Raw genomic sequence first — 57,671 nt, forward strand, 5'->3', positions numbered from 1 at the left:
GGTTTTTGGCTGGCATACACTATAACTAATGATTGCTTATTTTTTTATATTATACAATCTAGCTGCGTCTCAGCTTATTTATCGCAAAAATCAGGAAAGATCGAGCTAGATTTGGAACAAACAGAGAGTTTGACGGCAAACATTGAAATGCAGCTCGATAAAATAACGATCGGGAGAGGTTATTAAATAATGGTCACGGATCTGCGTTCTTACGATGTCATCGGCTTTGGTGATGAAGTTCCAGGAGTTCTAGCTGTTATCTCGGCGGCCAGAGAATATCGTCGCCGGACAAAGCGTTATCCGCGAGTTCTGCTGATGTGTAAAGGAAACTTGCAAGAAGGAATTGGCGGGCATTTGGTAAGAGGCGGCCTTGCTTATTTAGATAGAAGTCAGATTAGTCAAGAACTTCAAAAATCTTTAAATTTAGATACCTTTGGTTCACCGGCGGCAATCTATAAAGAGTTCCTGCAAAAATCCGGTGTCACCGCAATTGCACTTGACCCCCGCAAAGCCAGTGCAGCGCTGAAAGAAATGCTTTTACAAGCTGGAGTCGATCTCCTCAGCAAAGTAGAAATTCAATCAATCAGTAAAGAAGGCAAAAAAATTGCCAGTATAACCACCTCTCAAGGCGCAGTTTATGCCGGCAAGCAATTTATTGATGCCACTGTCAATGCCGAATTAGCTCAAGCTGCCGGCGTGAGAAAGCAGCAGGGATTTGAAACATTTGGTCTGCCTAACTCAGAACTTCCAGTCACCCTCGTTTTTGAAACCCAAGGACTCAGTGCCAGAAGATTGAAAGAACTCGATTACATTTATCTAAAACGCTTCACAAACCTCGCCGATTCAGAGAGTCAAAAATTTTTGCTGTACGCTGCAGGCAAGGATGCCAAACTAGCAGAAGAACTCCGGCTGGAAATGCTCGACACCAGAGGCAATCTCAGAACTCTGTGGGCGGGCCGCGATTACATCGATGTTCGATCGCCGGCTCTGTCTGTAGCTTACCACTCTTTTAGAGGAAGAAAGCTATCTTTTCCTGAAACAGGCGTAATTTTAGATGAGGGAAATATAGCCATACTTCCAAATGAAAGACTTTCGTGGAATGCGCTTTTATTTGCAGTCACAGCCAGCGAAGCAGAAGCCTTAGCGAGAAGCGGGAGCAAACCCACGGCTAATATGCAAAAAGAGATGTTATTTCTTGCAGCTTGGCTGAGGAGTTTGGGGGCTACTTCGGTTACTTCTGCCTCAGAGGTTTATATCAGACACGCCGGCAATGTGACGGGAGTTGTAGAACCTCTAACCGGCGCACAAATGCTGCTTGGTGGCGTACCGGCTAATGAGGCACTGGCAACATTTAGCTATCATTTTGATGTACGCGGAGGCATTCCGGGTATTGGCGAGAAAGCAAACAGTCTAGGGTGGTTTAAAAGTCTGAGTTTTAAACAGCCTACCTTCAATATTGGCATCCGCCACGCATTAATTAAAAACGTCCCTAACCTGGCAGTGGTCAGTCCGTGTTCGGGATTTGAAGGGTTTGCCTCTTCTGTCGGCAGAATTGTTGAATTCAACGCCGCAGTTGGTCAAGGTGTCGGTATCGCTGCCATTAATGCCATTCTAAATAACAAAAATCTAGCCGATGTATCTAACCGAGAAGTGAGACAAGTTCTCGCCCAAACAGGTCAGTTACCTATAATTTTTGGATTTGCAAACAATGCTGATGGAGTGCTATTGGCGCAATTCGAGAATCTTGTCAGTTCGGATGCTATTGCGTAATAGCAATTTCAATAAACAATGCAGCAGTAGGCCCGCCCGGGGAACGAAACTCAACACAAAAGTTTTTAGCAAGAAATGAGTGAAATTGGTATTAATATTATTTCCGCTAGGTTTGTAGTGAGGAATGCAAGTCCTCTGCATTTTATGAGGACTTGCATTCCTCACTACAAACCTATAATATCGTTTCCGGTTGCACCGGAATGATATAGAGGACACGGCAGTGCCGTGTCCCTACCACGATCAATTGTAGGGACACGGCACTGCCGTGTCCTGATTTCGGTAATATTAATTCCGATGCTACCGGATTTGATATAACGACCTGTTCTTCGATCGACTGTATTGCCCTACTCGCTAACAACCAACCGTTAATTATTCTGCGGGCACTTCGGATGAATCCCCCCCTGCAAACAAATGTAAGCAATTTGACTTTTATCTAAATTCTTAGCCTCCGCAAAATCAACTCCTTGGAATCTACCCGATTTACTACCGGCCGGACTTTGAATAAATTGATCCGAAGCCGCCTTCCCCACAAACACAGCCCCTTGAAAATTCGCTCCCGCTAAATTCGCGCCCCTAAAATCAACCGAACTCACGTCCGCATTCCGCAAATTAGCATCTTGCAAGCGAGCATCTTTTAAATTCGCGTTGGCGAGTTTAGTAGAACTCAAATCGGCATTTTGTAAGTTAGCGCCGCTCAAATCCGCACCGGACAAATCCGCACCTTGCCATTCCGATTTAGACAAATTTGTCAAGGACAACTGAGTGCCTTGAGCCTTCACTTTGCCCAAACGCGCACCTGACAAATCAGCACCTGACAAATTCGCGCTTCCTATATCTGCACCGGTAAAACTTGCATTTTTTAACATTGCTTGCTGCAAAGAAGCCCCAATTAAAATAGCACTGCTAAAATTAGCTGCATTCAAATTTCCGCTGGATAAATTAGCTTTGTTCAGGACAGCGCGCACAAAAATTGTGCGGTTCATTACAGCACTGTTCAAAAATGCCCCGGTCAAATTTGCTCCTTCAAAATTAGCTGCGCTCAAGTCAGAAATCCAATCGTCAAATGTACCCGGACGCCTGTCTTCGCCAGTGCCGTAAAAGCGAGTTCCCTGCAAGCTGGCATTGGTTAAATTGGCATTTTTCAGCTTAATTCCCGACAAGTCAACTTTGTCTAATACTAAAGTAAACTGAGCCGGGCCGGCAGGACTTTGAGCTAAATCCGTGCGGCTCAGATCGGCGCCGTTGAGCTGGCTGCTATACACTGTGAGAATTTTGCCGATCGCCCTTTGCACTGTTCGCTGGCGGGCGGCCGCTAACTCGCGTTCCGGGGCCTTGCCGCCGAAGCGCAGGGAATCGAGGTCGTTGCTGAGGGCCTGATTCAACCGCTGCAAGTCAGGCAAAGCTTTCGGCCCGCTACTGACCAAAGCTTGCTGGATCGCGTCCAGCATGGCGCGGTTGTCTTCTTGGGCTAGCAAATCCGCTAGCAGCGGTACGGCGCGGGAGTCTTCCACCGCCCCCAAAGCCAAAATGGCCGATCGCCTTCCCGATGCCCCGCTAGCCGATGTGGGAGACAATTTGCTCACTAAAGCTACAAATAATTCGTCGTTCCGCTGCCGGGAATCCCGCAAATTTGCTTGACTTTGAGTGTAGATGAGAGTGCCGACAAACAAAGTTAAAATCAATCCCGCGCTGCCGAGGGTTACTATCACTAAAGTTGCGCCTGGGTGTTGGCGAATCCAATTCCACAAACTGGGATTTTCTTTCATGTCGGTTTCGGGAGTCAAAACCAAAGCTGCAATCTGCGCGTCTTCCTCTGTCCATTCTTGACTCTTGACTGGATTGGCAGACTGTTGGTTCGATCGACCGCTGACGACCAAAGTATTCGCAAGCCGATCGTGTCCCGATTGCCGTTTGTAGCGCAATGCAAAAGCGCCGTCTGCCAGCACTGCCAACCCGCTCAGCCCCCCTAAAATGATTAAATCTGGAAACGCACCCGATAAGCGCCAAATGCCGTAAGCGACGCCCACAGGCACTCCCCAGCGCCCCAAACTTTCGCGAATTAGCACTTGCCCAAAACCCGGAGGAGTACCCGACGCGGTGACAACTTTGACGCCGAACCACCGTTTGGGGAGAGTTTGACCGGTTCTGGCGAGCAAAAACAGTTGCCACGCCGCTAAAACCGCAGGTGCCAGCAGCGCCCCCGACCAGAATAGATTAGTTAAGGGTGCGACTCTGGGGTTGCGATCGCGCATCGGTATGCCCAAAGTACGGGCGACGGTTTCGGATGCTGCTGCTACTGAGGAATTGAGCGGCACGGTTTGAGATTCCTTGTTGACCAATGCCCCGATACTGAAGGGAACGAGGGCGCTGGCCGCAATTAACGAAATTTCCACGGCCCAAGCGCCGCACCTGCGAACCAGCAGTGGCATTTGCTGGGATTGTGTCTGCCAAGACGGATCGGGTTGATTAATACCACCGGGTGCGGTTGGGCTAGCCATATTTAGAATTTCCTATTATTTAGTCGTTAGTGTTGGAGGAATCGGGAGAAATTGCCAATTTATACGCTATGTAGATTAGCACTCCGAGAACGGAAAGAGTCATCAGCGCTGAAATTAGCTGTACGATGCTATTGAAGACTGTCAGGACAATTATCGCTCCGACGGCAAAGACTGCCACCTGCCCCGGTTTGGGCAGTCTTTGAAACTTATCCAGAAATTGATTGTAGAAGGTTCCGACGGCCTGATAGCTATCTGAATTCTGTGCGATCAGCGGCGATCGCTCTAGTTTAGCTTTTAGTTCTCCGATCGCTTGCTGCCAATTGAAGTTATTTTGAGGATTCATAAAAAAATTCGGGAGTTAGTTTAGCTGTACATCGATCATTTTAGGGCGGTCACATTAATAAGAGTCACATTAGCGTGTTCGGAACCGCTAATTATCCTCTACCGTCAAAGAAGTAAAACCTTCCGCCATTGTCTTCGGATAAATTTCGGATAAATAAGGATAAAAATGAAGATATGCTATCCCTGCGATCGCGCCAGACTGCGGTTTAGCCCGATCGTGACCCTAGCCTTGGCAATGATTTTAGCGGATGCCGGAGCCCTTCGGAGCCAACCGCTGCAAATTGCTCCCGGATTTCCCGAACCGCTGAGAGTTTCTGGAGTTTCCGGCGGCCCGAACAATAGCGGCGACTGCGGTTTTGTGTCCCAAGCACCGAACCACGTCATCGAAGTAACGCAGGATTTGCCTTACTGGCGGATTGCGGTACAAACCGCTGGAGCTCCGAGTTTGATGATTCAGGGGCCGAGGGGGCGTTTCTGCGTGCTGCCGGCGAATGCTGCTGCGGGGAATGTAGAATTTTCCGGTTATGGGGACAAGGGGACTTATGTTATTTTTGTGGGCGATCGATCTCAAGCTCAACACCCTTACTCTCTCTCTATTTCCCAAAAGCGAAATTAACAATACAACGCGATTAGGACGCTTGCTGTAATTAACCGAAGTTTTGCGATCGTAAATAAGTAGAGTTTCTGACATCAAGTGCGTGGAATAGGGATTTCATATCAATTTTGTATTTGGTCTTTAACCCACTTGCGAAACAATCTGAGAGTTTGACTCGTACCCGCTGTTTGGCTTTGTTCGCAATATTGAGAAATAGCTTCAATAATTGGCAGATTGGGAAATGTCGGACTAATTTCTGCTTCAACATATTTCCCATCTTGAAGCACATTAATCTGAAGCTTCTTATTTTCATAGTGCCATATTTCAGGTACTCCCAAAGCTTCGCAAGCATCGAGTTGAGTTTGGGAAGTTATATCGACTTCAATTGCTAAGTCAGGCGGCGGATCGACAGTTAAGTCGATCCGCTTTTTACCAATCATTAGAGCATAATTCTGAATGTAAAAGCAGTTGTCAGGTTCAATTCCTTGTAACATATTTTTTCGTTTAAAAGTCGTAGAACCAAAACATTCTCGATCAATTTCAAGTTCTTCGAGTAATATTTTCACCATATCGCCAATGATTTCCTTATTGAATTCATGTTCTGGTAGTGGCATCCTAATCTCCAAAGTTCCTTGACTGTAAGCTATTCTAGAGCCACGGTGTTCTCCCAACTCTTCTAAAATTGCTTCAAATTCCTGCCAATTAACATCATTGAACAGCACTCTATGTCCTGGGGGTACACTGATTTGCCTTAATTGCAGCGTTACCATTTCAACCTCCGATTTATTTAAGTTATAGAGCTAAAAACCTGCTCAACAGTCAGATTAAGTTCTCCGAAGGCAGACGAAATAATAGTATCGGACTCTCGGAACTGGCTAACCTGGTACTCTCCCTCAACCAACTCGTAAATCGATACAGTAGGTTGTTTAGGATTACCTATGAACCGCCGGCCGCCCAAAGCAGCACAGTCAACAACCCAGTATTCCGGGATACCCAATCTTTCATACTCAGCCACTTTTACCAGGTAATCATCTTGCCAGTTAGTGCTAACTACTTCGACCACAAGCTTGACAGAGCTACCTTGAGAAATAACTGATGATTTTTTCCATAGTGGCTCTGAAATTAAGGCTTTTTGTCTAAGACTATGAGATCGGGCTGGTAGCCCGTGGTCGTTTCGGGAGGTCTGACAAAATAAGTTGACGGTGTTACATAAGGAAGATTTAAACGGTCAATTTCTACGTTAATTTTTCGTATTAGAAAACCTGTAACTTCCTCATGGTCGCCATTTGGGTTCATCTCAACTATTACTCCATTGCGTAGCTCGAAACGTCCTTTTCCATCTGGATACCATTCTAAAAATTCTTCAAATGTTATCGATTTGATTATGGTTTGAATCATGAAAAATTCTCCGTTCATATAACCATCAATAGTTCGTAGTGAGGAATTGAGTCCTAGAATAAAGTCAATCAGGGATCAAGTCCTTACTACAAACAACTTTTTTAATGGTAATTAACAGAACATGATATCACATATTAATTAGGTAGGTGTAATAATGTCAGCTAGAACCCCGACTTGTTGAACAAGTCGGGGTTCTGGGTGTGATGTTTAAATTTTTTGCTGCTTATAAAGTTCCTTAAACTTGCGCTGCTGCTCGTTGTGGTCTACGATCGGATCGGGATAAGGAAGAAGTCGGCGTTCTAAAGGCGAAATATTTCCTGTTAGCAAAAGTTTAGTATCAACTCGGCGCAATTCTGGAACCCAGTGCCGAATATATTCGCCTTCCGGGTCAAATTTCTGAGCTTGACTGGCGGGATTGAATATTCGCAAAGGTTTCGGGTCCATACCGCTCGATGCACTCCACTGCCAGCCGCCGTTGTTAGCAGAAAGGTCGGCATCTATCAATTTTTGCATGAAGTATTTTTCACCCCACTGCCAGTTAATAATTAAATCTTTGGTGAGGAAGCTGGCGACTATCATGCGACAGCGATTGTGCATCCAACCTGTCTGATTTAACTGCCGCATTGCCGCGTCGATAATAGGATAACCAGTTTTACCTCGACACCAAGCTTGAAAGAGCTTTTCATCGTTCTCCCAAGGAAAGTCTTTGAATGCTTGACGGTAGGGTCCGTCTGCTAATTCTGGGAAGTTATACATGGCGTGTTGGTAAAATTCCCGCCACGCTATTTCCTGTTGCCAAGTGCGGATGTTTGTAGACGCTTCTTCGCTGCGGCAAGTGTCCATTACTATCTGGGTAGCTTGCCAAACCGTGCGGATGCCAATTGCACCAAATTTGAGGGCGGCGCTGAGTTGGGATGTGCCGTTAATTGCAGGGAAATTGCGCTGTTCTTGATATTGGTAAATTGCCCGATCGCAAAATTCATCCAACTTTTCTCGCGCTGCATCTTCTCCGGGTTCTATTACTAATGGATTTTCCCAAATAAATCCCAAACTCAAGGCAGTTGGCAGTGTTTCAATTGCACCTGCTTGATTGGCGATTTCTTGTTCTTCTGCGGTTAATCCGGTCATTAATTCCAGATAAGTTATCGGCAGTGTCTCTACTGGTTGGGCTTTGGGTTTGCTGTTCCATTTTTTCCAAAATGGGGTATAAACTGTGTAAGGTTGTCCTGTACCGCTGCGAATTTCGTCCGGGGCGTGCAGGAGTTGATCCCAGAAATTTTGGACTTGAATTCCTGCTTGTTGGAGGGCGTTTGATACACTTAGATCGCGCTTTTTTGCATAGGGTTCTACATCCCAGTTCCAAAATACTGCTTGAGCATTTATCGCTGTTGCTAATTTCGGTATTCCTAGACTCGGGTCATCTTGAATTATCAGCAATTGACTGCCTGCTTCGCTGTAACGTGAGGAAAGTTTTTGCAAGCAGCCGATCATGTAGGTGACTCTAGCTGGCGCTACGTCATCGCGATTTAGGATATTGCGATCGAGACAAAAAATCCCGACTACTTTAGGGCTTTGCTGGCGCGCTGCTGCCAGTCCGATGTTGTCAGAAATACGCAAGTCGCGGCGGTGCCAAAATAAAATTAGATCGGACATTCGATTTTAGATTTTAGATTTTAGATTTTAGATTTTACAGTCCTGGACACACGCGGGGTCAAAAACCCGGTTTCTAAGTTAAGATTTATCGGTTTGATGCACGATTATTATAACAAACCGGGTTTTTTTCGTCAGTCCTATTTAAGTCAAAAATGGACGCGCCAAGAAAAAGCTAGAAATTGATTTTGCATCAATTGGTTCCCCAGCTAAAATAGCTTTTTCTAATTCTTCAGGGGTGAATAGAACTGTTTCCATGTCTTCATCATCGTCTTGTGCTGGCGGCTTTTCCAATTTTTCCAAATCTTGGGCTAAAAAAGCATAAATGATTTCGTCGGAATAACCGGGGGCGAGAAAAAATTGCCCTAATTTCTGCCATTTTCCAGCGCGGTATCCGGTTTCTTCTTCGATTTCGCGTTTAATAGTTTCGGCGGGATTTTCATTGATTTCTACCGTACCTGCGGGAAATTCTAAAATTCGCCCTTTTGTGGCAAAGCGGTATTGTCGCACCAAGACGAGTTTACCTTCGGGTGTGACGGGAACTGCAAGTGCTCCGCCCGGGTGGCGAATACATTCCCACTCGCCTTCGGAACCGTTGGGAAGACGGAGGGTGGCTACGTCAAAGTTAAATTTGCGCCCTTGGTAAAATAGGCGCTGTTTGAGGAGTTGGGGTAGTTCTTGACCGATCGACATAAGCAAGAAGCGAATAATGTTAGAGTGCACTGATTTAAGACATCATAGGCGATCTCATAGGATTTTAGATTTTAGATTTTAGATTTTAGATTGGGAATGACTGATAACTATCACAGTTTGGAGCTTACCTGCGGTTGCATTTTTTGGGAAACTGGTACGATCCGTGAATTTTCCTCAATTTTTACAGTGGCAATTTTTGCACTCCAGAACAGTCTGCGCTTTGCAAGAGTTGGGCGATCGCACTTTTCGTCACCGGATGCACCCAATCCGGGGCAATTTCTGCTAAAGGTACTAATACAAAAGCTCTTTCAGTCATCCGGGGATGAGGTAAAGTCAGTGTCGGAGTTTCTAGGATTAAATTGTCGTACAGCAGCAAATCTAGGTCTAGGGTTCGTGGCCCCCATTTTTCTCGGCGAATGCGATTAAATTTTATCTCGATTTTTAATAAAGTTGCTAGCAATTGTTCGGGTTCTAGTGCAACTTCTAGGATGGCACAGGCGTTGATGTAATCGGGTTGGGGCGGCCCGACGGGGGCGGTTTGATACCAGCTTGAATGGGATTTTACTGCGATTTCTGGGGTGTTGTTGAGGGTTGCGATCGCGCTTTTGAGTGTGGCGAGGGAGTCGCCTAAGTTGCTACCGAGGGCGATCGCACATTTTGTTAATTTCATGGGTAATTGGTAATTAGTAATTGGTAGTTGGTAATTTTGCGTTGCTTTCCGAGTAACGCGGCGGCGGGTTTATCGATATCCTTTGCTACCGCAAATATTTCGGGTAAAACCCGCCCCTACAAGCCTTATTTTTGGATAAATTGAGCATACCAGAACGCTTTTTTGGGGAAATATGGTGATACAAAATATTATTTTAATCTGAGCTTAATTTACGGTTAATTTTTGTTTATTATCATTGACAAGTGTCAGTATTTAGTTTCAAAAATAATGAATTTGTACCTACGCTTATTGTCTGCCGTCATTCTAGCAATTATCAGTTTAACAGCAAGTATATCGATGGGTTTGGCTGAAACCAAGGAACGCTATCTTACCTTAAATTCGGACGGCAGTCAATCTTTTGCGAGTTTAGTGCAGCAGGCGGAAGATTTAGCGAAAGAGTCGATCGCCCGCGAGTTTCAAGAAAATCCGGCATTAACAGAAGTTACAATCATCATTACAGCCGATCGCAGCCGACAAAGAGTTCCGGTTTTGCGATCGAGAGTATCCCGCCGCGAGTGGCAAAAAGATTCGAGAATCGAACAGTGGACTAGATATTTTGCGGATGCTAAATTGCTGCTGGGATTCAGAGACAGCAATATTTTGCCCGCAAATTCTGGGTCTTCGCAAGTGATGAATGCACCTGCGCCCAGTCGATCGGCATCCCGACAAAACGATCCGGGTTTTCGAGATGATTGAAATCGGGCATCGGGCATTGGTAGCAAACAACAAATAACAAACAACCAATAACCAATTATTAACCAAAATATAATTCCACTTTAATTAACCTTCAGGTTAACTCCTCTTAATTTAACAGTGATAGAGTTTCATACGGAATCATCTGATTAGGGATGTTGGGTTGAAAAGGAATTTATGTCTAAAATAACTCGCCGACAACTGTTAATTTTCTTCGGCAGCAGTGCAGCTACCGCTGTGCTTGCGCCTCAACTAACTCAAAAACTATTCGGCATCAATTCCACCTCGGCGGAAGCTGTTGTAGGGCCGCTATCTTTCACTCCGTTAAGACTTCCTCACCCGCTGCCAGTTTATCAAGAATTGTCGAGCTTTATGCCGATCGCCCTAAACGGACAGGGAACCGTAATGGCGGCCTCGCAGAATACTCGATTAACCAGCTACAGCGTTGTTGACGATGTGGTTGTACCGCCGGAATACGAACGGTACGTGATTCTCCGCTGGGGCGATCGAGTTTTCCCCGATCCGGCAGACTATTTCGGCTACAACAACGATTACACCGGCTTTGTCGGGATTCGCGGCAGCAATGACGACGGCTATCTCTGGGTTAATCACGAGTACGTATCCTTCCCGATGTCGAAAGTGGCACCGGAAGCGCCGACAGATGTGGCATCATTTCCAGCAACCGATCGCGCCGTCCTCGGTATAGACTTATCCGTAAAGAATCGCGATACCCTCGGCGAATTCCTCTACAATCTCGGTGGTTCGATCGTCCGCATTACCAAACAGTCTAACGGCAGATTTGGGGCGATCGCCCGCGACCCCCTCAACCGACGCATCCACGGACTTTCCGGCCTCGGAATCAACAGCCAACGTTCCGACACATACAAAACAGTCACCTCCTGGGGAACCAGACAAGGCGACGACAAATATCTTACAGGCACCGGCCCTGCAGCCACCCAAGTCTTCGCGCAAGTCAACAGCGACGGACTCGGAAACCGCATCATCGGTACAGCCTACAACTGTTCCGGCGGCACAACCCCGTGGGGAACAATCCTCTCCGCCGAAGAAAACTTCCAAGGTAGCGAACTATTTTTCGTCGGAGTTCAAGAAAACATCAAACCCAACGGCGCCCAAACCGGCTACGCCAAGGGCACTACCGGCGAGGAATTCGGCTTAGTCGGCGAAAAATACGGCTGGATGGTAGAAGTCGATCCCCAAGATCCGAATTTCCGCCCTCGCAAACACACCGCTTTAGGTCGTTTCCGCCACGAAAACGTCGCGATTCGCGCCGAAGCAGGCCGCAAGTTAGTAGTGTACATGGGGGACGATCGGCGCGGCGGACACACCTGGAAATTTGTCAGCAGCGGTACTGTCAGCAATCCGGCAGATAAAACCAACAGCCGATTGTTTGAAGATGGCGTTTTGTACGTCGCCCAATACAACCGCAACGGTACTGGAAGATGGCTGCCGCTGACAATCAATACCCAAACCAATCCGGTGACTCCTTCTAAAGTTGGTGAAGCGGAATTAGCAAGTTTTGGCAAGGCTCAAAGAGATGCGAATACTCGTTTCCCAAAACGCGCCGGAATTGCAGGTCAAACCGAAGACGGCGGTTCTTTTGTGATGGATACAACTAATGAAGCAACAGCACTTCCGGGCTACAGAAATAAAAGTCTTGCTAATTTCTACACCAGCCAAGGTGCGGTTTTAGTTGATGCTTTTCATGCCGCTAATTTGATTGGCGGTACTCCGACGGCGCGGCCTGAAGATTTGGAAATTAATCCTACTACTAAGGAAGTTTTCATTTCCTATACTGACGGCGCACCGGGTAGCGACGGTTATCCAGATTCTCGGATTTTTACTGTTGCTAAATACACTGCCGCCCTCAACAGCACTCAGCAGTCTGGAGGAATTTACAAAATAATTGAAGATAGTTCCGACGGTGCGGGTTTGACTTTCCGCTGGCAGCGTTTTGCTCAAGGTGGAGAAGCGGGTTCGGTAGCTGGGGCGGGATTTGCTAGTGTAGATAATTTGGTTTTTGACACTCAAGGTAATGTTTGGGGTGTCACTGATATGTCTACTCCCACGCACAACGGTTTTGATATCGGTGCGGCTGGAAAGCCGACGGCGATCGACCACAAAAAAACAGGAAACATATCGGATTTTACGGGTGTTTTCGGCAACAATTGGCTGTTTTACATTCCGACTTCCGGCCCGAATGCAGGAAGTGTAATTCCGTTTGCTCAAGGGCCGAATCGCTGCGAAATGACTGGGCCAACTTTTGTGGGAGATACGCTGGTGATTTCGGTGCAGCATCCGGGGGAAGATTGCCCGATCGATGATGGTACTGTACTCAGCAGGCAAATTGAAATGTTGGATTTGAACGGTGCTGTTTTTAATCAGACTCGTAGTGTTTCTCGGGGCAGTTTGTGGCCGAGCAATATCTCGAATGATTCGCGCCGATCGCCGATGCCTTCGGTGATTGGGATTCGCCGCGTGCGATCGACTCCAACTGGTCAGTTTGTCTAGAGTTATCTGCTAGATTGTACGCCATATCAGTAGGGACACGGCATTGCCGTGTCCTTACTTTTCAGTTTGTTGCATCATTGATTTTAATCTTATAGCAGTTCTCAACTGAGTTCGCCCCCGTGCGCGATTGCTTTCTTGCTTTCTTACCAATTACCAATTGCCAATTACCAATTACGAATTATCGGAAATCCCTCACCTAAACAAGAAAAACTATATCCGTATTTTCACTGATAAATATGACTATTATGACTGCAAGTAATGAAAAATAAGACATTAAATTTTACATCAGAAGTTGGGATTAGAGCTAAGCTAGAGCTAAGAGGACAAATTAGCTCTTATCAAAAAAATGCTTTATTCACTTTTGCCCAAATCTCAAGTCAAAGTTCGAGTTTTAAAACATTTAGCAGCCGCTGTTTCGGCATCTTTAGCCCTCAGTGCAATAACCAGTTTGAAACCCTCGCCGGTATTAGCTGCTGGCGATATCCCCCCTGCAACTCACTCCTCGACTCAGCTAGCAGCAAAACCTGATTCTAGCTTGCAGTTAGGGCAGTTGCGCACCACTGTTCCGGTGCAGACAATGCAGCTCGATGCGGGTGGATTTATCCCGATCGCGATCGGCGGTATGATAATTATTCTGGTGCTGCCGCTATTTTTTGGCGGATTGGTGGTTATTGGCGATCGCGAAGTCGGAATTGTCAGTAAAAAGTTTAGCTTTGGCGGCAAGTCTTTACCGCCGGGAGATTTAATTGCCTTAAACGGAGAAGCTGGATATCAAGCTGATACTTTGCCCCCCGGTTGGCACTGGGGTTATTGGCCTTTGCAGTACAACGTCCGCAAAGAGTCTCTGACGATAGTTCCCCAAGGCGAAATTGGTTTAGTTATCGCAGCAGGCGGCGAGTCGAATCCGCCGCAGCGCATCCTTGGCAAAATCACAGAATGCGATAATTTTCAAGATGCTCGCAAATTCCTGAAAGAAGGCGGCGAAAAAGGCAGGCAACTCGGCATTTTGACTGGCGGTAGCTATCGAATTAATACGGCATTGTTTACCGTAATTACAGCAGCCAACGCTACCAAACACGGGATGACAGCCGAACAGTTGAAGCTGTACACAATTGCCCCAGATAGAGTGGGAATTGTTACAACTTTTGACGGCGTTCCCATTCAAGATGGCGAAATTGCCGGTCCGATTATTCCGAATCACGACAACTTCCAAAACGCGCAAAAATTTATCAGCGCCGGCGGGCGGCGCGGTTTGCAGGAACAGGTTTTGCTTTCCGGTTCGTGGAACTTAAATCCTTGGTTTGTCGGGGTGGAGCAAGTGGCGATGACCGAAATCCCGATCGGCTATGTCGGCGCGGTGATTTCCTATGTCGGCCAAACCTCAGAAGATGTCAGCGGCGCTGCTTTCACTCACGGCAATTTAGTAAATGTGGGCAATAAAGGGGTGTGGGTGACTCCTCTTTATCCGGGGAAACATCCGCTGAATACTCGCATTTTGAAAGTAGAGTTAGTGCCGACTACCAACATTGTTTTGAATTGGTCTACTAAAACAGAAAGGCACAGTTACGATTCTCAACTTTCATCTTTAACGGTGCGTTCTCGCGACGGTTTTGCCTTCGATCTAGAAGTAGCTCAAATCATTCATGTCGGCGCTTTGGATGCTCCGAAAGTCATCTCTCGCGTCGGTTCGATGCAGAATTTAGTTGACCATGTTTTGCAGCCGACAATTGGCAATTATTTCCGCAATTCCGCCCAAGCTTATTCTGTGTTAGATTTTCTCTCTGCAAGGAGCGATCGGCAAGCAGAAGCCGCCGAGTATATCAAAGCAGCTTTGCGCACCTATGACGTGCAGGCAATTGATACTTTGATCGGGGATATTTTGCCGCCCGCAGAGTTGATGCAAACTCAAACCGATCGCAAAATTGCAGAGGAACAGTGCAAGACTTATGAGGTGCAGCAAGTAGCACAAACTCAGCGGCAACAATTGGTGCGCGAAACTGCTTTAGCCGAGATTCAACAAGAGATGGTGAAATCGGAACAAGGCGTGAAGATTTCTGAGTTGAAAGCGAATTCTCAGGTGAAACAAGCTCAAGGCGAAGCTGAGTCGATTCGGGTGAAGGGAAATGCTCAAGCTGAAGCTTATCGCGCGGGTGTTGTAGCTTTGGGAGGTTCGGGTTATACGGCTTTGCAGTTAATGCAAATTATAGGCGATCGCAACGTGCGAGTTGTGCCGGATGTTGCGGTAACAGGCAACGGTAGCGGTGGCGGTTTGGTTGACGGTTTGCTGGGGATGATGATGTGGAATCAAACTAGCAAAAATGGAGAAAATGGAGCAGAATTACCTCTAGTTAACCTACAGAAATCGGAACCTGCGGCCAAGTTATCCGTAGCCAAGGTGAATTCTGTTAAGCCGTCGGCATCTCGCGCTAATTCCCCTGTGGCGAATTCTGAGGCTGATATTGATTCGCGGTTTGATGAATTGCCGTTTGACGATCGATCTTTTAGTTAGGCTGTGCAGTTTGTAGTGAGAACGATCGTCCTCTCTGAAAGCTTTTAGTCAATAAGGACTAAATTACTTACTACAAACAATTTTAGGCCGCATTACCAACAACTTGATGCAGTGGAAAGAAAACAGCAGGCGAGACACTGAAAAACTCTGCAAGTTTTTGTATGTGTTCAGTTGTAAGTTGACGCTTTTCATTGAGGATATCTGAGACAATAGACTCGGTTTTAAAAATAGGAACTAGGTCTTTTTGTCTCAGGTTAAATTCTTCAATTAAAGCTTTTAACAGTTCTATCCCATAAATGTCAGGTATAGGTTCTAAAGTTTGCTCGTATTCATAAACCAGAGTTCCAAGTACGTTTAGATAGTCGCGTTCGTCTGAATTCAGTTCGCCTTTGTCCAACAGAGAATCGATCACTTTTTGAGTTGCCATTAATTCCTCCTCAGCAGTTATGGGTCGGGGAGGAAATGTTTTGAGTAGTTCGATATAAGCGCTAGAGTTGTTCATGTGACTAGGCAATATTAGGGGCAAGTAATATTTTATCATTTTAGTTGAATGATTTGATTGTTTAACCGCAGATGAACGCCGATTAACGCGGATATAATTTAGTTATTTATCCCTCATAACTATTGAGGCAATTCCTGGCTCTTGAAAACTTTGTACCGATCGCAGTACAATCGATCGATATTGCATCTGAGGAATCTCCCATGTCAGAACAGTTTTCCACTGAGATTAGCGATCGCATCTGCACTCACATGAACGAAGACCACGCTAGTGCTGTCGTGCTGTACGCTCAAGCATTTGGCGGCCAACCGGAGGCCACCGAAGCTCAAATGCTCGCTATTGATGCGAACGGCATGGATTTAACCGCTCAAATTAATGGCGAAACTTTGCCTGTCAGAGTGAAGTTCGATCGCACTTTAACAGATGCCGAAGATGCTCACCACACTCTCATTGAAATGGTGAAACAAGCTCGAAAAGCTGCTAAGTAGCAAACTGCTCACTATTCTGTTATAATTTTATCGATCGCAGTACAGACTTTAGTCCGGTTAAATAGTTGTTAAGGACTCAAGCCCTTATTACAAACCTTGAATCCGGTTAAATCATTTTTAAGGGCTAAAGTCCTGACTGCAAACAAAATATTTAATAAAACTGAATTTACATCTAAAATATCAAATAAAATGACCGAAAATTACCCCCAATCCAGAGAATTAGATGCCGTCAATGACGGTAAAAATAACCCTTTCGAGGCACTGGTAAAGCAACTAGATTTGATGATTCGCGCCCGCTATTCGTTGCTGTACATTGTCGGCGCGGAGGAGGAACCGGTCGAAGCTGTAATTGCCCAAGTAGCGCTGCAAGTAACTCCTGCGCGCCGAGTATTGTTCTGGGATCTCGTGCGCGGCTGGGAGGATAACGGTTCTGGGAAAGGTTCGGTAATGGCGGCGCTCGATCGCGTCAGCAAAACTGCTGTTGAAGAATATACCATATTTGTACTGCGGGATTTGCACCCAATTTTGAAATATCCCTACACCGACAAAAATGCTCCGGTAGTGCGGGAATTGCGGAATTTAACGCGGGAATTGAAGCGCAGCAAAAAAACAATAATCCTCACTTCTCACACGCTGGAATTGCCGGAGGAATTGAAAGAAGAAGTAACAGTAATTGATTTCCCTTTGCCCAACGTCAAAGAAATCGATAGTTTAATTTCCCACGTTGTAGAAAATCCGCAACAGTTGCAAGTTAGCGGCTTAGCAAGGGAACAGTTGGTTAAAGCTTGTCAAGGTTTGAGCCGCGCTCGAATCGGGCGGGTTTTGGCTAAAGCGTTAGCCGCAAAACAGCAAATTAACGAGTCAGATATTGATGGAGTTTTGGAGGAAAAACAGCAAGCAATTCGCCAGACAGGAATTTTGGAGTTTTTCAACTCTAGAGAATCCCTGAAAAGTGTGGGCGGATTGGAGAATTTGAAACAGTGGGTAAAGATGCGGCAAGATGCTTTTACTGACGAAGCGCGCCGCTACGGAATACCCAATCCTAAAGGCGTTTTGTTAGTAGGAATTCAAGGAACGGGCAAATCTTTATCTGCGAAAACAATTGCTTGCGAATGGCGTTTGCCGCTGTTGCGGTTGGATACTGGGAGGCTGTTTGGTGGCATTGTGGGGGAAAGCGAAAGCCGCGTCAGGCAAATGATACAATTAGCAGAGGCGATCGCACCTTGCGTTTTGTGGATCGATGAAATAGACAAAGCCTTCGGCAACATTATCAGCGGCGGCGACGGCGATTCGGGAACTTCGCGCCGGGTATTCGGCAGTTTGATTACTTGGATGCAGGAAAAAACCAGCCCGGTGTTCATCGTAGCCACTGCAAATAACGTGCGGATTTTGCCGGCGGAGTTGCTGAGAAAGGGCAGGTTCGACGAAATTTTCTTTTTGAATTTGCCCTCAGAATCGGAACGGCAAGATATTTTTAAAGTGCATTTGCAGCGTTTGCGGCCGACTAGATTGCGCGAGTTTGATTTGGAGATTTTGGCGAAGCGCGCTGAGAATTTTAGCGGTGCGGAAATCGAGCAAGTTGTAATTGATGGATTGTACCGGGCTTTTGGAACGTTTGTCAACGGCCAGCGCCGGGATTTGATGACGGAGGATGTTTTGAGGTCGATCGAGGATACAGTACCTTTAGCTGCGATCGCGCGATCGCAAATTGAAGATTTGAAGCGCTGGGCGGCGGAAGCGGGCGCGAGAACAGCATCTAACGATACTCACTTAATTGATGAATTGAAACGCTACAGCCAGCGGCGAAGGGATGCGATCGACAATTAACCCAATTTCGCGCGAGTAATTGGGTATCAATCCTTGATTCTCTAGTACGTTAGCTTACCTTAAGAGGAGTCGTCTCATGACTCGAAGTAATTTTTCCCCGACAAACAAGACTTTTTGGGAAATCTAACATAACAATGTGTAGGTGTACTTAAATAAATGGTGTTTTAATCTGGGATGTAAAAGCTATCCCCTTGCTCGACGGTCTTCTGAGCAGATTGCTGTTCGCGAACATTTGAAAACACTATGTATGCTTGTTCAGGGCAATGTTCATTCTTAACTAAATAGAATCATATGAAGCTTGTTTTGTTCTATTTTTCTTGCTTTTTGCTAATCGTAGCCGGGATTTTCATTATTGGACTCTTTTTTTACTGGACTTTAATTCATCCGATCTGGAGCATGATAGATGCGGTAGCTTCAGATATAATTGCCTCAGAATCAAGAGTTCTTTGGATCGTAGTAATTGTGTTTACCTGGACTTTAGGGTCTGTGCTTTATAGCTATGTAGGGACAAAATCTAATACTCTAAGAAAGTCAACGACTTTTAGTGCCATTGCATCATTAACCGTCCTACTTGTTTTGATCGGCAGTGGAATTTTGGCGATCGCGACCTCTTCTAGCGATTGGGAGTTTAGCGATTGGAAAAATCCTCCAGAAGTTCAAGTCGCCTCTAGCAATCAACAAAACACCTCATCATCAAATACCAGTAATACGAAAAGTGAATGCTTAAAATCTGCTAAGTGGATGTTTTCTCATGATGCAGTCAATGTTTGTAAAAATCCAACGCCTTACACATCTGAATGTTTGCAATCTGCTACATGGATGTTTTCTCATGATGCAGTCACGGTCTGTCAAAACGCCAAGGTAGACACTGCTAAATGTGTTGCACAGTCTAGTTCAATGTTTTCACATGATGCTGTCAAGACTTGTGGCTCATAAAATGGGGTACTACCAACCCCACCTAATTTCGGTTTGTAGTAAGGACTAAAGTCCTGAATTCTGAGGACTAAATTCCTCCCTACAAACCCAACCTAAAAATATCCGCATAAATCGAATTTCCCTCAACCATTCTCTCCGCATCCGGCGAATCGTAAACCACCAACAGCGAATTCTGCCCCCCCAAATAGGGAAACAGGCTCAATCCCTCAGCATTGTCCGCACCCACCTTAAAAGGCAAATCAAACAATACCTCCAAATCTCCCCCATCTTGCCCAGTAATACTGTCGCCCGATCGCCCTAAAATTCCCTTTAACCGAAAAACCCTCATCTCCCCAGATAAAGTCATCGTCGGCCCGGCTAAAACAATCAAATCTTCCCCGTTCCAGCACAATTCTCGCACGCCCAAACCGTTCAAATCAACAAAATGTTTCTTGTACAATTTCCCTCCTTCCCCAATCGCCTTAAGCCTTAAAATTCCCGGTTCTGCCTCTTCAACTTCTATTTCTAAAATTATCGCCCAACCCCGCAGCACCGGCCCCCGCAAACCGAGCAAAATGCGATCGCCCCGCACCGCCAACCCTTCAATATCAAAGCCATTTTCTTTACTGGGCACCGGCACAGATAAATATAGACCGAGGTGGCTGTCATCTTTGAGTGCGTCGGTCAGCAAATTGCCAGTTTTTGTCCGCTGAAGGCATCCAGCTTTCTGTTTGATTTTGGGATTGTCTGGATGGGAAATTGACTTGCACAAAATCCCGTCTTTTATAGGAATGCGCGCCAGCAAATAGCGGTTGATCTCTGTCTCGATTTGTGCTAATCTTTGAATGTCTGTTTCGGGGTCTCTACCTTGAGCTTTTTTGCGTTTGGTGCTGTGAGAACCCACCAGCCAAAGATAATCGCCGCTGAAATCAATTCCTTCGATATCGATTTCGGATTTTCCCGAAAGTTCGATAAAATCTGCGATCGCAAATCTCTTGTGTTTTCCAAAAACATGAGGCGCGACAGACGACAAACGCTCGATCGAATTCGTTTCATCGGAACCCAGCCACAAATGGCCGTCTGGAGTTAAAGCAACAGCGGATAAGTCTGTAATAATATCAGCGGCTTCGCTGTTGAATTGCAGCAGCAGCCGGCCGAGCAAAAAAGATTCTGGCATAATTATTAGCACCAAAAGTATTGTTACGGTCAGTAATTATAGCTAAATATGCTTGAAACTCATAGGTTGCACCATTCTCAATCAGGCTTTTATGGGCGGGCTAGAAGCCCACCCCACAAGAAAGAAAATTCATCTGTTGTGGAACAGGCATCTTGCCTGTTCATGACGGGCAGGATGCCCAACTCCTACTCCCCACAAGAAAGAAAATTCACTCTTTGTGGAACAGGCATCTTGCCTGTTCCTGAGAATGGTGCAAGATGTGAGTTAAAACCGATTGAAAACTAAAACAGAAAACTAAAACAGATATCCTCCTCATGCCTCATAGCGAGGACTTCCGCTTTGAGACAAAGTTTTTAACCCCTGGCGAGCCCAAGCGCAGCCGGCGGTGATTATTCCGCAAACCGAACCTCCACAGACGGATAACACCCTAATTGAAACATTAACATCGCCATTACGTTTCGTTACGATAAAGAGAGCGAGAGCAAAAAACTCTCCCCCATAATATCAGAGGTAGCCATTATGAACAGTACATTTCGCGTCGGCAACCTGTTTGGAATTCCCTTTTATGTCAACGCATCTTGGTTTTTAGTTCTGGGTTTAGTAACCTGGCAGTACGGCGGCGCATTAGCTGCCCTGTTTCCCGCATTGGGCCCCGTAGCGCCCTGGATGCTGGGATTATTGGCAGCGTTGCTGTTATTTGCTTCCGTTTTAGCCCACGAATTAGGACACAGTTGGGTAGCTATTAAACAGGGAATTGGCGTGAAATCGATTTCGCTATTTCTGTTTGGCGGACTGGCTAATTTAGATAGAGAATCTAAAACCCCAGCCGAAGCATTTTGGGTAGCCATTGCAGGCCCGTTGGTCAGCTTATTTTTATCCGGTTTGTTAACAGCGATAGGCATCGGCGCCGGTCTCACAGGCCCCGCAGCCGCCATCGTCGGACTTTTAGCTTCCATCAACTTAGCTTTAGCCTTATTTAACTTAATTCCCGGTTTGCCCCTCGACGGCGGCAACATCCTCAAAGCCATCGTCTGGAAAATTACCGGCAACCCTTACAAAGGTGTAATTTTTGCTAGCCGCGTCGGTCAAATAATTGGTTGGATCGCCATTGCTACAGGCATATTCGGCAATATTTGGAATCTAGTAATAGGTTGGTTCTTGCTGCAAAATGCCGGTCAATCTGCCCAATATGCCACAGTCCAAAATGAACTGGCAGGCCTGACCGCCGCAGATGCTCTGACCCCCGAAAGCCCGATCGTCTCCCAAGACTTGTCCCTCAGAGAATTTGCCAACAACTACGTGATCGGTAGCACTCAAACCTGGCGCAGATTCCTGGCAACAGATGATGCCGGACAATTGGTAGGGGCGATCGACCTTGACGACCTCAAAACCATTCCTACTGGACGCTGGCCCGAAGTTTTAGTTAAAGAACTCCTGAAGCCGATCGAATTTTCCACAACTGTCAAACCAGAATTATCCCTCCTCGAAGTCGTCACCCTTCTGGAACAGCTAAAAGTACAAGAACTCCCCGTCATTCGCGAAAACGGTGTCCTCGTCGGACTTGTAGAAAAAGCTGAAATTGCCCGCCTGCTACAAAGACGAGCCGAAGCGAACCCTGCTTAATATCCTCAGATACTTGACAAATAATAGTTAACCCCTCGATTTCTCTTACCAAAAGGGCGATCGGGGGGTTAATTGTATAGTTATGGACGCATAAACTCTATGTGTAGGGTGCGCCGAAAGCACCTTATATTGTTTCCGGTAGCATCGGAATGATAACGAGGACACGGCAGTGCCGTGTCCCTACCCGATTAGTTGTAGGGACACGGCACTGCCGTGTCCTGACTGTGGGTAATATTAATAATTCCGATGCTACCGGATTTGATATTACCGCTATAAGTAGTGCGTCAAAGTTCTTTTAGCGTAAGTCCTGTAATTTTTAACCGCAGATGAACCAGGATTAATGCAGATTAATTTAGATTTATCTGCTTTGATATGGTTCATCTGCGGTTTGTTTCAAGAAAGATGACTGACAATAAATTTATCAGCGCTGTGCTTCTGCAACAACTTCATTTCCGATCGGAGTTGGCTTTTCGGAGGATTTTTCAACACTCTGCTGCAATGCCACGTAAAGGCGATTTAAAGCGCTGATGTAAGCTTCTGCGGAGGCTACAATAATGTCGGTATTTGCCGAGTGACCGGAAAATACTTTGCCTTCGTGGCGCAAGCGAATTGTCACTTCGCCGATCGCATCAATTCCCGCTGTCACCGACTGTACAGAAAACTCGATCAACTCGTTCGGGACATTGACAACTCGGTTAATTGCCCTGTAAATCGCATCCACAGGCCCAGTGCCGATCGCAGCATCGGTCAATTCTTCCCCAGCCGGATTCCGCACCGTTACGGTTGCTGTCGGCCGGGATTTGTCACCGCAAGAAACCTGCACCAATTCTAACCGGAACAGTTCCGGTGCTTGGTGCACTTCGTTGTTGGCGATCGCTTCCAAATCCCAATCCGTAATCTCTTTTTTCTTGTCTGCCAAATCTTTAAACTTGACAAAAGCCTTATTTAGCTCATCGTCTGCCATTTCAAAACCCAACTCTTTCAAGCGAGTATGAAAAGCGTGGCGCCCCGATAATTTGCCCAAAATAATTTGATTTTCGGTTAAGCCGATCGACTCGGCATCCATAATCTCGTATGTCAGCTTATTTTTCAGCACCCCGTCTTGGTGAATTCCCGACTCGTGAGCGAAAGCATTTGCGCCGACAATCGCCTTATTTGGCTGCACCAACATCCCCGTCAAATTGGAAACCAAGCGGGAAGTTTTGTAAATTTGGCGCGAGTCAATATTTGTCAGCGGTTCGTCAGAATCAGCCTCTCTTCCCAAGAACGGGTTAAAATATTGGCGCCGCACGTAAAGCGCCATTACCAACTCTTCCAGAGCCGCATTTCCCGCCCGTTCGCCAATGCCGTTAATCGTGCATTCTAACTGTCTGGCGCCATTTTTCACAGCTTCCAAAAAGTTAGCAACAGCCAATCCTAAGTCATTGTGACCGTGAACCGAAATAATTGCGCGATCGATATTCGGCACATTTTCCTTAATTCCCCGGATCAAAGCCCCAAACTCGCTCGGAGTCGTGTAGCCCACAGTATCGGGAATATTAACAGTAGTTGCACCCGCTGCGATCGCCCGTTCCAGCACCCGATACAAAAACTGCGGATCTGAGCGGCAAGCATCTTCGGGAGAAAACTCTACATCTTCGACAAAAGACTTAGCATAAGCCACCATTTCCGGCACAATTTCCAGAACCTCAGCCCGAGTCTTTTTCAGCTTGTACTCCAAGTGAATGTCAGAGGTAGCCAGAAACGTATGAATTCGCGAATTTACCGCCGGTTTCAGAGCTTCTGCTGCTGTTTTAATATCCGGCTTTCTCGCCCTTGCCAAACCGCAAATTGTCGGCCCATTTTCCGTGCCGACCGATCGGGCTATTTTTTGGACAGCCTCGAAATCTCCCGTGCTGGTGAAAGGGAAACCCGCTTCAATCACATCCACGCCCAATCTCGCTAACTGGCGGGCAATAGTCAGCTTTTCATCCACATTCAAAGATGCACCCGGAGATTGTTCTCCGTCCCGCAAAGTCGTATCGAAAATAATAATCCTGTCTTGACTTGGTTGAGTTTTCATAGCTCTAAAAAAGTGTTCTCCTGATTTTTACTTGTCCGTTTTTCTGGGTTTTTAGCCCCCAGTCACCAGTCCCGTGTCTCGCGCCAATAACGAATAATTAATAACCCATAACCCATAACTACTGACTGCTGACTGCTGACTGACTAATGACTAATGACTAATAACTACTGACTAATAATCCATCTTCTCGATATGTTCCCTAATTTCATTTAGGTCTATATACCTATCTGTAGCATTTCGCAATTCTCTTGCAATCATTCCTTCGGTGGATACCACAGTAATATGAGTATTTTTCGAGCGCAGCAGCTCGATCGCCCGCTCAAAATCCCCATCCCCGCTAAACAGCACAACTTGGTCGTACTGATCCACCGTATTAAACATATCAACCACAATTTCTATGTCTAAATTAGCCTTTTGAGAATATCTGCCCGAAGCATCGTCGTAATATTCCTTAAGAATCTTAGTGCGAACCGTGTAACCCAGACTGATCAAAGCATCTCGAAATCCCCTTTGATCTTGGGGGTCTTTCAGACCCGTATACCAGAAAGCATTGATCAAGATGACATTCGGCTGCGAAGTTTTGAAATATTCGAGCACCCTGCGAGGATCAAAAAACCAGCCGTTCTTTTGTTGAGCGTAGAACATATTGTTCCCGTCCACAAAAATAGAAAGGCGGTTCATTAAGTTTGTCATAGAAACTTAGACCTAATAATTGTAGAAAGAAGTTAATCTAAATATCACATTTTAGCAACATGGAGCTAACTGAGGCAATAGATTAGACTTCAGAAAACTCCATCTCCCCAGTATTTCATATTTTCGGCTCGACCGCCAGAGGGTTCTTTTAACCCTGCTTGCATTCGATCGACGGGCCCGATCGAACCAGACGCCCAGTAACTCAATACCGGCTGCGGTGTCAAGGTTAATGGGGCTTCAAACTACCGCGCCAACCGCCCTACCGCCAAGCAGGTATACCGAAGCGCATTGCAGTACCTTTTGCTACCCTGATTTCATAGCATGAGGGCCCCGGCGATCAAGCTTTTTTGCTTTCAAGGGCCCAGCGAGCTAACTCTGTCCGGTTGTGCAGGCCAGTTTTGCCCAGCATATTGCTGACGTGGCTCTCTATAGTCCGCTGGCTGACATTCATCACGTCTGCGATCTGGCGGTTTGCCATACCCTGCGCTAGCAACTGTACTACCTTTAACTCAGTGGGAGTCAATTCGACATTGCGGCGCGCCTTAATTTTTGGGCCGTTCTCAAGACCTGGATTTGAGTGGCGAATCAAACGGGATGCTGCTTTCAGAGAAGATTCTACTTGGGCTACCAGTTCTTCTGGTTCAAAAGGCTTGACTATATAAACGTCAGCCCCCGTGCTCAAGCCTTTTACTCGGTCTGAACTTTGACCTTTAGCGGACAAGAAAAGAACAGGAATCCAGCTCGTGCGCGGGTCTTCTCTGATGTGCTTGACTAAAGTGTACCCATCCATTTCCGGCATCATCACATCGCAGATGATCAAATCTGGGACTTCTTCTTCTAGTTTTTCTAGAGCGTGTCTCCCATTTTCTGCTGTAATGACGTTGTAACCCCGAAACTCCAAGTAATCCTTGACTAGCAAGATCAAGTTCGGGTCGTCGTCAACCAGCATCAGCCGTTTTTGCTCTCCTGAATTGTTGTCCTTCATGTTTGTTCCCGCTAGAGTATCCCGCACAATTCCTTGCTTTCACTACTATTTGTTCTGGGCGTCCCCCGCTTTCCCGGGCCAGGCGGGGCCGGTGGACGGCGAGCGAGTGAAGCTGTTGCGGTGAGGGGAAAGCGGGGCGGGTATTACCGCTTCCCAACCAGTTATCAGACCTTGTTTGTGAATGTCTTGCCACTAGGAACAAAGCCAAAACCTGTGATGGACGATCGCCCTCCTTAATGACGATCGGGCTTAAGTTAACAAAAATTATATCCCGACTAAATTATCATGGATGATGTTGTCGGGCCTTGATTTATGGGAGAAACCCTGATAGCCCAAGTGAGATATTTAATCTGGAGATGTTTAATTACAGGTGGATGCCCCTGTTTTAATTGGTTAATTTTGATGTAGAAAGATTTAAAGACTCCCTACTTACGTATTTAACTATTTCTAGTGTAGTTTAGCAAACTGCCTGATGTCCGCGAAGCACGCAACTTTTGGGCAAAATGTCGCCCGTCTCCGGCACCGAACTTCTTCGATGCACTTCCTAAAAAACCCAAGAAGCAGGACTACCAGAGACAGGCAGGAAAATACAGTTGTTCGATCGCGATACAAGTGCGCTCGCGCTCTCAACTTCACAACATTAAACTTAACATCTTGCCGATCGCGCTGTGCTTTTTCACAGCGTTACAGTTAAATGCCTGGTTCCCCCTGAGCTGGCTGCGGCAAAGGATGAGTTAAAAAAGCGTATTCTTCAACCACCTCCCGGCCGATCAGATGTTCCTGAATAATTCTCTCAATGACGGGGGGCGTAACGTCCCGGTACCACACTCCGTCTGGATAGACTACCATAATCGGGCCAGACCCGCACACTCGCAGGCAGTTAGCTTTAGTCCGAAAAATGCAGGTTGGTCGATCGGCACTTGGCTTGTCCAACCCCAATTCTTGCAAGCGTTTTTTTAAGTAATTCCAAGCCACCAGACTGCTTTGGCGATCGCAGCACTTGGGCACGGTTTGGTCGGCACAGATAAAAATATGCCACTCGATTTGAGCGATTCCCAGGCTTTGGACGCAAGCGCTCAACCCTTGGCTGCCCGATTCATCGTGATTTTCTGTCATTGTATTCATCAATCAAAAGTAATTGGTTAGGGGTCGAAAGTCTTCACCACAGCCCCTCCTCTCCCCCTCTCATTCCCTCCAACTCATTCTCGGTTCGGGAACCCGTACAGACAGGTAAGTTGCGATCGCCCCTTTCTAGAGCTAAATTAGCACTCAGGAGTCGAGAGTGCTAATATGTCAGTAGCAAGCAGTCGGCTGTTGCTTTTATAGCGACCCCTGACGGCCCACTGACTAGGATCTGTAATCTGGAGATTTATTTATGGCAGCAGTATCACTGAGTGTTTCTACCGTTAAACCGTTAGGCGAGCGCGTGTTCGTGAAAGTAAGCGCTAGCGAAGAAAAAACCGCTGGCGGCATCCTTCTGCCCGACACAGCTAAGGAAAAGCCCCAAGTAGGCGAAGTCGCGGCCGTGGGCCCCGGCAAGCGCAATGACGACGGCACTCGCATTGAAATGGAAGTCAAAGTCGGCGACAAAGTTCTCTACTCGAAGTACGCCGGCACCGACATCAAACTCGGCACCGACGAATACGTCTTGCTTGCAGAAAAAGACATTCTGGCGATCGTTAACTAATTAATCATTAGTCATCAGTCATTAGTCATCAGTCATTAGTTTAAAGCGAACGCCGCCAAACAACTAATGACACAGGACAAATGACTAAGATCCATCATCCCAAATCCAAAATCTTAAATCCTCTCATCCCCAAAAACTATGGCTAAGCGTATCATCTACAACGAAAATGCACGTCGCGCCCTCGAACGCGGTATGGACATTCTCGCCGAAGCAGTAGCAGTCACCCTCGGCCCCAAAGGCCGTAACGTGGTTCTCGAAAAGAAATTCGGAGCTCCTCAGATCGTCAATGACGGCGTTACCATCGCCAAAGAAATCGAACTAGAAGACCACGTAGAAAATACAGGCGTTGCTCTAATTCGTCAAGCCGCCTCCAGAACCAACGACGCAGCAGGCGACGGCACCACAACTGCTACCGTTTTAGCTCACGCAATGGTTAAAGAAGGCCTGCGGAACGTAGCAGCCGGCGCCAACGCGATCGCCCTCAAACGCGGTGTTGACAAAGCAACCACGTTTTTGGTAGAAAAAATTGCCGAACACGCCAAACAAGTAGAAGATTCCAAAGCCATCGCTCAAGTCGGCTCCATCTCTGCTGGTAACGACGATGAAGTCGGCCAAATGATTGCCAACGCAATGGACAAGGTGGGCAAAGAAGGCGTGATTTCCCTGGAAGAAGGGAAGTCTATGACCACCGAATTGGAAATCACCGAAGGGATGCGCTTTGACAAAGGCTACATCTCTCCCTACTTCGTCACCGACACCGAACGGATGGAAGCGATTCTAGAAGAACCGTTCATCTTGCTGACAGACAAGAAAATCGCTCTGGTACAAGATTTAGTACCCGTGCTCGAACAAGTAGCTCGTTCCGGCCGCCCGCTGTTGATCATTGCAGAAGACATTGAGAAAGAAGCTCTAGCTACCCTCGTTGTCAACAAACTGCGCGGTGTGTTGAACGTGACTGCTGTTAAAGCACCCGGTTTTGGCGATCGGCGCAAAGCCATGTTAGAAGATATCGCCGTATTGACCGGCGGTCAACTAATCACCGAAGACGCCGGTTTGAAACTGGAAAACACCAAGCTCGACATGATCGGCAAAGCCCGCCGCATCACCATCACCAAAGACAGCACCACAATTGTTGCCGAAGGTAATGAAGCCGCCGTCAAGTCCCGCTGCGAACAAATTCGCCGTCAAATGGACGAAACCGAGTCTTCCTACGACAAAGAGAAGCTGCAAGAACGTTTGGCCAAATTGGCTGGCGGCGTCGCAGTCATCAAAGTCGGCGCGGCTACCGAAACAGAAATGAAGGATCGCAAACTGCGTCTTGAAGATGCGATCAACGCTACCAAAGCTGCTGTCGAAGAAGGAATTGTTCCTGGCGGCGGTACAACTTTGGCTCACCTGACTCCTCAATTGGAAGAGTGGGCCAATAGCACTCTCAAGGGCGAAGAATTGACCGGTGCTTTGATTGTGGCACGGGCTCTGGCTGCTCCTCTGAAGCGGATTGCTGAAAACGCTGGTTTGAACGGCGCTGTCATCGCTGAGCGCGTCAAAGAAAAGCCGTTTAACGTCGGTTTCAACGCAGCGACAAATGAGTTTGTCGATATGTTTGAAGCTGGTATCGTTGACCCTGCGAAGGTGACTCGTTCTGCTCTGCAAAATGCCGCATCTATTGCTGGTATGGTGCTGACAACCGAGTGCATCGTCGTTGACAAGCCTGAACCGAAGGATGGCGCTGCAGCAGGCGCTGGCGGCGGCATGGGCGGCGGCGACTTCGATTACTAAGTCGATAGTCGATCGTTTGATGGGGCGGGCTTTAGGGCCCGCCCTGTTTGTTATATTTGGGAAGTGCTTTGGCGTTGCACAATTATAGTAGGATTAAAAAATTGAGCTAGTTAGCAAGTAGCAGGTAGATGAATACTCTATTTTTAGATTTGGAGTTTGGGCCAATTTATGGTTCTTTTAGAGGAAACTATTTCCCTACAGAAATTGGTGCCGTGATATATGATGTAGAGCGCCATCAGCTTTTATTTGAGAGTAAAAAATTATCCTATGATGTATTCCTTGTTATCAGGAAAAATATTATCAATGACATTGGTAAAACTGTTGGATTTTCGGAAAGAGTGGCAAACCTTAAAAGAGGAGAGTATCAGAAAGTATTCGATCCGAGCTACCGGTTAGAAAAGTCTGATCAAGTTATAGCAAGAAAGCTACGCTCCCAATGCCTAGATGAATTACGCGAATACATTCACAACCTGTTTAAGATACATCAAGTTGACCAGATTGTATTGTTTGGTGGGAGGGAGGATATCAAGATTTTGAAAATGGCAAAAGTCAATATATCGAATATTCAAGTTATTGACATACAACTTGTTATTGAAAAGGAGATAGGCTATCTCTTCTCTCTTGACAAAATATCGTTAATTATCGGATTTTATGCTAAAAATAAATGCTTTGGATCAAAGAATTTTAACTATAAATTGCCATTAAAGTATAAAAATAAGATGAAACCTCATTCAGCATTTGGAGATGCTTGCAGAATTTTCATAGTGTGCAAGGAGTTTTGCGCTGTTAAATCAGAGTTGGTGCAGCAATGTAATATGTACTGCGAAATTAATAAAATCCCTAAAGCGAATGTCAATAGGTTAACAAGCTTAAATGTATTGCAATCCCAACCATCTAGCCAATTGAAAGTAACACTCCTGTTAGAAACCCTCTCTTCAGGAAAGGTTTCTGCTTCTATTTTTGAGTTCCCGCAATGTCGAGTTGAAGCAGCAAGTCGAGAAGAAGCAATTACCAAAATTCAAACCACATTTTTAGAACGACTTAAGCATATTGAAACTCTTTCCTGGGAAGTCCCGATTCAAGCTTCAGAACCCGCCTGGATGCAATTTGCGGGTGTGTTTAAAGACGATCCAGATTTTCAGGAAATTATGGACGATATTCGTGCCGAACGCACCTCTGACGATGACTCTGAAATCGATTCCTTATACTACTTGTAGAGGTGATTTATAGGATAGTAAGCTAACATGAATCTATCATTTCAAGATTTAAGGTTTATTATAGAAGCCATTGAACATCAAATCAATGCCTATTAAGAACGTTTGCAAGTAATTGAAGATGTAGATGAGGATGAGGCGGCGGATTTAGGGAACGATATTAAATTTTTAGAGCTTCTCCACGCAGACATGACGACAACTTTAGATCAGAATACTTCAGTCAAAACTTTAAGTTATGGTGAGGTTTCTTCGCCAGCTCAGGATGAGAAATTTTCAGAAACATCCAAAAAAATATCGTTTCAATAATTAGTTGAATTAACCCAGAAGTTGTCACTTAGTGAGCGATTATTTCTAGTAGAGGCGATTACCTCGTCTGTGCGTCAGGAAGTCACAATAAGCCAATAATCAGTCAATGACAGGATTTTCAGAAGTTGGTTTAGATGATATACTGAGAATGACTGAGTAATCGTAAAGTGAGCAGAGGTCAGGCAAATGTCAGCCACCATCACAATTAGCCCCAGCGAAATTCGGCAGATATTTCAGCCGCGCACGTCCAGCGCTTCAAGGTTTTGGGAACTGGCTCAAAAAGCAAACAATCTAGCTGTAATAATTGACGCTCGTTGGGAGCAGATTCCCCCTGAAACGCGAGAAATACTCAAAATTTTTGCCTATGCCGTCATTGAACCGCCTCAAGGCATTAAGGGAATTTTAATTGACTTTTTAGGGCGTTTTTCTTTGGCTTTTACTTTATTTTTAATTGTACTTAAAGGTGAGAAAGACGGTTTGATCGCTTACATGGGAGCATTTCAACGTCTTCTAAATGCAATTTTGAGTGGGATTGAAAGGGAAGATATTGCTTATGAAAAAGCACTATCCGAAGCCCTGGAGGAAACTTTTGCAGGGTTGGAAACTAGCGAGGCAATGACGGCGGAGGAGGCCTGTGAACGGATCAGAGCAATTTCATATCAAGCTCTCGAAGAACTTTGATAAAACTCAGCAAAAACTAATCCGCGATCGCTATCGTAAAAATCAGGCAGGATTAGTAAAATTTGTCGAATTACTCCAAAAATTCCTCAGAATTTTGAGCGTTGACCCCCGTCCCCGTCCACCGTTGGGACATTTAGAACCTTGGTCAAAAGGCAGTAGCCGTGATGGATTTGAATTGTGGAAGCTGGAGTTTAAAATGCCTCAGCTTCGCGGATCTGCGGAACAGGGGCGACTTATATATTTGTTAGATATTACAAAACAAGAAGTTGTGTTGCTGTGGATTTACACGCACGCAGAATTTGAAAAACGACCACCGGATAATAATCTAAAACGTCTATTGCGCGAAATTATGGATAATTATGAAGTTTCCGATGAAAGTAACAATTTAGCAGACAGTGGAGACAGTGAAACTGGAAAAGACCAAGTTGGAGAAAATCAATCAAATGACAGTGAAGGTGTATAATCAAAATGTGGCTTCTATTACCTCTCAATAACCACCCCCACCAGCTATGAAACTTTATCACACTCCCATTTCCACCAACTCCCGCCGCGTGTGGGTCGCCCTTTTAGAAAAAAACCTCGATTTTGAATTAATAGAAATCCACTTGGACGGCGATCACTTGCAGTCTGAATTTGTGGCAATGAATCCTTTTCACCGCATCCCTGTTTTGGTGGATGATGGCTTCACCGTCTTCGAGTCTCTGGCAATTCTTGACTATCTAGAAACGAAGTATCCCGAACCGGCAATGCTCCCGAAAGAACCGCAAGATTTGGCAGTTGTGAAAATGGTAGAATTGGTCACGATTAACGAACTTGGGCCGGCCCTTTCCCCCCTCATTAGCGAAAAAATGGGCTGGGGAAATCCTGAACCTCAAGCAATAAAAAAGGCGAAGGAAAAAGTCAATACTGTGCTGGCATTTTTTGAAGGTTTGTTGGACGATCGCCCTTTTTTCGCTAGCAACACTGTTACCTTTGCCGAGTGCACTGCCGGTACCGTCGTGCCTTTGCTGTCGTCGCAGGTTGGTGTATCCATAGACGGCTATCCTAAAATTCAAGCTTGGTGCGATCGACTAATGTCGCGTCCCTCATGGCAGCAAACTCAATTCACTGAGGCAGACTTGGCGGCTTTCGCATCTCGGAGACAAAAATTTCTGGCACAATCTGAAGCCTAATGAACAAATCAACTCTCAAGCGATCGCTCTTTTTCCTCGCAGTTTTCACCTGCATCCAAATTCCCATCGCAGCAATGGGGCAGCCCGCCGCCCGATCGAACTACGAATCAATTAATGTCAAACAGTTCCTGGCCGATCGCAAAATTACCGTCTCTAACCCCAAAGATATCGCAGCCAAACTCTTTATTCTCGATCGAGAATCTGAAGGCAGAAAAAGCGATGGAATTTCGGTGGAATATCCCACGCGAGAAACCGCAGTAATTGTGCATACTGTCATCGGTTTAGCTGACGATTCTGTTGCTGCAATGCAGCACCGCATCGAGTTCGTATTCAGGCAAAATAAGTGGGAAATTCTTTGGATAGGCCGACAATCCCGGTGTCAACCAGGCCGCGGACACCAAAATTGGGCTGCCGGCCGCTGTCAGTAGAAAGGTCGATCGGCTTTTTGCTTAAATTCATTCACCCCGCCTTCGTTGCGAGGAAAGAAGCTAGGACTTGACGAAACCGATGATTAAAAACAGAAGCTGAGAAAGATCCGCTACCGCTGCTTCCCGATAGAAATAAGTTATTCATGCGTAAGTCCAAGAAGCAGTCTCTGTTCCGCATTGTTCCCGGGCTGCGCGACAATCTTAAAACTATTTTCGGTGTCGATCGCTCTTTTAGTCAAAAAGAGCGATCGAACTCAGAAGTTTACTTGCACATGATCAAATTTCCAGCCGAGACGAATCCGGCCACAGGGGCTGAAATCTCAACCCAATTGCGGTCTTCTCCATTCCTATCTTTCACTAACTGGAAATTCGGCACAAGCGTTACTTGACCGTTAGCCGGTACGCCACCTTTAACCGCAGCAGTCTTTGAAGGCTCAGTGCGGATAGCTAGGCCCCTCGGCGCTACGCGAGGTTCTACTTGGCGGCACAGACTTACGGGGCCTGGTGCTGGTGCCGGTGCGGGGGCCGGTGCGGGGGCCGGTGCAGGCGCGGGTGCTGGTGCTGGTGCTGGTGCGGGTGCGGGTGCAGGCGCTGGTGCTGGTGCTGGTGCTGGTGCTGGTGCTGGTGCTGGTGCTGGTGCTGGTGCTGGTGTCGGTGCCGGTGCTGGTGTCGGTGCTGGTGCAGGACTTGGACGGGGCGCTGGTGTCGGTGCTGGTGCAGGACTTGGACGGGGCGCTGGTGTCGGTGCTGGTGCTGGTGTCGGTGCTGGTGTCGGTGCTGGTGCCGGCGCGGGGCTGGGGGAAGGAGTTTGACTAATTGTGCACGAACCTAAATTACTTTCGTCCTTGGGATATCCGCTAGCCACATACCCTTTGACGGGAGCGCTAATTTGAATCCAGAGGCGGCCGTCGGAGGCTTTAACCGAAGTAGCGCCTTGAGACAGCATTACCTGAGTGTTAAGTGCTACCCCGCCAACTCTAGGGGATTTGGGGTCTGGGTTCTGGCGAACGGTCAAACCTTCTTTGGGAGTGACTTTGCGGCAAAGGTTGCCAGTCTGGGCTATTTGAAAGGTGGCGCTATCTTCAAAGGAAATATTTTCACCATCCTGACTGACAGTGGATGTTGATGGGGCGGCAACACCGATGGCATTCGCCTGCACACTTCCGGCTGCGATCGCGATCGCGCCCAGCAATGCAGCGGGTTTGTTCCAGCAATTCAAGTTTTTCATCCGTTCAACTCCTCACTTAACCACAATCATTATCTTAATTGCAGGTCAATATAGCAAAAAAATCGATTTGTCTTCCACAAAAAATCTTTATATAACATTTTTATGCCTGTAAGTCAACTTTTCTTTATATAATTTAATGTTTGCTGAGAGTTAAGCGAGGACAAATTAAGCTGCTACGCCTAGAAATTGCTGGTTATGGCAGAGTGGGGGAGCGGGAGAGGGGAAAGGGGGAGAGTGGGGAAATGGGAGAGCAGGAAAGTCAAAAGTTAACAGTTTAAATGCGTAACAGTCGATCGAACCTTACTTAAAATTACCGCGCTCTCGCTGACAGTGGGAGAGTCCCCAAATTCATCTGTGGAGTCAATCTAAAATCAAAAAATCGACAGACCGAGAGTTAAACCTCCCAGAGCGCGGCTGTGCAGTCAATTCTAAAATATCAAATCTAAAATCTAAAACTGACTTTCCTTGATTCAATCTATCAAAAGAGGGAATTTTTGTAACCGTTCGTCGGCGGATAACCTCTCTCTAGAGAACGGTTCAGCCGAGCGCTCCGATCGAGTAGAAATAGAATGTCATATCTGATTGTGTATTGTATGAAACTGAATTCTTTTACGAAACGGCTTTCGACTGTCGGGCGCTGGATGGCTGCAACTGTGCTTTGCGTGTCAGCGATGGTCTTCGTTTGGCAGGGTGCGTTTTTCTCGAACACCGCAGCAATGGCTTCTCCTGCTGTAAACTCGATCGCAGCAGCAGATGCGGGCGATGCGGTTCAAGAAAAAGCCAGCAAAGATGCTGGACGAGCCAAGAATTTCATCCGAGATACAGAAGAGAAGGTTAAGGAAACTGCCAAGACAAATGCTGCTAAAGTCGATCGAGCATCGGATGATGGTAGTGTCGTAGAGCGCAAAGCTAAGAAAGATGCGGCCACAATTGAGAAAAGAGCAACAGAAGATTCAGCTCGGACTCAGAAAGCAGTTGATAATACCAAAAATGCTGTAGAGCGCGCTGTTGACAGCATCAAGGGTGTTTTTAGCAAGTAGACAATAAATAAGTAGGTAAGCGCAAAAAAACAATATCTTGCAGGGGCTTGTAGGCGCAGCTTTAGCGCTTATCTACAGTAAGGGCGAGTCGATCGTTGCAGAACCCGCCCTCTCCCCAAGTAATGTTTATTTGTACTTACTTACTTACTTGAACCTGAAAGGTTGATGTACATTGACCAACACCTCTATACGGAACGGATCGTGTAACCGACCCCAACCATTATTGAAAATTTCCGCAAAAAGCGCAAATCGCTAGCATAAACCCGGCGAATGTCGTCGATTTCATAAAGTACGATTGCGAATCGCTCGACCCCAAAACCGGCCGCAAACCCAGTATATTTTTCTGGGTCTAAACCGACTCCTTTAAGAACATTAGGATCGACCGTTTTGCAGCCCAAAACTTCCAGCCATTTGCCGTTCCACTGCAAATCAACTTCGGCAGAAGGCTCTGTAAACTGAAAGTAACTCGTGCGGAAACGAATCGGCAAATCTTGCCCGAACATTTGCCACAAAAAATGTTTTATTGTGCCTTTCAAGTCAGTAAATGTCAGATTTTCATCACATATAACCAAAACCATTATCTTAATTGCAGGTCAATATAGCAAAAAAATCGATTTGTATTCCAGAATCAGACTTTAAACAATTTCAAGCCTGCACTTAAGTCAAGTAATTGTTATAAAATGTTATTTTTTGTTACAGTCGCCCCTGAAATTGGCAACAAACTGAGAGCCGGGACGATCGTACAATCATCTGGAGTGGCAACTCGATCCAGCCGCCCGCGGTCATTCAGAATTATATGTATCAACTTATTAACTATGAGAATCAAGGTCATCAACCCAAATACAAATGTCAGCATGACTCAAAAGATTGGTGCGGCTGCCGTTGCTGTTGCCAGCCCGGGAACAGAAATTGTTGCCTGCAATCCGGTGTCAGGTCCGACTGCGATCGAAGGACACTACGACGAAGCCATGAGTGTAGTAGGGGTGCTAGAAGAAATTTCTAAAGGGGAGGCGGCAGGAATTGATGGGTACGTGATTGCTTGCTTTGGAGACCCGGGGCTACTGGCAGCACGCGAGTTGGCAAAAGGTCCGGTGTTGGGAATTGCGGAGGCGGCTATGCACGCTGCCAGTTTTATCTCCACTGGGTTTTCTATTGTCACCACCTTAGAGAGGACACGGGTGATTGCTCAACATTTGGTGGATAACTATGGAATGACCCGGTTTTGTCATAAGGTGCGGGCGATCGACTTACCCGTATTAAGTTTAGAAACCCCCCACGCAAAAACGGCAATTTTACAAGAGTGCCGCTTGGCACTGGAAGAAGACCATTGTGGGGCGATCGTACTGGGTTGTGGTGGCATGGCTGATTTACCAACTCAGTTAAGTCAGGAATTGGGAATTCCCGTCATTGATGGAGTCAGTGCGGCAGTCAAACTTGTGGAAGCCCTGGTGGGTTTGGGACTGGGAACCAGCAAGGTGGGTGATTTGGCGTATCCAAACTCTAAATCCTAACTTAGGAATACTTCGTTAATTCAGTGATTCGATTCAGATTAATGAAGAAGAATTCAGGAGTTAGAATTCATGCGCTCCCGAATGATATCGTTTCCGCGCTTCATCGGAATCATACATAATATCAATTCCGGCTGCGCCGGAATGATAAGCGAGGACACGGCAATGCCGTTTCCCTACGCTAGATTTATTGTAGGGACACGGCACTGCCGTGTCTTGATTGCGGGTTATATTAATTCCGATGCTACCGGATTTGATATAATTTTTCGAGTTGCAGTGCGAGCGGGACGCTCGCTATAAGTAGCGATCGATCGCGATCGCTTATGATTCCGATGCCACCGGATTTGATATGACTCCTGACTCCTGAATTCTTTCTTTTTAAAATTGCCGCAAAAAGCGCAAATCGCTGGCATAAACCCGACGGATGTCATCAATTTCATGCAGTACCATTGCGAAGCGCTCGACCCCAAAACCAGCAGCAAAACCAGTATATTTTTCCGGGTCTAAACCAACTCCTTGAAGAACGTTAGGATCGACCGTACCGCATCCCAAAACTTCCAGCCATTTGCCGTTCCACTGCAAATCAACTTCGGCAGAAGGTTCTGTAAATGGAAAGTAACTCGTGCGGAAACGAATCGGCAAATCTTGCCCGAACATTTGCCGCAAAAACTCTTTAATTGTGCCTTTCAAGTCAGTAAATGTCAGCCCTTCATCTATTGCCAAAAGTTCTATTTGGTGGAAGACTGCCGCGTGAGTAGCATCGACAGTATCGCGGCGGTAAACGCGGCCGGGAGAGACAATCCGAATCGGCGGTTTGTGCTGTTCCATGTAGCGAATTTGCACTGATGATGTTTGAGTCCGCAGCAAGTCGCCTCCTGGCAGGTAAAAGGTATCTTGCATATCCCGCGCAGGGTGGTCTGGCGGGGTGTTCAGCGCCTCAAAGTTGTAATAATCTGTTTCCATTTCCGGGCCGTTGGCGACGGTGTAGCCGAGGCCGACAAAGATATCCAAAGCGCGGTCTATGACGCTGTTTAAGGGGTGAACGCGGCCTTGGGGTCGAAAAATCCCCGGCATGGTGACATCGATGGTTTCCGAGGCTAATTTGGCTTGGATTTGGGCGGTTTGGAGGGCGGTGCGCTTGTGTTCCAAATCGGTTTGTAGGGCTTCTTTGACGGTGTTGGCGATCGCGCCTACTTTGGGTCGCTGGTCTGGCGACAGTTTGCCCATCATGCCTAAAATTTGAGAGAGTTGGCCTTTTTTGCCGAGGTAGCCGACGCGCAACTGTTCGAGTTGTTCGATGGTATTGGCAGTTGCGATCGCACTTTTGGACTCTTGGCCGAGAATTTCTAGTTGAGTTTCAATGTCGCTTAGCTGGACAGTCATTTTGATTTTAGATTTTAGATTTTAGATTATGGAATTGATGGCTGTTTTGAGCCAAGCTGAGTTTAGCGCAATTTTGGCTCGACAGTCTTGTTGATTTTAGATTTTAGATTTTCGGTAGTTACGGGTAATTCGTAATAGGTAATTGGATGTTAGAGCGATCGCCCGACTTGAATTTAGTTTAGTATTGTGATCTGGCCTACAAAACTTTTCATGAAACTTCTAATTAGCAACGACGACGGCATCTTTGCACAAGGCATCCGCAGCCTCGCCAACGCACTCGCCGCCGCCGGCCACGACGTGAGCGTAGTTTGTCCCGACAGAGAGCGCTCCGCTACCGGCCACGGCCTCACCCTGCACCAGCCCATCCGCGCCGAAATTGTCGAATCTATTTTTGATCCCGCAGTCAAAGCTTGGGCTTGTTCGGGTACTCCCGCCGACTGCGTGAAACTCGCTTTGTGGGCTTTACTTGACAAACCGCCAGATTTTGTGATTTCCGGTGTCAACCACGGGCCCAATTTAGGCACGGACATCATCTGTTCGGGCACGGTTTCGGCAGCAATGGAAGGAATTATGGAAGGCATTCCCAGCATTGCTTTCAGCCTCGCGAGCTATACTTCGCAGGAATTTGGGCCGGCGGTGGATTTCGCTGTCACGTTGCTGGCACAGTTGACCAAACAGCCAATGCCGAAACCGATGCTCTTGAATGTCAACATACCAGCAGTCACACAAGCAGAAATTACCGGAGTTACGATCGCCCGTCAAGGCATTCGCCGCTATTTCGACATATTTCAAAAGCGCACCGATCCGCGCGGCAAAACTTATTATTGGCTGGCTGGGGAATTGTTAGAAGATGTAGAAGAAACCCCCAATCCGGCGGTGCCGCATGATATTCCTACGGACGTACAAGCTATTCGCGACAACAGGATAACCCTGACTCCGCTGCAATACAATCTCACCTGTGTTCCCGACTTGCACTGGTTGCGGGATTGGCAATTTGAAGGTTTTCCAAGGCAGTGAGCTCCGATCGACCCGATCCGAGCGGTAAACTAGGAATTAAGGAAAAGTGCCTATAAAGGTCTATGCCTTAGGCGTTAACGCAGGCTCCCAATTAGTTGTTGGTTTTTTACTCAAGAAAAACAGTTATGAACGCTCCTACCTATAACACTCATTCTGTCACTTGCCCGATCTGCAACCGTTCCAGCGTCGTAGGCCCAGTCGGAATGGTCAGCGGACTATTCACTTGTCCTCACTGCCATTCTCATATGGTAATTAGCTGGAGCGGTCATTTTGTGCGCGATCCTTTTAGTCTCAAACAACTGACGGTGGGAAAGATGCTCAGGCGCGAAAGCAGACCGCTAGCTCGCCTTCAGCGCGACTTTGGGCTGGGTAAGCATTTTCCGCTGATTGCAATTTTGGGCAGTTTGGTATTTTTGGGATGTGCGATCGCCGCTACGGAACAATCGCTACCCCGACAGAATTCATTTCAAGGATTTTTAGAGTGGGTGAGCGGAACTGGCAATTCTCAAGATGCCTCGCGTTAACATTTCTCAACATGAATTGTGACAGATACTCCGTGCAAATATCTATTCCTTTAGGTAGAAATGACAATAGTTTAGCTCGATCCAATCTTGAGCTGCGTGTAGGGACTGAGACGCCGTACGCTTCTTTGTGTCAAAAAACACGTCTAATATCGTTTCCGGTTGCATCGGAATAATATAGAGGACACGGCAGTGCCGTGTCCCTACCACGATCAATTGTAGGGACACGGCACTGCCGTGTCCTCCGTTTATATCATTCCGATGCTGCGGGATTTGATATAACCTCCTGTGCGGCAGGGGGTTTAACCCCTGCCTCACAGCGAAAGTCCCGTGGACTTAAGTCGAAGAGGCGTATTTCAGGTTAAGTTGACACACATACCAACCGCCAAGCCGGTTAAAACATTTTAAATTGCTGAAACCATTGCGATTGTTGCATCGGACTTCTTCCGACTTCCATCGGACTTCTGCTATATCACATCGCTCAACTTTGAAACTCAGCAATTCTCCTAACAGCTTCTGCCAAAATTTCTGGCGACTCGACTAAGGCAAATCGCACGTAGCCTTCTCCTGATTTCCCGAAACCGGCACCGGGGGAAGCTGCAACTCCTGTACTCTGTACTAGCTGAGTGCAAAATTTCACGGAATCTTCAGCCCAAGGTGCAGGCAGTTTCGCCCAGACGTACATGGTGGCGGGGGGTACAGGCACTTGCCAGCCAATGCCGTGCAGCGCGTTTACAAAGGCATCCCGCCGTTTTCTGAAGGTTTCTACGCTGGTTTTAACCGTGTCTTGAGGGCCGGTTAAAGCGGAGATCGCTCCATTCAAAATTCCTTGGTATTGATTGAAATCTACGGCGGCTTTTACCTGTCGCAGTGCTTCAATGATTTGGGGATTGCCGATCGCATATCCGACTCGAAAACCTCCCATATTGTACGATTTGGATAGTGTAAAAAACTCGATCGCCACACTCTTATCTCGATCGGCCTGAAAAATTGACGGCGCCATCAATTTTCGATATTCTTCCTCGCTCCCAGTCGCCTCAATTGCAGAATTGCGATCGTCAAAAACCAAATCCACATAAGGGAAATCGTGCACCAAAACTAGCCGGTGTTCGCGACAAAAAGCCACGGCTTTCTCAAAAAAAGCAACAGGTGCGATCGCAGTTGTAGGATTGTGAGGATAGCTCAAAACCATCATCTTCGACTGAGCCAGCACTGGTGTCGGAATATCTTCAAATACAGGCAAAAACTGATTTTCCGCTAACAGCGGCATCGGATAAATTTGACCGCCAGCCAAATAAACACCGCCCGCGTGAGAGGGATAACCCGGATCGAGCAACAAAGCAAAATCTCCGGGGTTGAGTACAGCTAAAGGCAAATGCGCCGTGCCTTCTTGGGAACCAATTAACGGCAGCACTTCTGTTTCTGGATTGACTGAAATCCCAAATTTTTGTTCGTACCAAATAGCTGCTGCTTCCCGAAAAGATTTCGTCCCGTTAAACAGCAAATAGCCGTGGGTGCTGGAGTCGGACAGAGAATTCGCGATCGCATCTGTAATGTGAGCCGCCGCCGGCAAATCGGAAGAACCGAGAGACAAGTCAATCACATTTTGCCCCGATCCTCTAGCTTGAGCTTTCGCCCGATCCATATCGGCAAATACATTAAATTGCAGTGGCTCTAAACGTTTGGCAAATTGCATATTTTTTGTAAGTTTTTGGAGATGTTAATGAATCTTTTTATATCTTGTGAATAATACCAATTCTCGCCTCGTATTGCAACAATCATGAGTGTTTGGTTTGTTTGCGCTCACGCTTCAGGTAAGGTGCGTCGCTTTGAGATTGTCGCTCTTTTTTAGGATTTAAGGGTGGCGACGCACCCTACAGCTACTGTTGCATGACTTTTGAGAATTAGTATAATTATGGGATTTTTTGATATTGCATTTTTATTGGCTTTGTGAACGATATTTTTTTTTACTAACCGCAGAGAGCGCAGAGGGCGCAGAGTCAGAGAGGAATATTGAGGAGAAAAGAGAGATGTTCAAAAAATATTTGCGATTGCTATAGTTGTGAGTTGGGAGTTTCCAACTCCCGAATCATTTCCCAACTTTATAAGTGAGCGTCGAGCAAACCGATTAAAGTTTGTTTAGTAATAGCTCCCTCGTGGGAAAGCACTACTTCGGCATTTTTAAACAGCCTGAGAGCTGGGACTCCTTCTACTTTATACTGCTTGACAGTATTAGGATTGGGGTCAATTTCCATTTTAACCACTTTCAGGCGATCGCTGTAGTTGGCAGCCACCCAGTCTACCGAAGGCGCGATCAGTTTGCAAGGCCCGCACCAAGTAGCCCAAAAATAGGCAAGCACTGGTTGCTCTGCTTTTAGCACTTCTGTTTCAAATTTTTCGTCGTTAATGACAATTACACTGTTGCTCATGGTTCTGCGATTATTTTTTCTATTTATTTCTACAGCCTTGGCTCTGTAAAATTTACACAAACTTAGAAAACAGGCTCAAAAGACTGTTACTAATTTTAAAACATTCTGCGAATTATTGACTAGAAACTGAGGACTGGGGACTGATGGCTAATTCTGTTTGGCGTTTAATTCCGCTGCTACAAGCGTCTGGGAGGTTGCAGATGGCGATCGACCAATGGTTGCTGGAACAGCATCTAGCGGGCAAACATCCGCCAACTCTGCGATTTTACACTTGGCTACCGGCGGCAATTTCCTTGGGCTACCACCAGCGTCGGTGGCCGGAGTTTTGGCAGCATTTGTCTTGGCGGGGAACATCTGTGGAGTTGGTGAGGAGGCCCAGCGGCGGGCGCGCCGTGCTCCACCAAGGGGATTTAACTTATGCAGTTGTGGCGTCGGGATTTGGAAGCAGCCGTCTGAAAGCTTATCAGACTATTTGCGAGTTTTTGATTGAGGGTTGGAGGGCGATGGATTTGGATTTGCACTACGGGGAAGCTGGAAGGGGTTACATTCACAACCCGAATTGTTTTGGTACTGCGACGGGTGCAGATTTAGTTACGCCTGATGGCTGCAAATTAATTGGTAGCGCGCAATTGCGACGGGGTGATGCTATTTTGCAGCACGGTTCGATGCGTTTGCAGCCGGATTTTGATTTGTTTTCTCAAGTTTTTGGGGAGGAATTAATTCCTGTGAAATTACCTCTATCTGAAGGGGGAAATGATTCGATTGCAAATATAATTGATGTTTTAAGTGCGGCGGCTTGTCGCTGTTTTGGGATTGATTTGGAGGTGCAGCCGCTTTCGGATGAGGAATGGGAAGCTATACAGGAATTACGCACTCCGACTCTCATCAACCGGGTTTTTTAGCGAATCTGCGAGCGACAACGAAGTTTTTTCGTCCATCAAACCCGGTTTCTGGGCCTCCCATGCTATGCAATAAACTATGGCTGCGCCTCAATTGGAACGATCGGCTCTGCCGCAATTTCGCCCAATTTCACAGAATCCAGCAAGATTTTCCAATCAGCAACTAATTCTGCATCATTAGGATTAGCGCGACGAGCGGCAACTAGAGTGCTCAGAGCATCTTGCCAAATCCCATTCTGAGCGTAAATAAAGGTTTTCTGGCGCGGATCTGCCTTCTCTAATTGACTGCGGATATCTGCACTCAGTTCAACTCGACGCACAATACCGGTTTCCATCTGATCGCTCGATCGGTCTTGAGAGTCGCAAATCACTGTAAAATTCCAAGTGTAAGTTTTGCCTACTTCCAGGGGCGGCACATTTTGGTTAGCGGGGATACTAACGCCGATCACCCCTGATAAATTGCTAATTGTGAGATCCTGTTTATAAATCTGCTTGCCGCTTTCATCTTCTTCTAGGGTAAATTCGGCTAATTCTGCCCCTGTTTGAGGCAAGTAGAACAAGAATGTTGGATAGTCGGAAACAGTCCGTCCCCTCTTATTTGTAGGCACTAAGGCTTTGAGACCTAGCTGACTACTGCTCCCGCAGCCACCGCGCACAACAGGGCCTCTCGGGTGAGTGGGGGGCCGATCGTCAATATCTTCACGGGGCTGAACGAAGCGCGGCCCTCCCGATTGAGTGATTGGCTTGCCATCTACATCTGGAGTCGGCTGTCCCACAACTGCTAATTGGGAAGCATTAAGTGTTGCTATCAATACTATTGAGCAAACTGATGTCAGTTTGAGGAGAAACTTAGTAATTGTTTTCATGTTAACTCCATGATTTTTTAGGGAGAGATTCGGTTTTTTATTTATTTTTTATTCCCAAAATGCGGTAGACATTAACTTTTTGTTCCCTCCCTTTTAACGGTAAAGCTCCCCAAGATTCTACTTCAAATTTACCTGCCAGATGCAGTAAGGTTTCTTCTGCAATCAATATCCGGCAAGTGTCCTCTTGCCGATCTTTTTCGCAGCTTTCGAGCCGAGAGGCAATATTTACGCTGTCGCCGATCACTCCATATTCTAAACGGGTTGCGCCTCCCAGACTACCCACCATCACAGGCCCTGTAAAGATGCCTACTCGCATTTTTGCGGACGGTAAACCGCGATCGCTCCAATTTTGATTCATTTGTGGCAAGCGGGAACTGATGGCTAGAGCGCAAGATACGGCGAGGCGAGCATCTTCTGCAATTTCTTCTGGAGTGGTGCGGGGAATGGGTACGCCAAATACTGCCAGCATTCCATCTCCGGTAAATTTATTAATCACGCCTTGATGTGCTTGAACTTCTTGGGCCATTGCTGATAAATACTCATTTAACCAACTCATTACCACTTCTGGTGGTAGTTTTTCGGATATTGTACTAAAACCCTGCAAGTCGGTGAGGACGATGGTAGCAGTAACTTTTTGGCCCGGCAATAACCCTGATTCGAGCAGATGGACGCGCTCTTTCCACAGGGCATTTGCGATCGCCGGTGAAGTTTGTTGTCCTAATAATTTCATCCCAATCTCTTGCTGTTGCTTCGACTGCTCGTACTTATATGTTACTACGACTCCTGGGGTGATTAAAAGTGCCAGGGCAGGGGCTATTAGAGGTATCCACCCCTGTTGAGTGAATAGGAAAAAGGTGAATCCCAATAATGAGCCGAAAGCTGCGATCGCGCTGGCCATGAAACGGGACGCATTTTCTAGCCGCCAAGCTAAACAACCGCCCACTGCACTCCAAACAGCGATCCAGAGCATTTCTTGCCACTCATCCCAATACCAAAATAGCCCTTTGCCGTCTAAAACTGCCCTGAGAATTTGGCTAGTGGCTGTTGCGTGAATTAATACTCCTGGCATCGGGCGGTTTCCGTTTGCAGTAGCGCTGTAAGGGGTGGAAAAGATATCTTTTACAGTTAGGGCTGTAACGCCTATTAGCACTATTTTATCTTTCACCAATTTGGGGTCAACTTTTCCCTCCAATACTTGAGTTAGTGTCACGGTCTGTGCTATATTTTCAGCAGATCGGTAATTGAGTAAGACTTGATAGCCTTGGGCATTAATGTTTTGATAACCTCCTGAGTCCGATCGCAACTTAGAAAATACTGTTTTATTTGCCTTAATTTCTTTTTTTTCTGTTATTTGAGAATCTATTTTTTTGCTATCCAAATAGGCAAAAGCTAGTCGCATTGAAAATGAAGTCAGTGTCGTTTTACCATCGCTAGCAAACATCAAATTGCGACGAAGTATACCGTCTGGATCGACGACTAAATCGTTAAATCCTACCCGCTTTTTTGGTATATTGGGAGGTGGTGGTGCTGGATCTTGCTTAGAGTTACCGATCAAGGTAATGGGGATTACTTTTGGGTTTTTCAATTGAGTTACTAATTCTGCATTCCCCGGTTCGTAGGGAATATTGCGAATCATATCTATGCCAATAGCTGTGGGTTCAAGACGCGCTAATTCTGCGATCGCTTTTGCTAAAGTGCGATCGGAAATCGGCCATTTTTCAATAGTATTAATGTCCCGATCGGTGATTGTTACTACCAGCAACCTAGGGTCAGGGCCCGCATCAGGACGCAACTGCACCATGAGGTCGAAAGCATTTAATTCCAATGGCTGCAACCAGCCTAAATGTCGCACTCCTAATAGAGTTCCCGTTACGACCATGCAGGTAATAGCAAGAGGTTTCAAGTCAGCGAAGGCGAAGGACTGAGTTAAGTTTTGCCAACTCCAGCCTCTATCCCTCAAGTTATGATGAAAGTGATGCAAAAATTTGGGCATATTGATAATTATTTTTTCAACTCTGCGTGAAAAAATGCACCCCATCTTAACTTGCCAAATTTTTAATTTTCCTGTGCAGTTTTGGCGATCGCACTTAATTGCAATCCTTGAGGATAGCTGTTTTCTTCTTTGCTGCGCTTGATGTCGGCGATGGAAATCTGCGGTTTGAGGTATTTTGCCAAAACTTTAACCACGTCGCCCCGATCGATCGTCCCCGCTACTGAACCAATCGGCGAGAGGACGATGATTCGGGGGAGTTGACGGGCTTCCATGCTGTTAATTACTTCTGCGATGGATGCTTTTTCTGAGACTGTGGGGGTTTTTCCCAGGGGTTTCAAAATGTTGTGCAAAGTCTGAATTTGCCACTGGCTGCGTTCTGTGAAGCGGATATCGTCGATCGACACTAAGCCCAAATCTCGCCCGTTGGTCGCAGCAATGTAAAATGGAAACGGATTGACTTCTAACAAATATCGATCTGCAAATTCTCGCAGACTCAAATCTGCATCTACAACTCGAAACTCGCGGCTCATCGCATCGCCAGCTTTAGTTTTTAGTAGGGCTTCTTGCAACGAAGCAAAGCGGCTGTAGGCTAGCGCATTGCGAATCCCAAACCCGCCGATCAGCGCAATCCACAAGCCGCCGTACTCGCGCGCTAACAAGCATAAACTCAGACCGAAAGCAACGGCCAGCCAACCTAAAACTTGTCCTGTTTTTGCCGCCCAGCGAACGCCTGCAAATCGAGAGCCGGTGATTTTCCAAATTGCTGCTTTTAAAACTTGTCCTCCATCCAAAGGCAGGCCGGGAATTAAGTTAAATAATCCCAAAACTAAATTAATTTCTGCTACCCTTTCTGCCACAATTGCAATCAAACTTGTCTGAGGGAGAACTTGAGAACCCAAACCGAGGATTATAAATAGCGCGAAGCTGACGAGAGGGCCGGCAATGGCTACTTGAAAAGCTTGACCGGGAGTTTTTGATTCCGAGTCGATCGATGCAATTCCACCAAATAAGAATAGGGTAATAGAATTAACTTTAATGCCTTGCGACATTGCCGCCAAGCTGTGTCCGAGTTCGTGCAATAGCACGGAAGCAAACAGCAGCAGAGCTATTGCCAAACCAGCACTCCAGGAGAGCGCCGGCCCCCACAAGCTGTAACTGCTGGCGTATTGGCGGGTTGCTAGGGCTAAAATTATAAACCACGAGTAATCTATAAGTAGGGGGATGCCAAATAAAGAGCCGATTCGCCAACCTGTCTGCATGAAAGTTTCCTGCCGCATGAGAGGAAGAAAGAGTTTCTATTATATCTTTTCTTCCCCTTGCTTTTCCCCTTCCCCTGATTTTTAAAGAACTCCGGCGTTACCCAAGCCCAAGATTACTCCAGTCCCTAGCAAGTGGCCGAAGCTGGCTGTTGCTAGCAATTCTGGTATGCCGAAGCCTTTGAACATTCCAGGCACTGCAACGGGTAAAGCTGGGCCCTTGCCTCGGTGTTGCTTGTTTATGCCGTAGTAGCCGATCGCGATCGCCAGCAAGTTGCATAAAATCATTGTCAGTCCTACCAGTGGCGACCACTCCGGCGTTGAGGGAACGGTAGATTGTACGGCTAAGAGCAAAGATGAGTAGATCACGTTTTTACCTTCTGATTTCACAGATAAATTGATTTCCAAGATTATAAAAAGCGGTTTGCATTAAACTAAGATTTGTTTTAATAGTTAACAATTCGTTGATATTTTGATACAAATTCGGAACGGAGGACGAGGAGTGCGGGTAAAAATTTGCGGAATCACTAAATTAGACCAAGGAATTGCGATCGCCAGCTTGGGAGCCCAGGCTTTGGGGTTTATCTGCGTGCCGGCTTCTCCCCGCTATGTCAGCCCGGAAACTATTCGCCTCATTGTCGAGCAGTTGCCGGAAAATGTCGATCGCATCGGCGTTTTTGCAAATACCACAATAAAAAATATCTGTCAAGTAACGGCAGACTCAAATTTAAGCGGGGTGCAGTTGCACGGAGATGAAACAGCGGAATATTGCGATCGGCTGCGCGAGTTTTTGCCGGGAATTGAAATTATCAAAGCCCTGAGAGTTAAGAATCCTGAAACTTTAGCCGCCGCTGCTGTTTACGCTGTTCGTGTCGATACTTTACTCCTGGATGCTTACCATCCAGAGCAATTGGGCGGTACTGGTAAAACGATCGACTGGATGATGTTAGCAGAGTTTAGACCGCAGTGTCCTTGGCTGCTGGCTGGCGGTTTAACAGCGGATAATGTTTTAAATGCAATTGATAGCGCGATCGGCAATAACTTCAGCGGTGTTGACCTTTCTAGCGGCGTAGAAATAGCGCCTGGAGATAAAGATTTGACCAAAGTTGCTCAGTTGTTCGCTAAATTAGCTCAAGTTGCTGGTAATTGCTAATTGATAATATAGCATTACAGATAACGGGTAGGGACAAAGGCTTTCGCCGTGTCCCTACTGTTGTACTTCATAAATCTGGAATACGCTGTATCAAATCCGGGCTTTTTATCCCCTTTATTCTTTAGTCCGCTCGGAGTGGACTTCGTTTGACTCTCGACAGCGGTTTCAACCGCCGATTCCGCTATGGTAATATCTCTTGAAAAACTTTAACTATCGGTTTGATTATGTTAAATTTTAGTGCGATCGCGCTGCTGGGATTGCTGCCGCGGCGCCTCACCCTGGCTTTTTCAACTATTCCCGATTTGACTGATTGGTTGGTTGCAGCAATGCTTGTGTTAGTTTACACTTCGATCGCCCTTCCCGTCGGTTTTTGGTCGGGATTTCTGAAAGTAGACGTGCAAACCTCTGGGCGTACAATTGTAGCAGTGCTGATGGGCTGTTTGTTAAGTCCCGGTATCACCGAGGAATTATTGTTCCGCGTATTGATGCTGCCGCACCCCTCCGAGAATGCTTCTGAGTTAATGCTGTGGTTTTGGGGATGCGCGAGTTTGGCTCTTTTTATAGTTTACCACCCGCTGAACGCGCTGACTTTTTATCCGGTTGGTCGATCGACCTTTATGAATCCAGTATTTTTGCTGCTGGCGGCAATTTTGGGAGGTGCGTGCTCCATCGCGTACCTGCAAAGCGGTTCTATCTGGCCTGCGGTGGCGGTTCACTGGCTGGGAGTGACAGCCTGGCTGCTGCTATTGGGCGGTTACAGGAGGCTGTATGGTTAAATGTAAAAAGTCCAGCACAACCATTTTGTCGGGAGGATCTCAGTAGTGGGTATTATAGGAGCGATCGTAGGTTTTTTGGCAGGGATAGCAGTTGCTTACTGGTTGGTGGAAAAGCGGTTAAACAAGCAAAAGCAAGAATACTTGCAGCAAACTCGCAGAATTACTGAGGAAATAGAATTAGCTCAGATGTCTCGGGTGCAACAAGCTGTCGAATCTCAGCAAGAAGAACGGGAAAATCAGCTTAGAAAAGCTACTGTCGAACATGAAAATTTACTCAGACAAGTTACTACCCAATACGAAAATCAGCTCAAACAAGTTGCGGCTCAATACGAAAATCAGCTCAAACAAGTTCAGGCAGAACGCGACATTCAGCTCCAACAAGTTGCTGGCGCACACCAGCACGAGCTGCGACAAATCAGCGAGGAATTAGAAGCCGCTAACAATGCTAAGCTACAGCAAAATATCCAATCTTTGCAAGCAGAACACGAACATCATTTACTCAGAGTTGCTGACGAATTGCATCAAAATTATCAATCTCAGATCGAGCAACATTTGCAAAGCCTGCAAAACGAACACGAAATTCGATTGAGGCAAACTGCCGAGCAATATGAGAACCGCGAGGTTGAGATGCAGTTAACTATGGAGGCTTTGCAACAGCAATACGAGAGTCAGTTGCAAGCGGCTAACGAGCAGTTGAAAGCTCACGAAGCTCAGATGCAAGCTACTATCAGGTCTTTGCAAGAGCAGTACGAGAGTAATGTACAACAACAAGAAGTGGAGCAACAGTTCAGTCAGTTAAATCCCACAGAATTTGGAGAAGATTTACAACCACAAGAAGTTTGGCAGGAACAGCCAAGGGAGTTAAATCAAACAGAAATTGAACAAGAGTTAAATTACACAAATTTTTCTGAACCAGAATCAATTGATTTACCTCAACCCGAAGCAGCACAACAGCTTCCAATTGCCAGACAAGCACCAAGCTATTCGCTGGCGCAGTTGATGGGATGCGTTCAAAGTCAGGACACAGAAACCCGCAAGTTTGCAGCGTCTGCTTTAGGTAAAATGGCTGCTGCTAATGCTCTGAGAGCAGAAGGTCAGCGAGCAATAGAAACCTTGGGAAAATTAGCTCAAGATTTTCACCCGGAGGTGCGCGAAGCTGCTGTGGAAGCACTAGCAATGATTAAGTCAGAAAAAGTGATTCCGCTGTTGCAAAAAGCTTTGCGAGATACAGATAGCGGTGTGGCCAAATCGGCAAGTGCTGCGCTCAATAAGTTTAAGTTTTATCCGCGCACTCCGGCGGTGAAACCGAAAATTATTGATGTGAAGAGACCCAAACGTTAACCAGTTACTACGATAAATATAGCAATTCTCAATTGCCGACAACACAGGACACAACATTGTTGTGTCCCTACCGATTGCATGGTGCGTCGCTGCGAAATTTTCCAGCGCAGGCAAGTAGATTGTTGATAGCGACGCACCATACAGTATCTACGATAATTTTGGCACACGCGATCGCTTATTTTCGAGTGACCAAAACCCAATCATCAACAGTTTTGACAACCTCCGCGTTATCCAAAGCTAGATGTTTGAGAACGGGTTTTTCCAACAGAAAATAAGGTTGAGGCAGAGATTGCCATTTCTGTTTGAGCGTCGGCGCGTCGGCGACAATAACTTGCCTCTGGCTGTAAAAATTCAGCGACGGACGCGGCAAGCGGTGAGAGGTGAAGACTTCCTGACCGACTGGGGTTCCTTGGCGGACAATTTCGGCGATCGGCTTAACCGGATAATCCTCTGCCAGTTCCCAAACCCAGTGATCGGAAGCGACAAATACTAACAGCGTGACGTAAGTTCCCCAAATTAAAACTAATAGAAACTGCCGATCTTTGCGGTGCAGCAATACGGCCGCCAGTGTCATTGTCAAAGCTACAAACATCAGCATTAACTGCAAATCTCGCTGGGGAGGCGCAACTTGTCCCCCGATCCGTACCCAGCCACTGAAGTACACGCAGCCGACGACAGCAACTAGAGCCAGCACTGCCAAAATCGCGGGATGAGGCAAAAAAGAAATAGCATCAAAATGTTCTTCTGCTTCATCTTTTACCGGCTCTTGCGGCAGCGACATTTGCTCCCAAACTTCAGCGAGATAACTGCCAACCGCTAGAGCAAAAGCTGGATAAACTGGCAAAACATACCAAGGCAATTTAGTATTCATCACAGAAATAGCCAGCAGATATACTCCAGTCCAAACCAATACTAATTTTGACCCGGGAAAATTGCGATTTTCCCAACTAAAATACAGCCCTTGCAGATAAAATAACTGCCACGGCCAAGCTGATTCTAAAATTTCTAAAAGATAATACCAGGGCGGGCCTTTGTGGTGGCCCACAGGTTCCCAAATGCGCCGGAAAGATTGGTTAACTAAATTAGCGTTGATGAAATCTTGGCCGTAGTGCAGCCACTGGGCAAAATACCAAGCAGCTACCGGGAAAGTTCCGATCGCCAATCCGCCCCAAAGATACCCAGAAGTGAGGAGTCGCGGGGTATCCCAAACCAGGAAAATACAGCCGATCGCGCCCAGCAGCAGCCCCAACATGAGGCCCTTAGTCAGGCAAATGAGTCCGAACCCAATCCCCGCCCCCAAAGCGTAGCGCAAGTCGCGGCGCGATCGCAGCAAACACCACACGGAGGCGAGCAAAAAACACAAAACCGGCCCATCCAACATCGCCAAACGTCCGTGCCGCACCACCGGCAACAGCGTCAGGTAAACCAAAGTCGAAAAAATGGCGATCGACCGTCTGGGAAACAACTCCCTACCAATGGCGTAAAGCAGGGGCACGCTGACGGCTGTCAGCATCGCCGGTACCAACCTCGCCGTCAATTCGCTGACACCGCCGGCGGCAAAACACAGCCCCATCAGCCAGTGTACCAGCGGTGGCTTGTTCAAATAAGGCATTGAGCCGATCGTCGGATACAGCCAATTTAAGTTGCCGCGCCAAATTTCGCGGCTTACCTCCGCAGCAATGCCTTCATCCCAATCCCGCAACGCCGCGCCGCCGAGATTCAGCCGGAAAATCAGCACCGCAGCGAACAGAAAAGCCAGCATCCACAGTTTGTCTGTAAAGCTGTCATTCAAACGAGTTTTCGGTTTGCGGCCCGGGAATGGAAAGATTTCTGACATAAATTAATAGAGTTTTTAGCGTCCCAAACTAAAGGTAAACTGAGACAGCAGTTATTTGCGACAAGGAAAATATTATGAACTTGCCTGTAATTATAGATATTATCATTGGCTTAGTGTTTATCTACCTGACGTTAAGCTTGCTAGCTTCGGAAATTCAGGAACTGATTGCTACTGTTTTGCAGTGGCGGGCAGAACATTTAAAAAAGTCGATCGAAGTGCTGATTTCTGGCGGCAGCGAAGGCGCAAAAGATCCGGTGCAATTTCAGCGGGTGGGATATTTAGCCAATGAGATTTACACCAATCCGATTATCAAAGATTTGAATCAGACAGCGAAAGGGATTTTCTCAGAGGGATTCCGCTCTGTGACCCACCGCTTGGGGGATTTTTGCCGCCGAGTTACTGGCATTAAGAATGTTTTCGGCAATAAATCAAGCGGGCCTTCTTATATTCCCGCAGAGAGTTTTTCTGCTAGCCTTTTAGATACTTTAAAGATTTCTATTTTGATGCGCTCGCTCTCTAAAACGCGATTGGAAAGATTTAAAGATTTACAGTTGGCACAAATTCAAATCATTGGAGAGGGTCTGAATCTGCCGGAGTCTACTAAACCGATTATCGAGCAAGAATTTGGCTGGCTGACGGCGGAATTTAATCGCGTTGTTGAAGATTATAAAAACGATTTGGGTAGTTTGAACAACAGCTTGGATCGGATGTCTGAAAAGCTAGGATTTTATATTAATGATTCTCAGGTTTATCTGCCAGAAACCGAGCTGGGAGGGAGAGAATTTCAGAGGCAAATGGCATTTGTTAAGGCGAGTTTTGATAGCGAATTTGAGCGGGAGGCGCTGCGATCGCAACTGCAACCGAGTTTAAGCAATCTGTTAAATACCGTTAGGAAAGTTAGGAAAACTCAGGATACGGTAGCAGAAATTATGGAGGACAAAGAGGACAGTCCGATTTACAAACAAATTCAAGAAACCTTGGACCGTATGCCAGAATCTTTGAAACGCAGCCTTTATATTTTAGCGCAGCGCGCTGAAGGCGGCGGCGGAGATACTCAAGTGCAGTTGCAGCGGTTTCAGAAAGAAATTGAAATTTGGTTTGACCAATCGATGGAGCGTGCTTCTGGCGTTTACAAGCGGAATGCCAGAGGGGTGGCGATTTTGCTCGGAACTGCGATCGCTGTGGCTGCTAATGCTGATAGCATTAATATTATTAATCGGTTGTCGAAGGATTCGATGCTGCGATCGACTGTTAATTTGTACGCTAAGGAGTTGGTGGAAAAAAATGCTAGCACGAAATTAGATAATTTAACAAGTCTGACAAAAGTTCAAAATCAGGTCGATCGAGCTTTGGATAATGTAGCTCTGCCTTTGGGATGGAGCGAACCGAACAGGTTAAAACTAGACACGAAGGGGAATTTATTTTTGCCGGCTTTGATAGCAAAATTGTTTGGTTGGATATTGAGCGGCGTAGCTATTTCTATGGGAGCTAGTTTTTGGTTCGAGGCGCTCAGCAAGATTATTAATATCCGCAATGCAGGGAAGAAACCGCCATCTTCTACAGAATCTTGAGTCGCGCAGTTGCGGGCATATCGACCAACTGTCATACCATTCTAGATTTTAGATTTTAGATTTTAGATGGGAATGAGTGATGAGTATTGGGGTTTGAAGCACGGGCTATCAAGTTGAATTATTTTTTGAAACTGTCACCCTACAGGATACAGGATCGATCGGTAATTACGGGCAGTTGGGGCTGTGGGGGAAAACACGCAGAATATAAATTCCGTGCGATCGCGGATGGCAGTGCCGCAGAAATAGGCGAAACTGATAGGTGGGTTAAATAGCAATAAGCGAAACAAACAAAGTGGCTGTCTGTTTCTGCCAAAAATTTCTTGATGGTACCCGCCACGTGATTTATCCGTGGAATCAATCCAAAATCTAAAATCTAAAATCCTCAAGCCCCCGAATTTATCCGTGGGGTCAATCCAAAATCTAAAATCTAAAATCTAAAATCGAATGACGGTCTGACTCCAGGGGTGCATCTACCACTCAACACCCTTTTGGAACACGAAATATGTTGGCTTCTTTGACGGAAATCAATCACGCCTCGGAATACCGAAATCCCCCATCCAGAAGCTTTGTATTCACTGAATCCAGTATCAATGACAATAGATATTTTGTTTCTGGGATTTTGGCTGATGAAGAAGTAATTTTAGTCAACTCCAACTCTGACGGGATCGAGCAAATTACCTCGGCACTTCAAAAATATGCCTCTATCCTTGGAGAGATTGACAAAGTTTGCACAATTTGTACTGACAGCTCGGGCAAACAGCAATTAGCCTCTGTTATCCTCAGTTCAGATTATCTCGAACCATACAAAAGCCAATTGCCAAAATGGGACTGTTCCCTGAGTGAAAAAAGCGGACTTGGTTCATGTTATGCCGATCGAGAAAGTGACACACTCGGCAACGGCCGCGCGCGCGATCGGCTGTTTAGTAATCAGGAGAGCGATGCAATAATCGATCCTATCAACTCCCGCTCAATAATTATAATAACGTTTGCAGTGACGGCCCAAGTCCTCAAAGTGCCGCACCAGCGCCCAAACAACTTGAGTGCGATCGATTGACAGGCACTTAATATCAGACTATTTTGACTTTTAGTAAATGCCACAAAACCAACTCGATATCAGTATTTTGGTGTCTCGAAAATCTAGCGCATAACTTCAAAGCCTATCTAATTATTCAAAATGTATATAAGTCGGTTTTAAATGGGTAAAGTGCGCCCTGCGTACCCTACATATAGAGGTTATACATAAGTGCTTTACATATAATTAAGAGGGGTTATTCAGGAGGTAATTACCCTAGACACATTTTCTAACGCCTGAAATAATGGCTAGATTTAGCCACATAATGTCGCCAAAAAATCGGCTGGTAGAAGCGGGATTTATTTGAAAATTCCCGCTAATTTTTGTTATCTATTCCCCAGCGCTTGCGGCAAAAAATCCCAGCCACTACAAGCGCCAACAGGTAAATCAGGATAAAAAAAAATAAAAAAAAATATTTATTAAATTGACACACGCGCCAAATTAGGTGTTAAGATGTAATCAAATAAAGCTGATGAGATTACTCCGGGGCTGTATCTACCAGTAATGCCATTAATGGAGTATAAAATATGAGTTCTACGTTCGCTCAACTCAACTCACAATCTTCTTTGGAAAAACTGCCCCCGCGTTCCTTAGTCTTCATTGATTCCGGCGTGGAAGATTACGAGTCAATTGCAGCGGGAGTGCTGCCGGGACAGCAGGTAGTAATACTCGATCGCAGCAAAAACGGCATCGAACAGATCACCTCTGAAATTGAAAAATACGCCTCTACCAACGGGGCGATCGACTCGGTTCACATCATTTCTCACGGCAGTTCTGGCAGCCTGCAACTCGGCAATGCCGCTCTGGGTTCAGATAATATAGAGCAATACAAAAGCCAGTTGGAAAAGTGGCAAACTTCACTAGCCCCACAAGCAGACATCATGCTGTACGGCTGCGACGTAGCAGCAGGTACAGGCGCTAATTTCGTTGACAAATTCAGTCAATTAACCGGGGCTGACGTTGCAGCATCTACCAACATCACCGGCAGAGACGGCGACTGGAATTTAGAATTTGCTAAGGGTCAAATTGAATCTCCCTTAGCCTTGAGCCCGGAGGCGATGGCAAATTACCGAGGTGATTTAGCTACTATCGTCGTAGCCAACAATAGCGATAGCGGGCCCGGTTCTTTAAGAGCTGCGATCGCCACCGCTGTTGCAGGCGATACAATTACCTTCGCTCCAGGTTTAGCCGGCCAAACCATTACCCTCACCAGCGGTCAACTCGATATTCCCGTTGGCAAAAATATCACCATTGACGGTGCCGCCGCAGCCGGTTTAACCGTCAGCGGCAACAACGCATCCCGCGCCTTTTTTGTCAATGCAAACGTTGCGACTGCTACGAGTTTTGCCGTCAAAAATCTCACTATTACCAACGGCAAAACCACCGATACAGGTGGCGCGATCGGCACAACTGACGAAGTAAACCTCACAGTAGACAATGTTCAGTTCAACAATAACGTCGCCGATAAAGGCGGTGGCGCAATTTTTGGCAATTTCAACAATACTCTGACTGTTACCAACAGTAAATTCAACGGCAACATCGCCACGGCAGGTAATGACGAACGCGGTGCAGGTGCGATCGGCTTTTTGAGTTCCAAAGCTTTTACAGTCACCAACAGCGACTTCACCAACAACAAGGGAATTAACGGTGGGGCAATTAACAGCCTTCAGGGCAAGTTAACGATTGACAACTCGCGATTCACCGGCAACGACACCACCGCAGCCTCTTACGCAACAGGGCAAGGTAATCCTGGTTTAAGGGGTAACGGTGGTGCTATTTACACAGACAGAGCCAGCAATCCGAGCGAAGCTTCCGGCACAATCAAGATTACCAATAGCGTATTTCAAGACAATAAAGGTCGAGGTGAAGGAGGCGCAGCTTATCTGTTCACCGGCAGCCAAGACAAGGTAATTTTGGAAAATACCACCTTCCAAAATAACGAAGTTATGGCGCTCACAGGCAGCCCCAATGGTGGAAATCCTGGAAATGGTGGTGCGGTAACGATTTTGAGCGACCAAACCAACCAGGGATTGACTATTACCAACACCACCTTCGCGGGCAACAAAGCCAATAATCAAGGTGGTGGCCTGTGGATGCGAAATGCCCCTGCTACGATTACCAACAGTACGTTTTCTGGCAACTCCACGGCGTTTGCTGCTGATGATTACAACAAACTCGGCGGTGCAATGGCTCTTGGTGCACCCACGACTATTGTCAACACGACGATCGCCGATAATTCTGCAGGCTGGGTTGGTGGAGGTATCTTCGCCGATGCCAATAATGTCAGCCTCAAAAACACGATTTTTTCCAACAATACAGCGGCTAACGGAGGAAACCCTTGGGGAATTCAGCAACACGTCACCGCGCAATATAGCGATCTAGGAGGGAATTTTCAGTGGCCGCCCAAAAACCCCAATGACGGAAGCGATGTCAATGCGACGGCAAGTGTGACGATCGCAGACCCCTTACTCGGCCCTTTGCAAAACCTCAACGGCGCTTTAGTCAGGCCGCTGCTGACAGGAAGTCCGGCAATTGATAAAGGGATTGCCACCGGCGCACCGGCTACGGATCAGCGCGGCGTGACTCGCCCTCAAGATGGTGACAGCATTCCAGGTGCGATCGCGGACAGCGGCTCTTTTGAATTCGGAGGTACTGTCCTCCCGACACCGACTCCAACTCCGACACCAACACCCGCGCCAACTCCAACACCCGCGCCAACTCCGACGCCGACACCCACACCGGCGCCGACTCCGACACCCGCGCCAACTCCGACACCCACACCGACTGAGACTCCGACTCCGACACCCGCGCCAACTCCTACTCCTACTCCTACTCCGGCGCCGACTCCTACTCCCACAC

At 46.6% G+C, this 57,671-nt stretch carries 52 protein-coding genes and 3 pseudogenes (1 of these 55 running past the window's edge); 30 read left to right on the plus strand and 25 right to left on the minus strand.

The genetic code is table 11. The annotated features are described in order from the left end of the window. A pseudogene (locus tag QUA02_RS05360) lies at positions 1 to 186 on the plus strand (hypothetical protein); the annotation flags it as partial. 3 nt (positions 187 to 189) lie between these two features. Next, positions 190 to 1,770: an FAD-dependent oxidoreductase gene (locus QUA02_RS05365; RefSeq protein ID WP_333025871.1), complete on the plus strand. Its 1,581-nt coding sequence runs from the start codon at positions 190 to 192 to the stop codon at positions 1,768 to 1,770. 365 nt (positions 1,771 to 2,135) lie between these two features. Here QUA02_RS05365 and QUA02_RS05370 read toward each other — a convergent pair whose 3' ends face one another. Both QUA02_RS05370 and QUA02_RS05375 read right to left on the minus strand, forming a co-directional pair. After that, positions 2,136 to 4,268 carry a pentapeptide repeat-containing protein gene (locus tag QUA02_RS05370; RefSeq protein ID WP_333025872.1) on the minus strand — a complete coding sequence of 711 codons (2,133 nt, stop codon included), beginning with the start codon at positions 4,266 to 4,268 and terminating at the stop codon, positions 2,136 to 2,138. Between the two features lie 19 nt (positions 4,269 to 4,287). Next, on the minus strand, positions 4,288 to 4,611 hold the full coding sequence (locus QUA02_RS05375; protein WP_333025873.1) for a hypothetical protein: 324 nt from the start codon (positions 4,609 to 4,611) through the stop codon (positions 4,288 to 4,290). A 165-nt stretch (positions 4,612 to 4,776) separates the two neighbouring features. Between QUA02_RS05375 and QUA02_RS05380 the strand changes: the two genes are divergently transcribed. After that, positions 4,777 to 5,226: a hypothetical protein gene (locus QUA02_RS05380; RefSeq protein WP_333025874.1), complete on the plus strand. Its 450-nt coding sequence runs from the start codon at positions 4,777 to 4,779 to the stop codon at positions 5,224 to 5,226. Between the two features lie 101 nt (positions 5,227 to 5,327). Here QUA02_RS05380 and QUA02_RS05385 read toward each other — a convergent pair whose 3' ends face one another. The 5 genes and pseudogenes from QUA02_RS05385 to folK all read right to left on the minus strand — a co-directional run bounded on the left by QUA02_RS05385 (position 5,328) and on the right by folK (position 9,616). Beyond that, on the minus strand, positions 5,328 to 5,975 hold the full coding sequence (locus QUA02_RS05385) for a Uma2 family endonuclease (RefSeq protein WP_333025875.1): 648 nt from the start codon (positions 5,973 to 5,975) through the stop codon (positions 5,328 to 5,330). Between the two features lie 17 nt (positions 5,976 to 5,992). Next, positions 5,993 to 6,603: pseudogene (locus QUA02_RS05390) on the minus strand (Uma2 family endonuclease). A 207-nt stretch (positions 6,604 to 6,810) separates the two neighbouring features. Continuing rightward, on the minus strand, positions 6,811 to 8,256 hold the full coding sequence (locus QUA02_RS05395; protein WP_333025876.1) for an FAD-binding domain-containing protein: 1,446 nt from the start codon (positions 8,254 to 8,256) through the stop codon (positions 6,811 to 6,813). A 141-nt stretch (positions 8,257 to 8,397) separates the two neighbouring features. Then, complete coding sequence (locus QUA02_RS05400) at positions 8,398 to 8,946, minus strand: NUDIX hydrolase (protein ID WP_333025989.1); 549 nt, start codon at positions 8,944 to 8,946, stop codon at positions 8,398 to 8,400. A 181-nt stretch (positions 8,947 to 9,127) separates the two neighbouring features. Beyond that, positions 9,128 to 9,616, minus strand: a complete 489-nt coding sequence (gene folK, locus QUA02_RS05405) for a 2-amino-4-hydroxy-6-hydroxymethyldihydropteridine diphosphokinase (protein WP_333025878.1) — start codon at positions 9,614 to 9,616, stop codon at positions 9,128 to 9,130. Positions 9,617 to 9,883: 267 nt separating this feature from the next. On the opposite strand from folK, the gene QUA02_RS05410 reads away from it, so the two are divergent. The 3 genes from QUA02_RS05410 to QUA02_RS05420 all read left to right on the plus strand — a co-directional run bounded on the left by QUA02_RS05410 (position 9,884) and on the right by QUA02_RS05420 (position 15,386). Beyond that, positions 9,884 to 10,351, plus strand: coding sequence for a hypothetical protein (locus tag QUA02_RS05410; protein WP_333025880.1), 468 nt, complete (start codon positions 9,884 to 9,886; stop codon positions 10,349 to 10,351). A 174-nt stretch (positions 10,352 to 10,525) separates the two neighbouring features. After that, complete coding sequence (locus QUA02_RS05415) at positions 10,526 to 12,877, plus strand: PhoX family protein (RefSeq protein ID WP_333025881.1); 2,352 nt, start codon at positions 10,526 to 10,528, stop codon at positions 12,875 to 12,877. A gap of 346 nt (positions 12,878 to 13,223) precedes the next feature. After that, the gene (locus QUA02_RS05420) at positions 13,224 to 15,386 is read left to right on the plus strand and encodes an SPFH domain-containing protein (protein WP_333025883.1); all 2,163 of its coding nucleotides are present in this window, start codon (positions 13,224 to 13,226) and stop codon (positions 15,384 to 15,386) included. 82 nt (positions 15,387 to 15,468) lie between these two features. Here QUA02_RS05420 and QUA02_RS05425 read toward each other — a convergent pair whose 3' ends face one another. Then, entirely contained in the window at positions 15,469 to 15,888 is a 420-nt protein-coding gene (locus tag QUA02_RS05425) for a helix-turn-helix domain-containing protein (RefSeq protein ID WP_333025884.1), read from the minus strand. A gap of 122 nt (positions 15,889 to 16,010) precedes the next feature. On the opposite strand from QUA02_RS05425, the gene QUA02_RS05430 reads away from it, so the two are divergent. From QUA02_RS05430 to QUA02_RS05440, 3 genes are all read left to right on the plus strand, one after another. Further along, positions 16,011 to 16,373 (plus strand): DUF2470 domain-containing protein, encoded by a 363-nt coding sequence (locus QUA02_RS05430; RefSeq protein WP_333025885.1) that lies wholly within the window; start codon positions 16,011 to 16,013, stop codon positions 16,371 to 16,373. 189 nt (positions 16,374 to 16,562) lie between these two features. Further along, entirely contained in the window at positions 16,563 to 18,200 is a 1,638-nt protein-coding gene (locus QUA02_RS05435) for a Ycf46 family AAA ATPase (protein ID WP_333025886.1), read from the plus strand. A gap of 291 nt (positions 18,201 to 18,491) precedes the next feature. Continuing rightward, positions 18,492 to 19,136 carry a hypothetical protein gene (locus tag QUA02_RS05440; protein WP_333025887.1) on the plus strand — a complete coding sequence of 215 codons (645 nt, stop codon included), beginning with the start codon at positions 18,492 to 18,494 and terminating at the stop codon, positions 19,134 to 19,136. Between the two features lie 79 nt (positions 19,137 to 19,215). Here the strand turns inward: QUA02_RS05440 and QUA02_RS05445 are convergent, their stop codons facing one another. Then, complete coding sequence (locus tag QUA02_RS05445) at positions 19,216 to 20,292, minus strand: DUF3616 domain-containing protein (protein WP_333025888.1); 1,077 nt, start codon at positions 20,290 to 20,292, stop codon at positions 19,216 to 19,218. A gap of 519 nt (positions 20,293 to 20,811) precedes the next feature. Between QUA02_RS05445 and QUA02_RS05450 the strand changes: the two genes are divergently transcribed. Next, positions 20,812 to 21,915, plus strand: coding sequence for a site-2 protease family protein (locus QUA02_RS05450; RefSeq protein ID WP_333025889.1), 1,104 nt, complete (start codon positions 20,812 to 20,814; stop codon positions 21,913 to 21,915). A gap of 421 nt (positions 21,916 to 22,336) precedes the next feature. Here the strand turns inward: QUA02_RS05450 and QUA02_RS05455 are convergent, their stop codons facing one another. The 5 genes from QUA02_RS05455 to QUA02_RS05475 all read right to left on the minus strand — a co-directional run bounded on the left by QUA02_RS05455 (position 22,337) and on the right by QUA02_RS05475 (position 26,771). Next, on the minus strand, positions 22,337 to 23,977 hold the full coding sequence (locus tag QUA02_RS05455) for a 2-isopropylmalate synthase (protein WP_333025891.1): 1,641 nt from the start codon (positions 23,975 to 23,977) through the stop codon (positions 22,337 to 22,339). Positions 23,978 to 24,148: 171 nt separating this feature from the next. Beyond that, positions 24,149 to 24,670: a LabA-like NYN domain-containing protein gene (locus QUA02_RS05460; RefSeq protein ID WP_006633075.1), complete on the minus strand. Its 522-nt coding sequence runs from the start codon at positions 24,668 to 24,670 to the stop codon at positions 24,149 to 24,151. An 89-nt stretch (positions 24,671 to 24,759) separates the two neighbouring features. Further along, positions 24,760 to 24,894 (minus strand): hypothetical protein, encoded by a 135-nt coding sequence (locus tag QUA02_RS05465; protein WP_333025893.1) that lies wholly within the window; start codon positions 24,892 to 24,894, stop codon positions 24,760 to 24,762. Positions 24,895 to 25,007: 113 nt separating this feature from the next. Continuing rightward, entirely contained in the window at positions 25,008 to 25,655 is a 648-nt protein-coding gene (locus QUA02_RS05470; RefSeq protein WP_333025895.1) for a response regulator transcription factor, read from the minus strand. A gap of 690 nt (positions 25,656 to 26,345) precedes the next feature. Further along, positions 26,346 to 26,771 (minus strand): (2Fe-2S) ferredoxin domain-containing protein, encoded by a 426-nt coding sequence (locus tag QUA02_RS05475; RefSeq protein ID WP_333025896.1) that lies wholly within the window; start codon positions 26,769 to 26,771, stop codon positions 26,346 to 26,348. A gap of 259 nt (positions 26,772 to 27,030) precedes the next feature. Between QUA02_RS05475 and groES the strand changes: the two genes are divergently transcribed. The 8 genes from groES (at position 27,031) to QUA02_RS05515 (ending at position 32,922) form a co-directional block, all read left to right on the plus strand. Continuing rightward, entirely contained in the window at positions 27,031 to 27,342 is a 312-nt protein-coding gene (groES, locus tag QUA02_RS05480; RefSeq protein ID WP_332945088.1) for a co-chaperone GroES, read from the plus strand. 138 nt (positions 27,343 to 27,480) lie between these two features. Then, a complete protein-coding gene (gene groL, locus QUA02_RS05485; RefSeq protein ID WP_333025897.1) occupies positions 27,481 to 29,121 on the plus strand; it encodes a chaperonin GroEL in 1,641 nt (546 codons plus the stop codon). Between the two features lie 128 nt (positions 29,122 to 29,249). After that, positions 29,250 to 30,338, plus strand: a complete 1,089-nt coding sequence (locus tag QUA02_RS05490) for a hypothetical protein (RefSeq protein ID WP_333025898.1) — start codon at positions 29,250 to 29,252, stop codon at positions 30,336 to 30,338. 102 nt (positions 30,339 to 30,440) lie between these two features. Continuing rightward, complete coding sequence (locus QUA02_RS05495; RefSeq protein ID WP_333025900.1) at positions 30,441 to 30,641, plus strand: hypothetical protein; 201 nt, start codon at positions 30,441 to 30,443, stop codon at positions 30,639 to 30,641. Positions 30,642 to 30,827: 186 nt separating this feature from the next. Continuing rightward, positions 30,828 to 31,322 carry a hypothetical protein gene (locus tag QUA02_RS05500; protein WP_333025901.1) on the plus strand — a complete coding sequence of 165 codons (495 nt, stop codon included), beginning with the start codon at positions 30,828 to 30,830 and terminating at the stop codon, positions 31,320 to 31,322. After that, complete coding sequence (locus QUA02_RS05505) at positions 31,276 to 31,785, plus strand: hypothetical protein (protein ID WP_333025902.1); 510 nt, start codon at positions 31,276 to 31,278, stop codon at positions 31,783 to 31,785. The genes QUA02_RS05500 and QUA02_RS05505 overlap by 47 nt, the downstream gene beginning before the upstream one ends. Before the next feature lie 46 nt (positions 31,786 to 31,831). Beyond that, complete coding sequence (locus QUA02_RS05510) at positions 31,832 to 32,494, plus strand: glutathione S-transferase family protein (protein WP_333025903.1); 663 nt, start codon at positions 31,832 to 31,834, stop codon at positions 32,492 to 32,494. Beyond that, positions 32,494 to 32,922 carry a hypothetical protein gene (locus QUA02_RS05515; RefSeq protein ID WP_333025904.1) on the plus strand — a complete coding sequence of 143 codons (429 nt, stop codon included), beginning with the start codon at positions 32,494 to 32,496 and terminating at the stop codon, positions 32,920 to 32,922. Before QUA02_RS05510 ends, QUA02_RS05515 begins: the two co-directional genes overlap by 1 nt. A 262-nt stretch (positions 32,923 to 33,184) precedes the next feature. Here the strand turns inward: QUA02_RS05515 and QUA02_RS05520 are convergent, their stop codons facing one another. Beyond that, positions 33,185 to 34,150 (minus strand): SH3 domain-containing protein, encoded by a 966-nt coding sequence (locus tag QUA02_RS05520; protein ID WP_333025906.1) that lies wholly within the window; start codon positions 34,148 to 34,150, stop codon positions 33,185 to 33,187. A gap of 593 nt (positions 34,151 to 34,743) precedes the next feature. Here QUA02_RS05520 and QUA02_RS05525 point away from each other — a divergent pair. Then, complete coding sequence (locus tag QUA02_RS05525; protein ID WP_333025907.1) at positions 34,744 to 35,190, plus strand: hypothetical protein; 447 nt, start codon at positions 34,744 to 34,746, stop codon at positions 35,188 to 35,190. A gap of 185 nt (positions 35,191 to 35,375) precedes the next feature. On the opposite strand, the pseudogene QUA02_RS05530 reads toward QUA02_RS05525, so the two are convergent. Continuing rightward, positions 35,376 to 35,762, minus strand: a pseudogene (locus tag QUA02_RS05530) (tRNA ligase subunit PheS family protein); the annotation flags it as partial. 101 nt (positions 35,763 to 35,863) lie between these two features. Next, positions 35,864 to 36,046 (minus strand): hypothetical protein, encoded by a 183-nt coding sequence (locus QUA02_RS05535; protein ID WP_333025909.1) that lies wholly within the window; start codon positions 36,044 to 36,046, stop codon positions 35,864 to 35,866. On the opposite strand from QUA02_RS05535, the gene QUA02_RS05540 reads away from it, so the two are divergent. Continuing rightward, entirely contained in the window at positions 36,045 to 36,701 is a 657-nt protein-coding gene (locus QUA02_RS05540) for an aspartate/glutamate racemase family protein (RefSeq protein ID WP_333025910.1), read from the plus strand. The genes QUA02_RS05535 and QUA02_RS05540 overlap by 2 nt on opposite strands. A gap of 375 nt (positions 36,702 to 37,076) precedes the next feature. Here QUA02_RS05540 and pheS read toward each other — a convergent pair whose 3' ends face one another. Beyond that, on the minus strand, positions 37,077 to 38,081 hold the full coding sequence (gene pheS / locus QUA02_RS05545) for a phenylalanine--tRNA ligase subunit alpha (RefSeq protein ID WP_333025912.1): 1,005 nt from the start codon (positions 38,079 to 38,081) through the stop codon (positions 37,077 to 37,079). Between the two features lie 210 nt (positions 38,082 to 38,291). On the opposite strand from pheS, the gene surE reads away from it, so the two are divergent. Then, positions 38,292 to 39,098 carry a 5'/3'-nucleotidase SurE gene (gene surE, locus QUA02_RS05550; RefSeq protein WP_333025914.1) on the plus strand — a complete coding sequence of 269 codons (807 nt, stop codon included), beginning with the start codon at positions 38,292 to 38,294 and terminating at the stop codon, positions 39,096 to 39,098. Between the two features lie 125 nt (positions 39,099 to 39,223). After that, on the plus strand, positions 39,224 to 39,622 hold the full coding sequence (locus tag QUA02_RS05555) for a hypothetical protein (RefSeq protein ID WP_333025915.1): 399 nt from the start codon (positions 39,224 to 39,226) through the stop codon (positions 39,620 to 39,622). Between the two features lie 478 nt (positions 39,623 to 40,100). On the opposite strand, the gene QUA02_RS05560 is transcribed toward QUA02_RS05555, so the two are convergent. Further along, positions 40,101 to 41,315, minus strand: coding sequence for an LL-diaminopimelate aminotransferase (locus QUA02_RS05560; protein WP_333025916.1), 1,215 nt, complete (start codon positions 41,313 to 41,315; stop codon positions 40,101 to 40,103). Between the two features lie 406 nt (positions 41,316 to 41,721). Continuing rightward, positions 41,722 to 42,048 carry a thioredoxin family protein gene (locus tag QUA02_RS05565; RefSeq protein ID WP_190663385.1) on the minus strand — a complete coding sequence of 109 codons (327 nt, stop codon included), beginning with the start codon at positions 42,046 to 42,048 and terminating at the stop codon, positions 41,722 to 41,724. Between the two features lie 143 nt (positions 42,049 to 42,191). On the opposite strand from QUA02_RS05565, the gene QUA02_RS05570 reads away from it, so the two are divergent. After that, a complete protein-coding gene (locus tag QUA02_RS05570) occupies positions 42,192 to 42,950 on the plus strand; it encodes a lipoate--protein ligase family protein (protein ID WP_333025917.1) in 759 nt (252 codons plus the stop codon). Between the two features lie 74 nt (positions 42,951 to 43,024). On the opposite strand, the gene QUA02_RS05575 is transcribed toward QUA02_RS05570, so the two are convergent. From QUA02_RS05575 to psaK, 4 genes are all read right to left on the minus strand, one after another. Next, entirely contained in the window at positions 43,025 to 43,813 is a 789-nt protein-coding gene (locus tag QUA02_RS05575) for a DUF928 domain-containing protein (protein WP_333025919.1), read from the minus strand. Positions 43,814 to 43,850: 37 nt separating this feature from the next. Beyond that, the gene (locus tag QUA02_RS05580; protein WP_333025920.1) at positions 43,851 to 45,806 is read right to left on the minus strand and encodes a CHASE2 domain-containing protein; all 1,956 of its coding nucleotides are present in this window, start codon (positions 45,804 to 45,806) and stop codon (positions 43,851 to 43,853) included. Positions 45,807 to 45,868: 62 nt separating this feature from the next. Then, entirely contained in the window at positions 45,869 to 47,065 is a 1,197-nt protein-coding gene (locus tag QUA02_RS05585) for a site-2 protease family protein (protein WP_333025921.1), read from the minus strand. 81 nt (positions 47,066 to 47,146) lie between these two features. Next, on the minus strand, positions 47,147 to 47,431 hold the full coding sequence (gene psaK, locus QUA02_RS05590) for a photosystem I reaction center subunit PsaK (protein WP_333025922.1): 285 nt from the start codon (positions 47,429 to 47,431) through the stop codon (positions 47,147 to 47,149). 133 nt (positions 47,432 to 47,564) lie between these two features. On the opposite strand from psaK, the gene QUA02_RS05595 reads away from it, so the two are divergent. From QUA02_RS05595 to QUA02_RS05605, 3 genes are all read left to right on the plus strand, one after another. Continuing rightward, positions 47,565 to 48,215 carry a phosphoribosylanthranilate isomerase gene (locus tag QUA02_RS05595; RefSeq protein ID WP_333025990.1) on the plus strand — a complete coding sequence of 217 codons (651 nt, stop codon included), beginning with the start codon at positions 47,565 to 47,567 and terminating at the stop codon, positions 48,213 to 48,215. Positions 48,216 to 48,439: 224 nt separating this feature from the next. Next, a complete protein-coding gene (locus QUA02_RS05600; protein ID WP_333025923.1) occupies positions 48,440 to 48,991 on the plus strand; it encodes a CPBP family glutamic-type intramembrane protease in 552 nt (183 codons plus the stop codon). 45 nt (positions 48,992 to 49,036) lie between these two features. Continuing rightward, positions 49,037 to 50,332 (plus strand): HEAT repeat domain-containing protein, encoded by a 1,296-nt coding sequence (locus QUA02_RS05605; protein WP_333025924.1) that lies wholly within the window; start codon positions 49,037 to 49,039, stop codon positions 50,330 to 50,332. Between the two features lie 175 nt (positions 50,333 to 50,507). Here the strand turns inward: QUA02_RS05605 and QUA02_RS05610 are convergent, their stop codons facing one another. Continuing rightward, complete coding sequence (locus tag QUA02_RS05610; protein ID WP_333025925.1) at positions 50,508 to 52,169, minus strand: ArnT family glycosyltransferase; 1,662 nt, start codon at positions 52,167 to 52,169, stop codon at positions 50,508 to 50,510. A 74-nt stretch (positions 52,170 to 52,243) separates the two neighbouring features. On the opposite strand from QUA02_RS05610, the gene QUA02_RS05615 reads away from it, so the two are divergent. The 4 genes from QUA02_RS05615 to QUA02_RS05630 all read left to right on the plus strand — a co-directional run. Continuing rightward, positions 52,244 to 53,740, plus strand: a complete 1,497-nt coding sequence (locus QUA02_RS05615) for a hypothetical protein (protein WP_333025926.1) — start codon at positions 52,244 to 52,246, stop codon at positions 53,738 to 53,740. 125 nt (positions 53,741 to 53,865) lie between these two features. Further along, positions 53,866 to 54,012 carry a hypothetical protein gene (locus QUA02_RS05620; RefSeq protein WP_333025927.1) on the plus strand — a complete coding sequence of 49 codons (147 nt, stop codon included), beginning with the start codon at positions 53,866 to 53,868 and terminating at the stop codon, positions 54,010 to 54,012. 230 nt (positions 54,013 to 54,242) lie between these two features. Continuing rightward, positions 54,243 to 54,794, plus strand: coding sequence for a DUF4347 domain-containing protein (locus tag QUA02_RS05625; RefSeq protein ID WP_333025928.1), 552 nt, complete (start codon positions 54,243 to 54,245; stop codon positions 54,792 to 54,794). A 545-nt stretch (positions 54,795 to 55,339) separates the two neighbouring features. After that, positions 55,340 to 57,671: the 5' portion of a DUF4347 domain-containing protein gene (locus tag QUA02_RS05630; protein ID WP_333025929.1), read on the plus strand. 1,133 nt of this gene lie beyond the right edge of the window; only the first 2,332 of its 3,465 coding nucleotides appear in the window; its start codon is at positions 55,340 to 55,342; its stop codon lies off the right edge, out of view.

This window comes from Microcoleus pseudofavosus SVA1_A4 (genome assembly GCF_036700565.1).
Lineage (GTDB): Bacteria > Cyanobacteriota > Cyanobacteriia > Cyanobacteriales > Microcoleaceae > Microcoleus.

Excerpts from the sequence above, each read along its gene's own strand:
- QUA02_RS05365 (WP_333025871.1), top strand. The coding sequence starts at position 190 with ATGGTCACGGATCTGCGTTCTTACGATGTCATCGGCTTTGGTGATGAA.
- QUA02_RS05370 (WP_333025872.1), bottom strand. The coding sequence starts at position 4,268 with ATGGCTAGCCCAACCGCACCCGGTGGTATTAATCAACCCGATCCGTCT.
- QUA02_RS05375 (WP_333025873.1), bottom strand. The coding sequence starts at position 4,611 with ATGAATCCTCAAAATAACTTCAATTGGCAGCAAGCGATCGGAGAACTA.
- QUA02_RS05380 (WP_333025874.1), top strand. The coding sequence starts at position 4,777 with ATGAAGATATGCTATCCCTGCGATCGCGCCAGACTGCGGTTTAGCCCG.
- QUA02_RS05385 (WP_333025875.1), bottom strand. The coding sequence starts at position 5,975 with ATGGTAACGCTGCAATTAAGGCAAATCAGTGTACCCCCAGGACATAGA.
- QUA02_RS05395 (WP_333025876.1), bottom strand. The coding sequence starts at position 8,256 with ATGTCCGATCTAATTTTATTTTGGCACCGCCGCGACTTGCGTATTTCT.
- QUA02_RS05400 (WP_333025989.1), bottom strand. The coding sequence starts at position 8,946 with ATGTCGATCGGTCAAGAACTACCCCAACTCCTCAAACAGCGCCTATTT.
- folK (WP_333025878.1), bottom strand. The coding sequence starts at position 9,616 with ATGAAATTAACAAAATGTGCGATCGCCCTCGGTAGCAACTTAGGCGAC.
- QUA02_RS05410 (WP_333025880.1), top strand. The coding sequence starts at position 9,884 with ATGAATTTGTACCTACGCTTATTGTCTGCCGTCATTCTAGCAATTATC.
- QUA02_RS05415 (WP_333025881.1), top strand. The coding sequence starts at position 10,526 with ATGTCTAAAATAACTCGCCGACAACTGTTAATTTTCTTCGGCAGCAGT.
- QUA02_RS05420 (WP_333025883.1), top strand. The coding sequence starts at position 13,224 with ATGCTTTATTCACTTTTGCCCAAATCTCAAGTCAAAGTTCGAGTTTTA.
- QUA02_RS05425 (WP_333025884.1), bottom strand. The coding sequence starts at position 15,888 with ATGAACAACTCTAGCGCTTATATCGAACTACTCAAAACATTTCCTCCC.
- QUA02_RS05435 (WP_333025886.1), top strand. The coding sequence starts at position 16,563 with ATGACCGAAAATTACCCCCAATCCAGAGAATTAGATGCCGTCAATGAC.
- QUA02_RS05440 (WP_333025887.1), top strand. The coding sequence starts at position 18,492 with ATGAAGCTTGTTTTGTTCTATTTTTCTTGCTTTTTGCTAATCGTAGCC.
- QUA02_RS05445 (WP_333025888.1), bottom strand. The coding sequence starts at position 20,292 with ATGCCAGAATCTTTTTTGCTCGGCCGGCTGCTGCTGCAATTCAACAGC.
- QUA02_RS05450 (WP_333025889.1), top strand. The coding sequence starts at position 20,812 with ATGAACAGTACATTTCGCGTCGGCAACCTGTTTGGAATTCCCTTTTAT.
- QUA02_RS05455 (WP_333025891.1), bottom strand. The coding sequence starts at position 23,977 with ATGAAAACTCAACCAAGTCAAGACAGGATTATTATTTTCGATACGACT.
- QUA02_RS05460 (WP_006633075.1), bottom strand. The coding sequence starts at position 24,670 with ATGACAAACTTAATGAACCGCCTTTCTATTTTTGTGGACGGGAACAAT.
- QUA02_RS05470 (WP_333025895.1), bottom strand. The coding sequence starts at position 25,655 with ATGAAGGACAACAATTCAGGAGAGCAAAAACGGCTGATGCTGGTTGAC.
- QUA02_RS05475 (WP_333025896.1), bottom strand. The coding sequence starts at position 26,771 with ATGACAGAAAATCACGATGAATCGGGCAGCCAAGGGTTGAGCGCTTGC.
- groES (WP_332945088.1), top strand. The coding sequence starts at position 27,031 with ATGGCAGCAGTATCACTGAGTGTTTCTACCGTTAAACCGTTAGGCGAG.
- groL (WP_333025897.1), top strand. The coding sequence starts at position 27,481 with ATGGCTAAGCGTATCATCTACAACGAAAATGCACGTCGCGCCCTCGAA.
- QUA02_RS05490 (WP_333025898.1), top strand. The coding sequence starts at position 29,250 with ATGAATACTCTATTTTTAGATTTGGAGTTTGGGCCAATTTATGGTTCT.
- QUA02_RS05500 (WP_333025901.1), top strand. The coding sequence starts at position 30,828 with ATGTCAGCCACCATCACAATTAGCCCCAGCGAAATTCGGCAGATATTT.
- QUA02_RS05510 (WP_333025903.1), top strand. The coding sequence starts at position 31,832 with ATGAAACTTTATCACACTCCCATTTCCACCAACTCCCGCCGCGTGTGG.
- QUA02_RS05515 (WP_333025904.1), top strand. The coding sequence starts at position 32,494 with ATGAACAAATCAACTCTCAAGCGATCGCTCTTTTTCCTCGCAGTTTTC.
- QUA02_RS05520 (WP_333025906.1), bottom strand. The coding sequence starts at position 34,150 with ATGAAAAACTTGAATTGCTGGAACAAACCCGCTGCATTGCTGGGCGCG.
- QUA02_RS05525 (WP_333025907.1), top strand. The coding sequence starts at position 34,744 with ATGAAACTGAATTCTTTTACGAAACGGCTTTCGACTGTCGGGCGCTGG.
- QUA02_RS05540 (WP_333025910.1), top strand. The coding sequence starts at position 36,045 with ATGACTCAAAAGATTGGTGCGGCTGCCGTTGCTGTTGCCAGCCCGGGA.
- QUA02_RS05535 (WP_333025909.1), bottom strand. The coding sequence starts at position 36,046 with ATGCTGACATTTGTATTTGGGTTGATGACCTTGATTCTCATAGTTAAT.
- pheS (WP_333025912.1), bottom strand. The coding sequence starts at position 38,081 with ATGACTGTCCAGCTAAGCGACATTGAAACTCAACTAGAAATTCTCGGC.
- surE (WP_333025914.1), top strand. The coding sequence starts at position 38,292 with ATGAAACTTCTAATTAGCAACGACGACGGCATCTTTGCACAAGGCATC.
- QUA02_RS05555 (WP_333025915.1), top strand. The coding sequence starts at position 39,224 with ATGAACGCTCCTACCTATAACACTCATTCTGTCACTTGCCCGATCTGC.
- QUA02_RS05560 (WP_333025916.1), bottom strand. The coding sequence starts at position 41,315 with ATGCAATTTGCCAAACGTTTAGAGCCACTGCAATTTAATGTATTTGCC.
- QUA02_RS05565 (WP_190663385.1), bottom strand. The coding sequence starts at position 42,048 with ATGAGCAACAGTGTAATTGTCATTAACGACGAAAAATTTGAAACAGAA.
- QUA02_RS05570 (WP_333025917.1), top strand. The coding sequence starts at position 42,192 with ATGGCTAATTCTGTTTGGCGTTTAATTCCGCTGCTACAAGCGTCTGGG.
- QUA02_RS05575 (WP_333025919.1), bottom strand. The coding sequence starts at position 43,813 with ATGAAAACAATTACTAAGTTTCTCCTCAAACTGACATCAGTTTGCTCA.
- QUA02_RS05580 (WP_333025920.1), bottom strand. The coding sequence starts at position 45,806 with ATGCCCAAATTTTTGCATCACTTTCATCATAACTTGAGGGATAGAGGC.
- QUA02_RS05585 (WP_333025921.1), bottom strand. The coding sequence starts at position 47,065 with ATGCAGACAGGTTGGCGAATCGGCTCTTTATTTGGCATCCCCCTACTT.
- QUA02_RS05600 (WP_333025923.1), top strand. The coding sequence starts at position 48,440 with ATGTTAAATTTTAGTGCGATCGCGCTGCTGGGATTGCTGCCGCGGCGC.
- QUA02_RS05610 (WP_333025925.1), bottom strand. The coding sequence starts at position 52,169 with ATGTCAGAAATCTTTCCATTCCCGGGCCGCAAACCGAAAACTCGTTTG.
- QUA02_RS05615 (WP_333025926.1), top strand. The coding sequence starts at position 52,244 with ATGAACTTGCCTGTAATTATAGATATTATCATTGGCTTAGTGTTTATC.
- QUA02_RS05625 (WP_333025928.1), top strand. The coding sequence starts at position 54,243 with ATGTTGGCTTCTTTGACGGAAATCAATCACGCCTCGGAATACCGAAAT.